The organism is Streptomyces sp. NBC_00483, from assembly GCF_036013745.1.
In the GTDB taxonomy this organism is placed as follows: Bacteria; Actinomycetota; Actinomycetes; order Streptomycetales; family Streptomycetaceae; genus Streptomyces.
The window spans coordinates 7,516,851-7,574,242 of sequence record NZ_CP107880.1; the positions used below are offsets into that span (position 1 = coordinate 7,516,851).

Here is a 57,392-nt window from a genome sequence, read left to right on the forward strand (position 1 = left end):
CCTTCTACGCCCAGGCCGTCAAGGGCGGCAGGCCCGTCACCGACGAGGGTGCCGAGGAGGCCGGGCACGGCTTCGCCAGTGCGCGGATGGCGCCGTACCGGCTGGTCTCGGGCCATGCTCCCGCCGCCGCGGACGAGGTCGTGGTCGACCGTGACCTCGGCGCCGCCGTGGGCAGCGAACTGACCGTCAACATCACCAAGGGCCGCGAGCAGTTCCGGGTCGTCGGCACGGTGGACGGCCCCGGCTACTACTTCAGCGAGAAGTTCGCGGCCGGGCAGCAGCCGGGCGTGAGCAACATCGCCCTGATCCCCGCCAAGGGCGCCGACACCGCGGCGATCGCCTCCGGTGCGAAGAAGATCATCGGCGACAACGGCAGCGTGGTCTCCGGCGACGGCCGCTCCGAACTGCAGCCCGAGTACATCGAGCACAAGCGTTTCCTGGGCGTCCAGCTGATCAGCGCCATGGCCCTCCTGGGCCTGTTCACCACGGTGTTCGTGGTCGCCTCCATGCTGGTCCTGTCCACCGGGATGCGCCGCCGGGAGATCGGCCTGCTGCGCACCATCGGCGCCTCGCCCAAGCAGATCCGCCGCATGATCCTCGGCGAGGCCGCCGTGGTCGGGCTCGCGGGTTCGATCGCCGGCTGCCTGGCGGGCGTGGCCGCCACGCCGATGCTGCTCTCCCTCCTCAAGGGCCTGGACGTGACGCCGCCCGACATGGAGATCACCGTCGCCGCATGGCCGCTGCTGACGGGCTCCCTGGTCGGGATCGGGGTCAGCGTCATCGGTGCCTGGAGCGCGGGCCGCAAGGCCGCCAAGGTCGCCCCCATCGAGGCGCTGCTCGACAGCCGCTCGGCCAACAAGGGCATGGGGCGCGGTCGTTGGATCGCCGGTCTGTCCGTCCTGGGCCTGGGTGTTGTGCTCGCCATCGGGACCGCCACGTCGACCGCCGACAACCGCATCAACATGGCGATCTTCGCCACGATGACGCTGATCGTCGCGGCGGCCCTGCTCACCCCGGCGTTCGTCGGTCCGGTCGGCCGGTTCCTGACCGCGCCGTTCCAGCGCGGCGGCAAGGCCGCTCCGGTCCTCATCCGGGCCGAGCTGGTCGCCAACCCGCGCCGCGCCGCCTCGCTGGTGGCCCCGGTGATCGCCGCCGTCGGCTTCGCGGTCCTGCTCAGCGGCATGGTGTCGACCATGCGGGTCGCCTACCCGGCCGGTGAGGCGCTGAAGGTCGCGGGCCAGACGATCGTCACGCCGGACGGCACCCCCGGCAACACCGACGAGGTCGTCGCCGACAACCCCGTGGGCAAGGCCGCCCTGCCGACCCGCGCCTTCGTCGAGACGAAGCACGGCAAGAACGCTGAGAACGCCGAGAACAGCGAGAACGCCGGGAAGTCCACCGTCCTGGACGTCCTGGGCAGCCGGGACGCGAAGTGGAACAAGCAGGGCGAGGCGGTCCTCGGCGAGAAGATGGCCGCCGACCTGGGTCTGAAGCAGGGCCAGGAGGTCCCGGTCCGGTTCGCTGACGGCGCCACGGTCACCCTGCGCGTCTCCCAGGTGCTGCCCGACGACCCGGCCCGCGGTGACTTCGTGGTCGCCCGCGACCTGGTCCGCGCCCACGACCCGGCCGCGCTCACCGACGACATCTTCGTCCCGGGCGGCGCCAAGGCCTCTGCCGCGGCCCCCGGAGTCGCTCTGCACGACGCCGCCCAGTACGCGCTGGCCGACTACAACACCGACGCCAAGCTCACCGAGTCCCTCGCCATGATGCTGATCGTGATCGCCGTCGGCTACAGCGTGATCGCCGTCGCCAACTCCATGGCCATGGCGGCGCACGGCAGGCGCCGCGACTTCGGGGTGATGAAGTCCGCCGGTGGCACCGTCCGCCAGCTGCTGTTCACCTCGGCGGGCGAGACGGCCCTGGTCATCGTCATCGGCGCGGCCCTGGGTGTGCTGGTGACGCTGCCCCCGCTGGCCGGCATGGCGGCCGGTCTCTCCGAGGCCACCTCCTCGGACGTGGGCCTGCACCTGAACGCGGGCGTCGTGGTCGCCGCGATCATCGGCACCCTGGTGGCGGCGCTGCTCGCCGGAGCCGCGGTCACGTCGAAGACGCTGAAGCGGCAGGCGGTTTGAGCCCGAGTCGCCGTCAGGGCTTCGTCAGCGTGACCTGGTCGGCCTGCTCCGAGGAATCGGCCCCGGACGAAGCGACCACGTCGGACCGGCGAGTGCCGCGGTCCATGGCGCCGCCCGCGAAGGCCAGTGCGAGGCCGGCGAGGGCGAGGGCCGCGCCCACGAGGGTGGGGGAGGTCCAGCCCCAGCCCGCCGAGATGGACAGGCCGCCGAGCCAGGCGCCGCCCGCGTTGGCGAGGTTGAAGGCGGAGTGGTTGGAGGCGGCCGCCATCGTCGGGGCCGCCTCCGCCTTGGCCATGAGGAGCATCTGTACGGGCGTCGTGATGAGGGAGCCCAGCGCTCCGACGAGGGTGATGACGATGAGCGCGGGCACCGTGCTGTGGACCGCGAAGTAGAACGCCACGAGCGCCGCGGCGAGCAGGGCGAGACCCGCGTACAGGGTCGGGCGCAGGGCGCGGTCCGTGAGCGGGCCCGCGATCAGCGTGCCCAGCGTCATGCCGACGCCGTAGAGCGCGAGGACCAGGGTGGTCGAGGAGTCGGAGATGCCCGTGACGTTCGTCAGCATGGGCACCAGGTAGCTGTAGACGGCGAAGAAGCCGCCGAATCCGACCACGGCCGTGGCCAGGCCGATCAGCACCTGCCGGTTGCCCATCGCCCGCAGCTCGTGCCGGATCCCGCTCTGCCCGCCGCGCGGCTGGTGCGGGACGAAGAGGGCGAGCGCCGCGAGGGCGGCACCGCCGATGACGGCGACCGCCCAGTAGGCGGAGCGCCACCCCAGGTGCTGGCCGAGGGCCGTGCTCGCCGGGACGCCGATGATGTTCGCGACGGTGAGCCCGAGGAACATCTTCGAGACGGCGCGCGCGGCCCGGTCGGGTGTGACGAGCCGGGACGCGACGACCGCGCCCACACCGAACAGCGCTCCGTGCGGCAGCCCCGCGAGGAAACGCGCGGCGAAGAGCAGGCCGAAGTTCGGGGCGAGCGCGGACGCGACGTTGCCGATCACGAACAGGCCGGACAGGAGCAGCAGTAGCCGCTTGTGGGGGATGCGCGCGCCGATGCCGGTCAGTACGGGGGCGCCGACGACGACACCGAGCGCGTACGCGGAGACGAGATTGCCGGCGTGCGGCACCGACACGTCGATGCCGTCGGCGATCTGGGGCAGCAGCCCCATCGTGGCGAACTCGGTGGTGCCGATGCCGAACGCGACAACAGCCAGGGCCAGGAGGGCCAGCGGCATGGTGCAGGAAGCCTTTCGAAGAACGGGGAGGCCGGTCCCTGGGACAGAGATCGGCCGACAACTCGTGCAGCAGCAGGACGGACCCGCGCATTCCGCGATCGCCCCGCGCGTCCCCGTGACCTCGGTCACCCCGCGCCCCGTGACCGGGCGTCGTCGGTCTTGATCCTTGAAGGCAGCCGTACGAAGGTGGGGCGGCGGGCACGTCGGGGACACGGCCCTGTCGTGCGTCAAGGCCCAGGGAGGACCAGCGTGCGGCGCGACCACTGGATCCGACAGATCAGCCGGCTCGATCCCGACACCGACTACCACGAGATCTACGGCATCAGCTCGTCGTACGAGTTCCCCTGGGACACCATGCAGGCCCTCGGGTTCGCCCTCTACCGGACGTACGCGGTGCCGAGCATCGGTCAACTCCTCGGCCGGACCGGCGAGTTCACCGAGCGCGCGCAGAAGCGGTACGACGACACCGTGCTCATCCTCGACGCGGTCGGCGAGCACGGTCCCGACGTGGGGGAGGGGCGCGAGGCGGTGCGCCGGATGAACCGGATGCACGGCGCCTACGACATCTCCAACGACGACTACCGCTACGTCCTTTCGACCTTCGTCGTCGTGCCCAAACGCTGGATGGACGCCTACGCGTGGCGGCCGTACTCGCCGCGCGAGGTGCGCGCCGCGACCAACTACTACCGGGACCTCGGCCGGCGGATGAACATCAAGGACATCCCGGAGACGTACGAGGAGTTCGAGCGCCTCATGGACGACTACGAGCGCCGCCACTTCGCGTACGACCCGGGCGGGCACGCGGTCTCCGAGGCGACGCTCGACCTGATGGCGTCCTGGTACCCGGGCCCGCTCGGCACCGCCGCGCGCCGGGCCTCCGTCTGTCTGATGGACCCTCCGCTGCGCGCCGCGTTCGGCTACAAGGACCCGAACCCGACCGTCGAGCGGGTGGTGCGCGGCGGGCTCAGGATGCGCGGCCGGTTCGTCCGCCTCCTTCCGGCGCGCGGCACACCGCAGCACGGCCGGGACAGCAGCACGGTGCGCGGCTATCCGAACGGGTACCGGATCGCCGACCTCGGCACGTTCCCCGGCCGTGAGCCCGCGGAGGAGGCCCGACACTCGCACGGGTGACGGATGCGGGTGACGGACGCGGGGACAGATGCTGGACGCGCGTAGAACTCATCGGGCGGGCCTCTTGCCAAGCCTCCGTGGGAAGTCCAGGATTGTGGCTTTCAATGGCGGCTCGGCACCCGGAACTCGGCACTCGAACACGAGGGGCTCCCCATGGACTTCGGACTCGTCCTGCAGACCGACCCGCCCGCCTCCGCGGTCGTGGATCTGATGAAACGCGCGGAGCGCTCCGGCTTCACGTACGGGTGGACGTTCGACTCGGCCGTGCTGTGGCAGGAGCCGTTCGTCATCTACAGCCGGATCCTCGCGGAGACCGAGCGGCTGACCGTGGGCCCGATGGTCACCAACCCGGGCACGCGCACGTGGGAGGTCACCGCCTCGACCTTCGCGACGCTCAACGACATGTACGGCAACCGCACGGTGTGCGGCATCGGGCGCGGCGACTCCGCGATGCGGGTCGCCGGACGCAAGCCGAACACCCTCGCCCGGATCAGCGACGCGATGAAGGTCATCCGCGCGCTCGGCCGCGGTGACGAGGCGGACCTCGGCGGCGGCTCGGTCGTCCGGTTCCCCTGGGTGCGCGAAGGCGCCGAACTCCCCGTCTGGATGGCCGCGTACGGGCCCAAGGCGCTCAAGATGGCCGGCGAGGAGGCCGACGGGTTCATCCTCCAACTCGCCGACCCGTTCCTCACCGAGTGGATGATCAAGGCGGTGCGGGACGCGGCGAAGGAGGCGGGCCGCGACCCCGCCTCGGTCAAGATCTGCGTCGCCGCGCCCGCGTACGTCACGGAGGTCGACACACCGGCCGCGCTCGACCACGCGCGCGAGCAGTGCCGCTGGTTCGGCGGCATGGTCGGCAACCACGTGGCCGACCTGGTGGCCAGGTACGGCGCGCACTCCGGGATGGTGCCGGACGCGCTGACGGAGTACATCAAGGCGCGCGAGGGGTACGACTACGCGCACCACGGCCGCTCCGGGAACCCGGACACGGCGTTCGTGCCCGACGAGATCGTGGACCGCTTCTGTCTGCTCGGCCCGCCCGCCGCACACCTCGAACGGCTGGAAGCGCTCCGGGAGTTGGGCGTCGACCAGTTCGCCGTGTACGCCATGCACGACGCGAAGGAGGCGGTGATCGAGGCGTACGGCAGGGACGTGATCCCCGCGCTGAACGGATAACGCTGAACGGATGACACGGCCCGCGATCGAGCGTGCGCAACCCCCGTACCAGGCAAGGCAGTTGACGGCATCCGTACCCGCACGGCCGCTGTTCCCGTCTCCCCGAGCAGAACGGACTGCCCATGACCGACACCGCCCCGAGAGCGCCCCTGCCCGCGGTGGAGCTCGCCGCCGACGCCTATCCGGCCGACAGCCCCTACGCCAATGAGGACCTGCGCCCGGTCCCGCTCGCCGACCGCCGCTGGACCACGTACAACTTCGTGGCCCTGTGGATCGGGATGGCGCACTGCATCCCGTCGTGGACGCTTGCGTCCGGGCTCGTCGCGCTGGGCATGGACTGGAAGCAGGCGGTCCTCACCATCGCCCTGGCGAACGTCATCGTTCTGGCCCCCATGCTGCTGACCGGGCACGCCGGGCCCAAGTACGGCATCCCCTTCCCGGTCCTGGCGCGGGCCGGCTTCGGTGTGCGCGGCGCCAATCTGCCCGCGATGGTGCGGGCCGCGGTGGCCTGTTGCTGGTTCGGCATCCAGACGTGGATCGGCGGCCAGGGGATCTTCGTGCTCCTCGGGAAGATCTTCGGAGGGTGGACGGGGGCGGCCGAGGTCGGCGGCTATCCGTGGACCCTCTGGCTCTGCTTCTTCGTCTTCTGGGTCCTCGAACTCGCCATCATCTACCGGGGGATGGAGACGCTGCGCCGCTTCGAGAACTGGGCGGCGCCGTTCGTGCTCGTCGGCGCGGTGGTGCTGCTGGTGTGGATCGCCAACAAGGCGGGCGGCTTCGGTCCGTTGCTGCACGAACCGTCGAAGGTCGGCTGGGGCCCGGACTTCTGGAAGGTCTTCTTCCCCGGCCTGATGGGCATGATCGGCTTCTGGTCCACGCTGTCGTTGAACATCCCGGACTTCACGCGCTTCGGTAAGGGGCAGCGGGCGCAGGTCTGGGGGCAGACCCTTGGCCTGCCGACGACGATGACCCTGTTCGCGCTGATGTCGGTCCTGGTGACGGCGGGCTCGGAGAAGGTCTACGGGGTGCCCATCTGGGACCCGGTGGCGCTGGCGGGCAAGACGGACAACGTGTTCGGGCTGCTCTTCGCGCTGATCACGGTCTTCGTGGCGACGATCTCGGTGAACGTCGCGGCCAACGTGGTGTCACCCGCGTACGACTTGGCGAACCTGGCCCCGAAGCTCATCAGCTTCCGCGCCGGCGCGATCATCACGGGCGTGCTGGGTGTCCTCGTCATGCCGTGGAAGCTCACGTCCACGCCCGAGTTGTACATCTTCACGTGGCTCGGCCTGGTCGGCGGGCTGCTCGGCACGGTCGCGGGCATCCTGATCGCCGACTACTGGATCGTGCGGCGGACGGTGCTGCACCTCGCCGATCTGTATGTACGGGACGGGCGTTACTGGTACCGCGGCGGCTGGAACTGGCGCGCCGTCCTCGCCTTCGCGGTCGGGGGCGTGCTGGCCGTCGGCGGCTCGTACTCGACGGTGAACGCCAAGGGCGAGAAGGCGGGGCCGTTCCCCGTGGACGGACTGATCCCCTTCCTCAAACCGCTGGCCGACTACGGCTGGGCCGTGGGCCTCACGGCATCGCTCGTGCTGTACACGGTGCTGATGGCGGGGCAGCGGCGGGACTGAGCGGCCCCGCACCACCCTCTGCACCTCCCCGTGCGTCCTTTTCCGATCCAGATTCTGTGACCTGGCTCATTGACGGACCCGCACTTCATCAGGTTTGGTATACCAAACCGGGAGTGCGGGTCCGCCGCGTGTGCGGATCGCCAAATGCCCGAATTGGGCGGTCAGTTCACCCGTGAGGAATCGGTGTTTTCTTCGCGTACACCTCTTGATTACCGCAAAACTGGCCCGTAGCGTCTTCCCGCCAAGAGGAAACCAAGTTCCTCATCGCGGAAAATGTGGACATCCAGGAGCGCGTCATGGCTGCCGTGCACGAACAGACCCCCACCGCCGGTGTCGACGGGCCCGCCCGCACCAGTCCAGGTCTCTACAGTCCCGATCTGGCCCCCACCAAGAAGGAGGGGCGCCGCTGGGGCGCGTACAACGTCTTCACGCTATGGGGCAACGACGTGCACAGCCTGGGCAACTACGCCTTCGCCGTGGGCCTGTTCGCGCTCGGGCTCAGCGTCTGGCAGATCCTGATCGCCTTCGCGGTCGCCTCCGCCCTGCTCTTCGGACTCCTCACGCTCTCCGGCTACATGGGCCAGAAGACCGGCGTCCCCTTCCCGGTGATGAGCCGGATCGCCTTCGGTACCCGCGGGGCGCAGATCCCCGCGGCCGTGCGCGGCGCCGTCGCCATCGCCTGGTTCGGCATCCAGACGTATCTCGCCGCCGTCGTGCTCGGCGCCGTGATCAAGAAGCTGGCGCCCGGCGCCGCCTCGCTCGACCACAACTCGATCCTGGGCCTGTCCACCCTCGGCTGGATCACCTTCCTGACCCTCTGGGTCATCCAGGTCGTGATCGTCAGCTACGGCATGGAACTCATCCGCAAGTACATGGCGTTCGCCGCGCCCACCATCCTCATCACGATGTGCGCGCTCGCCGCCTGGATCTTCGTCAAGGCGGACATGTCCATCGCGGTCTCCACCGGCTCCGCGCCCACCGGGCTCGACGCCTGGCGGCAGATCCTGGAATCCGCCGCGCTCTGGGTCGTCATCTACGGCACCTTCGTCCTGAACTTCTGCGACTTCACCCGCTCCGCGAAGAGCCGCCGCGCCATCGTCGCGGGCAACCTGGTCGGCATCCCGCTCAACATGCTCTTCTTCGCCGGCATCGTCGTCGTGCTCTCCGGCGGCCAGTTCAAGATCAACGGTGCGGTCATCTCCGGCCCCGAGGACATCGTCGCGACCATCCCGAGCACCCCGCTGATGGTCCTCGCCTCCTTGGCCTTCATCGTCCTGACCATCGCGGTGAACCTGCTCGCGAACTTCGTCGCGCCGGTCTACACGCTGGTCAACCTGTTCCCGCGCAAGCTGAACTTCCGCAAGGCCGGCATCGTCAGCGCCGTCATCGGGCTCGTCATCCTGCCCTGGAACCTCTACAACAGCCCGACCGTCGTGAACTACTTCCTCGGTGGACTCGGCGCCCTGCTCGGCCCCGCCTTCGGTGTCGTCATGGCCGACTACTGGCTGGTGCGCAAGACGCGGGTCAACGTGCCCGACCTCTACACCGATGCCGTCGACGGCGACTACCACTACCGTTCCGGGTTCCACCTGCGGGCCGTCGGCGCGTTCGCCCCGTCCGCCGCCATCGCGGTCGTCATCGCCCTCGTACCCGCGTTCAAGTCGCTCTCCGGGTTCTCCTGGTTCATCGGCGCCGGTCTCGCCGCGCTGCTCTACGTCGCCGTCGCGGACCGCAGCCGCACCGCGAACGACGTGGACGGCGAGGAGATCGCCGTTCCCGCCGCCTGACCTCGCTCCCACAACTCAGCACAACTAGAAGCACAACAAGAAGAAAGCTGTAGCCCGCCATGCGCATTCTCGTCTGCAACGTCAACACCACCGAGGACATGACCGAGAGCATCGGTGCGCAGGCCAGGGCCGTGGCCTCGCCGGGCACCGAGATCGTGCCGCTCACCCCGGCGTTCGGCCCCGACTCCTGCGAGGGCAACTACGAGAGCTACCTGGCCGCGATCGCCGTCATGGAGACGGTCCGCGCCTACCCGGAGCCCTTCGACGCCGTCGTGCAGGCGGGCTACGGCGAGCACGGCCGCGAGGGGCTCCAGGAGCTCCTCGACGTCCCGGTCGTCGACATCACGGAGGCCGCCGCGAGCACCGCCCAGTACCTCGGCCACAAGTACTCCGTGGTGACCACGCTCGACCGGGCCGTGCCGCTCATCGAGGACCGCCTCAAGCTGGCCGGGCTCACCGACCGCCTCGCCTCCGTACGCGCCAGTGGCCTCGCCGTGCTGGACCTCGAACGCGATCCGGACGCCGCCGTGAAGGCCATCGTCGAGCAGTCCGCGCGGGCCGTGGAGGACGACCGGGCCGAGGTCATCTGCCTGGGCTGCGGCGGCATGGCGGGCCTCGCGGACGAGGTCAAGGCGCGTACGGGCGTGCCCGTCGTCGACGGTGTCGCCGCAGCCGTGACCGTGGCCGAGTCACTCGTCCGGATGGGCCTGACCACGTCGAAGGTGCGCACGTACGCGCCGCCGCGCCCCAAGACGTTCAAGAACTGGCCGCCGCGCCAGGGCTGACTCAGGAGCCCTTGCCGAGCGAGGCCGCCGCGTCCCCGGCGGCCTTGCGGGCGCCTCTGATCACGGTGTCGTTCGACGGCGCGCCCTTCGACTCGAAGTCGCTGCCGTTGTAGGTGACGGTCAGCAGCATGTTCCCCGTGCGGACCGTCACGACGGACTCGCGGGTGTCCTGCTTGTTCTTCGTCGTGAGCGAGCTCGTCACACGCGCCTCGTCCCCGAGGCCCTTGAGCGGGCTGGTCCGCTTCTCGCCGTCCCCGGCCGCGAACGCCTTCTTCGCCAGGTCGTCGGAGTCCTTCACCTCGAAGGAGACGTCGAGCCAGCGGTAGTCGTACCCCTTCAGGGCGCTCCACGAGCAGCCGCGGCGGACCGACTCGTCGGTGGCCGACAGCTCCTTGCCCGCCGTCTTGGCGTCCGGCACGAGGGACTTGACCGTCGAGGTGGGCAGCGCCTCACAGGGGGCCGGGGGCTGCTGATAAGTCTTCGAGGCCACGGACTCACCGGGCTCGTCGGGCGCCGAGGACGACTGCGGCGCCGACTCGGATGCGTCCTTGCTCGCGGACTGCTCCGCCATGGGGCCCGAATAGGCCCAGCCCGCGCAGGCGAGCACGGCGACGGGCAGCAGGCGGGCGGTCAGGGTGACCGGCAGCGGGAGAGACCGCACGGCGTACGTCCCTTACGTCAGGGTGGACGGGGGGACGGTCAGTCTCACATGAGTTGCTGTGTGCGGATACCGCCACTTCCGTCACCGTGACATCACGCTGGGGCGTCGCTGCGGCAGGTCCGCGGGAACACGGGGGCGGACCGGTAGGATCCGCAAACGTTGTTGGAGGCTGCGGGCACTGGGCCCGCCGAGGTGGTTGGGGGTCGGCGTGGCTGCTGGTCGTGTGGTGCGCTTCGACGGAGCGCGTGGTTATGGGTTCATCGCGCCGGACGACGGCGGCGAGGACGTCTTCCTGCATGTGAACGACCTCCTGATCCCCGAGTCGTACATCCGCACGGGTCTCAAGGTCTCCTTCGACATCGAGGAGGGCGACCGCGGGCCCAAGGCCTCGTCGGTGCAGCTCGCCGAGGGGGCCTCGGCTCCCACGCCCGGCCGGCACGCGGCCGAGGGCGACGACGTGCTCTGCGATGTGCTGCGCGTCGACGAGTTCACGAACGAGGTCACGGAGCTGCTGCTGCGCTCGGCGCCCTCGCTGACGGGTGAGCAGATCCTGGCGATCCGCCGGGAGTTGGTGCAGAGCGGCCGCAAGCACGGGTGGGTCGACAGCTGATCGCCACTGGACAGGTGATCACCACTGGACAGCCGATCACCACGGGGTGTCCGACACCTCGGCGGTGAGCACCGCCACCCCCGCGTCGACGAGGTCGGCCGCGAGCAGGCGCTGCTCGCCGAGGTCGGCTCCGGCCTGCAGCACCCGCTCCCGCTGGGCGAGCGTGTGCAGCAGCAGGCCGATGAAGAACTCCCACCGGTTCTCCCTTACGCGATCCGGGAGTTCGGGCATGCAGTGCGTGATCCGGGAGTGCAGCTTCAGCAGACCGCGCGTCCACGGATGCGCCCCGAGGTCGTTCGGCGCGATGCCCTCGACGTACATGGCGTTGACGACGAACCGCAGGAACCAGCTGGGCCGCCCGGGATCCTCCAGGCGCTCGACCATCGGGCGCACCAACACCCCGGTGAGCGCCCGCAGTTCCTTGCCCCGGCCCTGCGCGTCGATCGCGTCCAGCAGCTCCAGCTGACGCGCCGTGGTGGCGGTCAGTCGGTCCTCGTAGATCGCTTCGATCAGCTTGTGCTTCGTGCCGAAGTGATAGGCGACCGCGGACGTGTTGCGCTGGTCCGCCGCCGCGGCGATCTCCCGGAGTGACGTGGCGTGTATGCCCTGTTCGGCGAAGAGGCGCTCCGCCACGTCGAGGAGGCGGCGCCTTGTTCCGTTCGCGGGGTCCGTCGCGGGGTCCATGGCCAAGAGTGTCGGTTGTCTTGCTTGTTTAACGCAAGCGCGTTAAGACGTCACCGTGACCGACACGTCCAGGCTCGAAGGCCGCAGCACCGCCGCGTACGTCCTGCGGCTGGTCCCGCTGATCCTGCTCACCGAGGTCGTCGCGCTCGAACTCGCCCTCGTCTACCCGGCGTTGCAGCACATGGCGGCCGAGTTCCGCACCCCGTCGATCGGCTGGACGCTCACCGTCGTGAGCCTCGTCGGGGTGGTGGCGCAGCCGCTGCTCGGCAAGGTCGCCGACGGGCACGGCAAGAAGCGGGTGATCGTGTGCGCGGCGGGTGCCTTCGCGGTCGGCTCGCTGGTGTGCGCGCTCGCGCCGAACTTCCCCGTACTGCTCGTCGGGCGGGCCGTGCAGGGCGTCGCCATGGTGATCGCTCCGGCCGCGTACGGGCTGATCCGTGATGTGTTCCCGGTGCGCCTCGTGCCGGTGGCGATGGGCGCGATCACCACCGGCATCGGGCTCAGCGTCATCGTGGGACCGGTCGTCGGCGGGGTGCTCACGCAGGCCTTCGGCTTCCGGGCGATCTTCTGGTTCTGCCTGCTGTACGCGGTGGTGCTCACGCCGCTCGTCGTCGCCACGTTCCCGGAGTCGGGGGTGCGCCTTCGGCGGCGCGTGGACGTGGCCGGGGGACTGCTCTTCGGCTGCGGCGCCGCGGGAGTGCTGCTCGCGGTGGGGCAGGGCGGCCGCTGGGGGTGGGGCTCGGCCCGGCTGATCGCGGTGGCCGTCGGCGCGTGCCTGCTGCTCGCCCTGTTCGTGGTGTGCGAGCTGCGCGCCGCGTATCCGCTGATCGACCTGCGGCTGCTCGCGGGGCCCGGGCTGCGCTGGACGCTGCTCGCCGCGTTCGGCGGGTCCGTGGCGATCGGCGGGCAGGCGCTCACGCTGCCGCAGCTCGTGCAGACGCCGAAGGACACCGGGTTCGGACTCGGCATGGCGCCGCTCGGTGTCGCCATCTTCCTTGTGCCGCAAGGGTTGTTGAGCGCCGTGAGCGGTCCGATCGGCGGGCTGCTCGCGCGCCGGCACGCGCCGCGCACGGGTCTCGTGATCGCGCTCGGCTGCCTCGCCGCGGGCGCGGCGCTCCTGTCCGTACTGCACACCGAGGTGTGGCACATCCTGCTCGCGGCCCTGTTCGCGGGCGTCGGGTTCGGCTTCTTCTTCGTGTCCGTGTCGAACCTCGTCGTCGAGGCCGTGCCCGCGACACACACCGGCGTCGGCGCCGGAATGATGGGCGTCGCCAACAACCTCGGCAACGCCACGGGTGTCACGGTGCTCGGCGCCGTACTCGCCCAGCACGTCCTCGACGGATCAGTGGCGGGCGACAAGATCCTCTACGCCGAGTCGGGGTACGTCTCCGCGTTCCTGGTGGCGGCGGGCGCCGCCGCCCTGGCCCTGCTCGTCGCCGTCTTCATGCGGCACGGGCGGACCCCGGCGACCGGCGGCGTGGGCCCCGCCTCGCGCGAGACCGGCACCGTCGAAGCCGCACCATGACCAACTCCCTTGCGTACAAGGAAGGTTGACATGCAGCAACCCGAAGGTGGAAAGCGCCCCAACATCCTCCTCGTCGTCTCCGACCAGGAGCGCCAACGCGACTGGCTCCCCGCCACGGTCGAACTCCCGTGGCGCGAGCGGCTGCTCGCCGAAGGCATGGAGTTCACGAACTACTGGACGCACTCCTCGCCCTGCTCACCCTCGCGGGCCACGATGATGACGGGCCGGTACGTCACCCAGCACCAGGTCGCCGAGAACGTCATCTTCCCCTGGCAGCCCGAGCTCGACCCGTCCGTCACCACGATCGGCGGCGCGCTGCGGCAGGCCGGGTACCGGTCCTCGTACATCGGCAAATGGCATCTGTCCCGCTCCGCGCGGCCCGACATGGAGGCGTACGGCTACGGGGACTGGGACGGCAACGACCACCACTTCATGGGCCTCGCCGGTACCGGAGTGCACTTCGACCCGGTCATCGCGAACAACGCCGCGCACTGGCTGCGCCGCAATGCCCAGGCCGACGAGCCCTGGTTCCTCACCGTCGCGCTCGTCAACCCGCACGACGTGATGTGGTACCCGGTCGACCAGCCCGAGTACCAGCGCGCGCACCCTCGGACCATGGAGTTCATCCGTCAGTTCCTCGACGGCGACTGGGGCGGCGGGCAGGCGATTCCGCCGTACGAGCAGCCCTACGACGAGGTGTTCAGCGAGCTTCCCGCGAACTTCGACGACGATCTGCACACCAAGCCGGACACCCAGCGGCAGTGGCGCCACGACCAGCAGCACAGCCTCTACGGCCGCATCGACCCGGCCGACAAGGGCGCGTGGCTGCGCCAGCTCGACTACTACGCCCAGCTGCACCGCCTCGCCGACGAGTCCCTGGGGAAGGTCCTCGGCGCCCTGGAGGAGTCCGGTGGCTGGGACGACACGATCGTCATCTTCACGTCCGACCACGGCGACATGTGCGGCGGCCACGGCCTGCGCTCCAAGGGGCCCTTCGTCTACGACGAGATCATGCGCGTGCCCTGCTACGTGAAGGCGCCGGGGACGACCCGGCCCGGCACGGTCAGCGACTCCCTCGCCTCGCACGTCGACCTCGCCTCGACGATCTGCGCGCTCGCGGGGGTGCCCGCGCCCGACTCGTTCCGCGGAGTGGACCTCACGCCCGTGTTCCGGGACCCGCGGGCATCCGTGCGCGACTACGTGCTGTTCGCGCACGAGGCCACGCACACCCGCCGCATCCAGCGGACGCGGTACGCGGTACGCGGCATGTTCGACGGCCGGTTCAAGTACGCCCGCTACTTCGGCGTCGGCGGCGGACTCCCCGCCGACCTGGGCGAGAAGCCGGAGCCTTCGACGATGCTCTACGGCCCGGACGCCGACTTCGACGACAACGACCACGAGCTGTACGACCTCCAGGAGGATCCGGGCGAGTTGGTGAATCTCGCCATGGACCGGGCACGCCGGGCGGAGCTCAGGGAGCGGTTCGGGAAGCTGCGCGAGGTGGAAGGGGAGGACTTCGCTCCGCTGAACTGACCTGCGCGGCCGTGGGCGGTCCGGCAGCTGTGGGCAATCTGTGGGTCGGCGCCCCATTTGCCGCTCGTGTTTATCCAATCTTCACCAAGGGTTGTCCGGATCCCGGACAACCCTCTTGTGTGCGGACTGTATGCGAAATACGTTCTGCCGTATTCCTTGATCGCTCACCGATCGCCCACCCCTCATCTCTTGGCGGAGGTAAGCCCTCGTGCGCCGAAAAGCGGTTGCCCTGACGGCAATTGTCCTGGCGATGTCCACTTTGTCGGCCTGCGGCTCCCTGCAGTCCTCGGCCACGGAGGTGGGCGGGGAGCGGATGACCGACAACCGTCCGGTCCGTGACGGCGGAACGCTGACCGTGGCCCTCAACGCCGACCCCGACAAGCTCGACCCGACCCTCGCCCAGACCCTCGTGGGCCGCACCGTCTTCGCGGGCATGTGCGAGAAGCTCTACGACGTCAACGAGCAGGGGAAGGTCGTGCCGCAGCTCGCGACCCACGAGCCCGAGGTCTCCAAGGACGGCCGCACCGTCACCTTCGACGTACGCAAGGACGCCAGGTTCAGCGACGGCACCAGGCTGAACGCCGACGCCGTCGTCACCTCCCTGCTGCGCCACCGCGACCTGGCCGGCTCCGCCCGCGCCACCGAGCTCGGCCCGCTGAAGTCGGCGAAGGCCACGGGCCCGTACAGCGTGAAGCTCACCCTGAAGCAGCCGTACGTGCCGCTGACCGCGGTGCTCGCCGACCGCTCCGGCATGGTGATGTCGCCGACCGCGCTCAAGAAGTACGGCAAGAACTTCACCAACCACCCGTCCTGCGTGGGTCCCTACCGGTTCGTCGAGCGTGTCGGCGGTGACCGCATCGTGGTCGCCAAGGACCCGAACTACTACGACGCCAAGGACGTCCACCTGGACAAGGTGATCTACAAGCCGATCCCCGACGGCAGCGTCCGCCTCGCCAACCTGCGCTCCGGCGACGTCCAGATCGGCGACCAGATGGTCCCGGTCGACGTGAAGAGCGCGCTCACCGACAACAAGCTGCGGCTCTTCAACTCGCCCTCGCTCGGCTACCAGGGCATCGGCATCAACGTCGGCAACGTCAAGGGCCTCGGCCAGGCGCCCGGCAAGGTCGACACGGTGATGGCGAAGGACGTTCGCGTCCGTGAGGCCTTCGAGCTGGCCATCGACCGCGACCTCATCAACAAGGTCGCGTTCCAGGGCATGTACGAGCCCGCCTGCGGCCCGATGTCCCCGGCGTCCGCGATCGCGCCCGGCGTCAAGGCCTCGCAGTGCCCGAAGCGCGATGTCCCCAAGGCGAAGCGGCTGTTGAAGGCGGCGGGCGTCAAGGGTGCCGTGCACGTGGAGCTGAAGATCCCCACGACGCCCGAGTGGAGTCGCATCGGCCAGGTGATCCAGGCCATGGTCAAGGACGCCGGGTTCGCCCTCACGCTGCGCCCCACCGAGTACGCCACCATGCTCGAGGAGACCGACAACGGGCAGTACCAGGCCTTCCAGAGCGGCTGGTCCGGACGCCTCGACCCGGACGGCAACATCGCGAGCTTCCTCCAGACCAAGGGCGCGATGAACGCCTACGGTCTTGGCAACCCCGAGATCGACGAGCTGATCAAGCGCGGCCGCACCGAGTCCGACCCCGCCGAGCGCGACAAGATCTACGCCGAGCTGATCCGCAAGGTGAACGCCGAGCACACCCTGATCTACCTCTACCGCCAGAAGAACTACGTCGTCACCGGGAAGGACGTCGCGGGTCTGCACGTCTACGGCGACGGCCTCGTCCGAGTCAAGGATGCGGGGTACGTCAAGTGACGACCGCTCAAGTGGCCGCAAAGAAGGCCACGTTGAAGAAGTCCGGGCTGCTCGCCGGGCATCCGATGGCCAAGTACGTCCTCACCCGCATCCGGCAGTCCGTCATCACGATGTTCCTCGTGTCGATCGTCGTGTTCGCCGGCATCCGCGCGCTGCCCGGCGACCCGGCGCTCGCGCTCGCCGGTGAGGAGCGCAGTCCGAAGGCGCTGGCCGCGATCCGCTCCTCGTACGGGCTCGACGACAACATCGTGGTCCAGTACGGCCGGTTCATCGGGCATGCGCTCCAGGGCGACCTGGGCAACTCCTCCCGCACCGGGCTCCCGGTCTCCGACGCCATCGCGCAGGCGCTGCCCGTCACCCTCGAACTCGCCGCGCTCTCCCTGCTGTTGGCGATCGTCCTGGGTGTCGGCGCCGGTGTCGTCGCCGCCGTGCGCCGCGGCAAGACCGCCGAGTGGATCGCCAACGCCCTTGCGCTGCTCGGTCTTTCGGTGCCGACGTTCTGGCTCGGTATCGTCCTGGTCCTCGCCTTCGCGATCGCCGTGCCGGTCTTCGCGGCCTCCGGCTTCGTCCCGTTCGGCACCGACCCGATCGACAACCTGCGCCGCATGGTGCTGCCCGCGATCGTCCTCGGCTCGGGGCTCGCCGCCGTCGTCATGCGGCAGACCCGCGCCGCGATGCTCGACTCGCTCTCCGCGGACTACGTGCGCACCGCCCGCGCCAAGGGCCTCTCGCGCCGCGAGGTGGTCGGCGGGCACGCCCTGCGCAACTCGCTCGTCACCGTCGTCACCGTGCTCGGCCTGCAGCTCGGTCACCTGATCTCCGGCGCGGTCGTCACCGAGCAGATCTTCGTGCTCCCCGGCTTCGGCAAGCTCACCATCGACGCCGTCTTCACGCGTGACTACGCGACGCTGCAAGGCGTGGTGCTGTGCACGTCGTTCGCGTACATCTTCATCAACCTGCTGGTCGACGTGGCGTACTCGGTCATCGACCCGCGCATCCGGCTCGGAGGTGCCCGGTGACCACCATCGCCCTGACGGGAATACGGGCCCGCGCCGCCAAGAGCGGCAAGCTGCGCGCCCTGCGCAAGAACAAGCTCGCCATGACCGGCGCCGTCATCGCCGCGATCTTCGTGCTCGCCGCGCTGTTCGCGCCGCTCGTCGCGCCGTACGACCCCGCGCGCGCCAACTTCGAGGACGTGCTCGCCGCGCCGAGCTGGGCGCACTGGCTGGGCACCGACGACCTCGGGCGCGACCAGCTGTCCCGCGTCGTGTTCGGGGCCCGCGCCTCGATGCAGGTCGGCGTGCTCGCCGTCGTGCTCGCCTTCGTCGTCGGCGTCCCGCTCGGCCTGCTCGCCGGGTACTACGGCAAGCTCGCCGACAGCGTCGTGTCCCGCGTCACCGACACGATGCTCGCCTTCCCCTTCCTGGTCCTGGCCGTCGGCCTCGCCGCCGTCCTCGGCCCCTCGCTCACCAACGCGACCATCGCCATCGGCATCTCGCAGATCCCGGCCGTCATCCGGATCTCCCGCGCCGAGACGCTCCGCCTCAAGCACGTGGACTACGTGGCCGCGGCCGTCGCCAACGGAGGCGGCGACGGCACCATCCTGTTCCGGCACATCCTGCCCAACGCCACCTCGGCGCTGATCGTGCAGGCCACCGTGGGCATCCCCACCGCCATCATCGGCGAGGCCCTGCTCAGCTTCCTCGGCCTCGGCGTGCAGCCGCCCGAGCCGTCCCTCGGCGTGATGCTGTCGTCCGCCCAGTCCTTCCTCGCGCCCGCGCCCTGGATGGCGGTGTTCCCCGGCCTCGCGGTCGTCGCCGCGACGCTGGCGTTCAACCTGCTCGGCGACGGCCTGCGCGACGTCCTCGACCCCCGTGGAGCGACCCGATGACCTCTGAGACCTCCGAACCAGTCCTCAGCGTCCGGGACCTGTCGGTGTCCTTCCGCTCCGACACCCGCACCGTGCACGCCGTCGACCAGGTCTCCTTCGACCTGCGCGCCGGTGAAGTGCTCGCCGTGGTGGGGGAGTCGGGCTGCGGCAAGTCCGTCACCTCCATGGCCGTCATGGGACTCCTCCCGCCCACCGCGCACATCACCGGCTCCGTCCGGATCGGGGACAAGGAGCTCGCGGGCGCGGACGACAGGGCGTACGGGAAGATCCGCGGCAACGAGATCGCGATGATCTTCCAGGAGCCGATGACGTCCCTGAACCCGGTGCTCACCATCGGGCGGCAGATCGGCGAAGTGCTCCGCCGCCACCAGGGGCTGAACAAGAAGCAGGCACGCGCGCGTGCCGTCGAACTCCTCGACCTCGTGGGCATCCCCGCGCCGGCCGAGCGCGTCGACGAGTACCCGCACCAGCTGTCCGGCGGCATGCGCCAGCGCGTCATGATCGCCATCGCGGTGGCCTGCGACCCGGCGGTACTCATCGCCGACGAGCCGACGACCGCGCTCGACGTGACCGTGCAGGCGGGCATCCTGGAGGTGCTCCAGGCGCTGCGCGAGCGGCTCGGCACCGCCATCGTCCTCATCACGCACGACCTCGGCGTGGTGGCCGACACCGCCGACCGGGTGCTCGTCATGTACGCGGGCCGGCCGGTCGAACAGGCGCCGGTGCACGAGCTGTTCGCCGACCCCAAGCACCCGTACACGCGCGGGCTGCTCTCCGCCGTGCTGCGGCCCGGCGGCGAGGGCAAGCGGCGGCTCCCCGAGATCCCCGGACTCGTGCCGAGCCTCGACTCCCAGCCCGAGGCCTGCACGTTCGCGCCGCGCTGCGCCCGCGCCGACGACACCTGTACGTCGAGCCGTCCCGGCCTCAAGGCCGTCGCCGCGGACGCCGGGGCCGACGCCCCGCACCGCGCCGCCTGCTGGCACCCGCACACCCTCCAGGAGACCGCTTCATGAGCCCCGACAAGCCCGGTCAGAGCACACCGGTCCTCGAACTCACCGACCTGGAACGTCACTTCGCGGGATCCACCGGCACCGTGCGCGCCGCCGACGGCGTCTCCTTGACCGTCGGGCGCGGCGAGGTCGTCGGCCTCGTCGGCGAGTCCGGCAGCGGCAAGTCGACCGTCGGACGCTGCGCCGTCCGCCTCGACGATCCGACCGGCGGCACCGTGCGCATCAACGGCACCGACGTGACCACCATGTCCCGGCGCGCCCTGCGGCCGCTGCGCAAGGACTTCCACCTGGTCTTCCAGGACCCCTCGTCCTCGCTCGACCCGCGGATGACCGTCGGCCAGATCGTCGCCGAGCCGCTCAAGCTGCACGGCATCGCGAAGGGCGAGGCGGCACGCGCGCGTGTGGCCGAACTCCTCGACCAGGTGGGGCTGCGCCCCGAGCACGCCGACCGGCACCCGCACGAACTCTCCGGCGGCCAGCGCCAGCGCATCTCCATCGCCCGCGCGCTGTCCGTCGAGCCGGATCTGCTGATCGCCGACGAGCCGACCTCCGCGCTCGACGTGTCCGTGCAGGCCTCGGTCCTCAACCTCCTCGCCGACCTGCAGCGCGACCGCGGCTTCGGTTGCCTGTTCATCACGCACGACCTCGCGGCCGTCGAGTACCTCGCCGACCGGATCGCCGTCATGTACCTGGGCCAGATCGTCGAACAGGCGCCCACGAAGGAGCTGTTCGCGGACCCGAAGCACCCCTACACGCAGGCGCTGCTCTCGGCCGCACCGGTCCCCGACCCGACCACGCAGCGCAGCCGCCAACGCATCGTCCTCAGCGGCGAGTTGCCCAGCCCCCTGGCCCCGCCCGCCGGCTGCCGCTTCCACACGCGCTGCCCGCTCGCCGTCGACCGCTGCCGCACCGAAATCCCGGCGCTGCGCACGCTGGAGGGCGGCCGGGAAGTCTCCTGCCACCTCGTCGGCGACGACGGCACGGCCCCGGACGCGGCCGCACCGCCGGACGAACTGTCGACAGCGTCTCGTACGATCCCCAGCACCCGCACCGCCTCCCGCTAGGAGCTTCCTTGTTCACGACCCGCCCGACCCTGCAGGGCACCTTCGGCATGGTGTCCTCCACGCACTACCTCGCCTCCCAGTCCGCGATGGCGGTCCTCGAGGACGGCGGCAACGCCTACGACGCCGCCGTCGCCGCGGGCTTCGTGCTGCACGTCGTGGAGCCGCACCTGAACGGGCCCGCCGGCGAGGTGCCGATCATCCTGGCGCCGACCGGGGGAGAGGTGCAGGTGCTGTGCGGGCAGGGCGGGGCACCGGCGGGAGCCACCGTCGCGCACTACAAGTCCCTCGGCCTGGACCTCGTCCCCGGTACGGGACCCCTCGCGGCCGCCGTCCCCGGCGCGTTCGACGCCTGGATGCTCCTCCTGAAGGACCACGGCACCAAGACCCTCGCCGACGTCCTCAAGTACGCCATCGGGTACGCCGAGGACGGGCACGCGCCCGTGGAGCGCGTCGGCGAGACCGTCGAGACCGTACGCGAGCTCTTCGAGACCGAGTGGCCCTCGTCCGCCGAGGTCTACCTGGCCGACGGCAAGTCCCCCAAGCCCGGTGAGCTGCTGCGCAACCAGAAGCTCGCCGCCACCTGGAAGCGCGTCATAGCCGAGTCCGAGGAGGCCGGCGGCGCCGGCAGTGCCAACCGGGTCGCCCAGATCGAGGCCGCCCGCAAGGTGTGGCGCGAGGGCTTCATCGCCGAGGCGCTGGTCCGCCAGTCGCAGCGGCCCACGAAGGACACCAGCGGCGAGCGGCACGTCGGCACGCTGACCGCCGAGGACCTCGCCGGCTGGTCGGCGTCCTACGAGGCCCCGGCGACGTACGAGTGGAACGGCTGGACGCTGTGCAAGGCCGGCGGCTGGAGCCAGGGCCCCGCCTTCCTCCAGCAGCTCGCCCTGCTCCCGCCCGAGCTGCCCGCCTACGGGTCCGCCGACTACGTCCACCTGCTCGTCGAGGGCTGCAAGCTCGCGATGGCGGACCGCGAGGCCTGGTACGGCGACGCGGCCGACGTCCCCGTGTACGCGCTGCTGTCCGACGAGTACAACGCCGCGCGCCGCGCCCTCATCGACCCGGAGAAGGCCTCCCACGAGCTGCGTCCGGGCAGCCCGCTGGGCGCCGAGCCGCGCCTGAGCGCGCACGCCGACGCGGTCGCCGCGGGCGAGGAGGGCTTCGACGCCATGGGCGTCGCGGGCGCGGGCGAGCCCACCGTGCAGAAGTCCACCTCGGACGAGGAGGTGTCCGCGAACGGCGCCACCCGCGGTGACACCTGCCACATCGACATCGTCGACCGCTGGGGCAACATGGTCGCCGCCACGCCCTCCGGCGGCTGGCTCCAGGCCAACCCGGTCGTCCCCGAGCTGGGCTTCCCGCTCGGCACCCGCCTCCAGATGGCCTGGCTGGACGAGGGCCTGCCGAACTCGCTCACGCCCGGGAAGCGCCCCCGCACCACGCTCACCCCGTCCCTCGCCCTGAAGGACGGCGTCCCGGTCATGGCCTTCGGCACGCCCGGCGGCGACCAGCAGGACCAGTGGCAGGTGCACTTCTTCCTGGCGGTGGCGCTGCGTGGGACGGTGCGCGGCGGGCTCGACCTCCAGGGCGCCATCGACGCCCCGAACTGGCACAACGACTCGTTCCCCGGCTCCTTCTTCCCCCGCGGCATGCGGCCGGGATCGGTCACCGTCGAGTCGCGGATCGGCGAGGACGTCGTCGCCGAGCTGCGCCGCCGCGGCCACGACGTGACCGTCGGCGACGCCTGGTCCGAGGGCCGCCTGTGCGCCGTCGCCCGCGACCCGCGCACCGGCGTCCTGTCGGCGGCGGCGAACCCGCGCGGCATGCAGGGCTACGCGGTCGGTCGCTGACCCGTCACGGACGGTGGGCGGCACCCGGATGTCTTCGAGGTGTCGCCCGCCGTTCACCTGCCGTGAGGGCGTTGTCAGTGGGCTGTGTTCTCATGGAGACATGATCGAAACGAAGACGGAAAGCATCGAAGACTTTCCGACCACAGAGGACTTTCTGAACACGCACATCAACCACAAGCTCGTGACCGGCGTCGAGGACATCGTCCGGGCCGCCGCGGCAGCCGAGATCACCCCGCGCTTCCGGCAGCTCGCCGCCGACGAGATCGAAGAGAAGAGCGCACCGCACGACCTCGTGACGGTCGCCGACAAGCGCGCCGAGGAGTACCTCACCCTCGAGCTCGCCGCTCTGCTGCCCGGCTCCGTCGTCGTCGGCGAGGAAGCGGTCGCCGCGGACCCGGGCTCCTACGAGGCGCTCCAGGGCACCGCCCCGGTCTGGATCGTCGACCCGGTCGACGGGACCCGCCAGTTCGTGCACGGCGACCCCGGCTTCTGCACCCTCGTCGCCCTCGCGCTCGACGGCGTGGTGCTCGCCTCCTGGACGTACGCGCCCGCGCTCGACGAAATGGCCGTGGCGGTCCGCGGCCGGGGCGCGCGGCTCAACGGAGAGGTGCTGCACGCCGGACCCCCGGCACCCGGCACCGACCTGCGGGTCGCGACCTCGCACCCCGACTTCACGACCGACGAGCAGAAGCGCTCCTTGCTGGGCCTGCACACGGACGGCGTCGCGCCGCGCCCGTGCGGTTCGGCGGGCCTGGAGTACCTGGGCATCGCCCGCGGCACCGTCGACGCGATCGCGTTCGGCTGGGAGCTGGCCTGGGACCACGCGGCCGGGATCCTCCTGGTCGAGGAGGCCGGCGGCGCACACCTCACGCGCGACGGAATCCCGTTCTCGATCCGCGGCGGAAACGCGCTGCCGTTCACGGCGGCGCGGGACGCGGACACCACCCGGCGCGTGGCGGGATTGCTGGCAGGCTGACCCGCACTGCGGAGTCGTCGGGTGGCCCGGCATATCCTGTCCTGGGAGTGGCCATCGGCTGACAAAGGAGTCCGAAGGTGCCGTCGATGCTCGATGCCGTCGTCGTGGGTGCGGGGCCGAACGGGCTGACCGCAGCCGTTGAACTGGCCAGGCGCGGCTTCTCCGTTGCCGTGTTCGAGGCCGAGGGCACGGTGGGCGGCGGCGCCCGCACGGAGGAGCTGACGCTCCCCGGGTTCCGCCACGACCCGTGCTCGGCCGCGCACCCCCTGGGCATCAACTCCCCGGCGTTCAGGGACCTGCCCCTGGACCGGTACGGCCTCGACTGGGTCCAGCACGAACTGCCGATGGCGCACCCGTTCCCCGACGGCAGCGCGGCCATACTGTCCCGGTCCGTCGCCGAGACCGCGGCATCGTTCGGCCCGCGCGACGCGGGCACGTACCGGCGCCTGATCGAACCCCTGCTCCCGCACTGGGACACCCTGGTCAGGGACTTCATGTCGCTGCCGCTCAGCGCGCTGCCCCGCGACCCGGTCACCCTCGCCCGGTTCGGACTCGTCGGCCTGCCGCCGTCGACGTGGCTGATGCGCCGCTTCCGCGACGAGAAGGCCCCCGCCCTGCTCTCGGGCCTCGTCGCCCACGTCATCGCGCCGCTCGGCGGCTTCGCGACCTCCGCGATCGGCCTGGTCTTCGCCCTCGCTGCCCACGCGCGCGGGTGGCCCGTCGCGCGCGGCGGCTCCCAGGCGATCTCCGACGCGCTCGCCGGGTACCTGAGGGACCTCGGCGGCGCCATCCACACCGACTACGAGGTGAAGCGGCTCGACGACCTGCCGCCCGCCCGCGCCTACATCTTCGACACGTCGCCGACGGCCGTCGCCAGGATCGCCGGGCTCGGCCGCTATTACGACCGTTTCCGGTACGGGGCGAGCGTCTTCAAGGTCGACTACGCGCTCGACGGGCCGGTGCCGTGGACCGCGAAGGAGGCCAGGACCGCGGGGACGGTGCAGGTCGGCCCGTACCGCTCGGACATCGGCAGGGCGCTGAACGCGGCGTCGCGCGAGGGCCGCGGCCCCGAGGCGCCGTTCCTGATCACGGTGCAGCCGACCGTCGCCGACCCCACGCGCGCACCCGCGGGCAAGCACACCTTCTGGGCGTACGGGCACGTGCCGAACGGCTGGGACGGTGACCTCACGGACGCCATCGAGCGCCAACTGGAGCGCTTCGCACCGGGGTTCAGGGACCTGGTCCTCGCGCGCGCGACGGCGGGCCCACCCGAACTCGCGGTCCGCAACGCCAACTACGTAGGCGGCGACATCGCCTCCGGCGCGGCCAGCGGCCTCCAGCTCCTCCTGCGCCCGAAGCTCTCCCTGTCCCCGTACACCACCCCGCACCCCGCCGTGTACATCTGCTCGTCGGCGTCCCCACCGGGGCCGGGAGTCCACGGGATGTCGGGGCACAATGCCGCGAAGGCGGTGTGGAGGAGGCTGCGCGCGTCATGACCGCTCGTCACAACCCTCAACTGGTGCTGGTCCAGGGCGACATCACCGAGCAGGAGGTGGACGCGATCGTCAACGCGGCCAACTCCTCGCTGCTCGGCGGCGGGGGAGTGGACGGTGCCATCCACCGGGCCGGCGGCCCCGAGATCCTCGCCGAATGCCGCGCCCTGCGCGCCTCGCAGTACGGCAAGGGCCTGCCGACGGGCCAGGCGGTCGCGACGACGGCGGGCCGCCTCCCGGCCCGCTACGTCATCCACACGGTGGGCCCCCGCTGGTCGACAACGGAGGACCGCTCCGACCTCCTCGCGTCCTGCTACCGCGAATCGCTCCGCGTGGCGGACGAGCTCCACGCACGCGTGGTGGCGTTCCCGGCGATCTCCACTGGCATCTACGGATGGCCCCTGGAGGACGGAGCACGGATCGCGGTGGAGACGGTCCGGGACGCCTGTCCGGCGGGCGTGGAGGAGATCAGGTTCGTGGTCTTCGACGATCGAGCGCGTGAGGCGTTCGATCGTGCCCTATCAAGCGACGGTGGCCATTCGAGCGGCTCGGGCAAATCAAGCCCCGCTCTGGGACGAGACTCGCGGGGTCCGGGGCGGAGCCCCGAGACGTAGGGACGTCCGACGTCGATGTCGCATTCTCGCCAGCCAACCCGCCCACCATGCCCGACGCTAGACGCATGCACACCGACACGGACCGCTGCGTACGCGCAGTACAGGCCAAGGACACCCGTTTCGACGGCGTCTTCTTCACCGCCGTCGTCACCACCCGCATCTACTGCCGCCCCGGCTGCCCGGTCGTGCCGCCCAAGCCCCGCAACATGCGGTTCTACCCGAGCGCCGCCGCCTGCCAGCAGGCCGGATTCCGGGCCTGCAAGCGGTGCCGCCCCGACAGCACCCCCGGCTCCCCGGAGTGGAACGCCCGCGCCGACCTCACCGCCCGCGCCATGCGCCTCATCGGCGACGGCGTGGTGGACCGCGACGGCGTCCCCGGACTCGCCCGCCGCCTCGGCTACAGCGCCCGCCAGATCGAGCGGCAGCTCCTCGCCGAGCTGGGCGCCGGCCCGCTCGCCCTGGCCCGCGCCCAGCGGGCCCAGACGGCTCGCCTGCTGATCGAGACCACCCAACTCCCGCTCTCCGAGGTCGCGTTCGCATCCGGCTTCGCCTCGATCCGGACCTTCAACGACACGGTCCGCGAGGTCTACGCCCTCTCCCCGAGCGAACTGCGCGCCCGCAGGCCGCAGCGGGAGGCGGACACCGTGGCCGGCGCGATCACGCTCCGGCTCCCCTTCCGCGCACCCCTCAACCCCGACAACCTCTTCGGCCACCTCGCCGCGACGGCCGTACCCGGCGTCGAGGAGTGGCGCGACGGCTCCTACCGCCGCACCCTCCGCCTGCCGCACGGCCACGGCATCGCGACGCTCACCCCGCCGACCGTGTCCACGGCCACGTACGTCGCCTGCCGCCTGATCCTCACCGACCAGCGCGACCTCACCGTGGCCATCAGCCGCTGCCGCCGCATGCTGGACCTGGACGCGGACCCGGTCGCCGTGGACGAGCAGCTGCGCACCGACCCGCTGCTCGCCCCGCTCGTCGACAAGGCGCCCGGCCGCAGGGTGCCGCGCACCGTCGACGAGGCCGAGTTCGCGGTCCGCGCGGTCCTCGGCCAGCAGGTCTCGACGGCCGCCGCCCGCACCCACGCCGCCCGCCTGGTCCTCGCCCACGGCGAACCCGTCGACGACCCCGAGGGCGGCCTCACCCACCTCTTCCCGTCCCCGAAGGACCTCGCCTCCCTCGACCCGGAGTCGCTCGCGCTGCCCCGCAGCCGCCGCACGACCCTCACCACCCTCGTACGCCAACTGGCCGACGGCGACCTGAAGTTGGGCCCAGAGTCCGACTGGGAAGAGGCTCGCGCCCGGCTCTCCGAGCTGCCCGGATTCGGCCCCTGGACCATCGAGGCGATCGCCATGCGCGCCCTCGGCGACCCGGACGCGTTCCTGCCCACCGACCTCGGAATGCGCCGCGCCGCCCAGGAGTTGGGCCTGCCCCACACCCCGGCGGCGCTGACCGCCCGGGCGGCGGCCTGGCGGCCCTGGCGCGCGTACGCGACCCAGTACCTGTGGGCCACGGACAGCCACCCGATCAACTTCCTTCCCACGTAAGGGATGCACGCCATGCACACGCACAAGCAGCACACGGTCATCGACAGCCCCTACGGCCCGCTCACCCTCGTCGCCACCGACGCGACCCTCTCCGGCCTCTATATGACCGACCAGCGCCACCGCCCCGCCGACGAGACCTTCGGCGTCCGCGACGAGCGTTCCTTCGGCCCGGTCATCGACCAGCTCAACGCCTATTTCCAGGGCGAGTTGACGGAGTTCGACCTGCCACTGGACCTGCACGGCACCCCGTTCCAGCGCTCCGTCTGGGCAGAGCTCCAGCGGATCCCGTACGGCGGGACCCGTACGTACGGGGAGCTGGCCGAGGCGCTCGGAAAGCCGAAGGCCTCGCGCGCCGTGGGCCTCGCCAACGGCAAGAACCCCATCGGCGTCATCGTCCCCTGCCACCGCGTCATCGGCGCGAACGGCGACCTCACCGGCTACGGCGGCGGCCTCGACCGCAAGCGCCGGCTGCTGGACTTCGAGCGCTCCTCCGCCACGGCCGACGCCCTGTTCTAGCCTCCGTACACCCCGTACGCCGGCATCCCCGCCGTCTCGAAGACGTGCACGGAGAGGCCGCCCGCCGTGGAGCGCTGGCTGATCGGGTGCAGGCCCGCCGGGGTGCCGCCGTCCGGGAACAGGCGGCGGCCCCGGCCCACCACGACCGGGGCGATCGCGAGCCGCAGCTCGTCGACGAGGCCTGCCGCGAGGAGCGACTGGGCGAGCCGTGCGCTGCCGTGGATCTGCAGCTCACGACCGGGTTGCTGCTTCAGCGCGTCGACCTCGGCGGCGATGTTGCCCGCCAGGATCGTGGTCGGGCTCCAGTCGGCCTCGGCCAGGCTCTGGGCGGCGACGTACTTCGGCAGGCCGTTCATGATCGGGGCGAAGGGGTGGTCGGTCATCGTCGGCCAGTCCCGCGCGAAGTTCTCGTACGTCCGGCGCCCGAACAGCAGCCCGTCCGCCCGGCCGAGCCAGCCTTCGGCGATCCCCATGAACTCCTCGTCCACGTACGGCACGAACCAGCCGCCGCGCGTGAACCCGTCACTGGTGTCCTCGTCGGGGGAGCCCGGACCCTGCGACACACCGTCCAGCGTCAGGAACTCCTGCACCACCAGCTTCATCGGGTACCGCCTCTCGTAGGTCGCTGCCCTCAGCCTGCCGGACGCAGAGGGCGTGCGCAGCGAGACCTACGCATCGGCGAGTTCACGGAGCAGCCGCGGCACCGCGGTCCCGATCGGCTCCCGTACGACCTCGTCGGCCACGTCGTCGTACGGGGTCGGTTCGGCGTTGACCGCCACCAGGCGGGCGCCGTGCTCGGCGGCGAGGCCCGCGAGTCCGGCCGCCGGATGGACCTGGAGAGAGGATCCGACGGCGAAGAAGACCTCGGACGCCTTGGTGACCTCGACGGCCTCGCCGAGCACCAGCGGGTCGAGGTTCTCGCCGAACATCACGGTCGTCGACTTGAGGATGCCGCCGCACACGAGGCACGGCGGGTCGTCCTCGCCCGCGTCCAGACGCGCGAGGGCCTCCGCCATGGGGCCGCGCGTGTCGCACTCCGTGCACATGAACTGCCTTGCAGAGCCGTGCAGTTCGAGCACCTTGCGGGTGGGCGTGCCGGCGAGCTGGTGCAGCCCGTCGACGTTCTGCGTGATGACCCGGACCGAGGCGCCGGACCTGTCGAGCTCCGCGATCGCCCGGTGCGCCGCGTTCGGCTCGGCGGTCAGCGTGACGGCCCGGCGCCGCACCTGCCAGGCGCGGCGCCGGATCTCCGGGTCGTTCATGTAATACCCGTACGTGACGAGCTTCTCGGCGTCGGGATCCTTCCGCCACACACCGTTCGGGCCGCGGTAGTCCGGGATCCCGGAGTCGGTGCTGATGCCGGCGCCGGTGAGGAACGAAACCAGGGTCATGACCTCAACGGTAGGTCAGTCCGTCGCCTCCGCGTGCACCGGCTTCGGGATCAGCAGCGACGTGAACAGGGCCGCCACGATGAGCACGAGACCCGCCACGACACCGGCGCTGTAGCCGCCGACCGAGGTGCCGCCCGAGGGGGCGACCGAGTCCATCGCCGCGTACAGGACCACGAAGCTGAGGCCCGCGCCGAGGTTGAAGCAGCCCGCGTTGAGGCCCGGCAGGAAGCCGGGGTTCTCGGGCGGGGAGAGCACGATGCCGAGGCCGTTCAGCATGATGTTGGCCATGCCCGCGTACGTGACGCCCAGCAGGATCGAGACCGCCAGGACGAGGCCCGACGAGTCCGTCTGGAGGGTCAGCAGAGCCAGGACCGTCGAGACCGCCGTGGCGATCAGTCCGGTGCGCAGGATGCGGCCGTAGCCGAACGTCGCCGCGAGGCGTCCCGAGATCGGGCCCATGGCCAGGCCCGCGAGCGCGTACGGGGTCAGCGTCCACCAGGTCGCGCCCTCGGCGCCGAGGCCGAGCCCCACCGAGGTGTCCTGCGCGAAGCCGGGCAGCAGACCGTTCATGATCGCGAAGACGCCGGTCATGGTCAGCATGGTGGACAGGAGCAGCGACCAGGTCGCGCGGCGCCTCAGCAGGTGCGTGGTGACCAGCGGGTGCGAGGAGCGGTTCTCCATGCGCCAGAACGCCCAGAAGGCGAGCACGGCGACGACCAGCAGGCCGACCGCCAGCGGCCAGTTCGCCGCGGCCAGCTTGCCCGCCTCGTTGAAGGCGATCAGGAGCGCGCCGACGGAGATCACCAGGAGCAGCACGCCCGGCCAGTCCATCGGCGGCCGCTCGGCCGCGCGGGACTCCGGGGCGAAGAGGCGTACGAGCAGGGCCGAGAGGGCCGCGAAGGCGGTCATGACCCAGAAGATCGACGCGTAGCCGTAGTGCTCGGCGAGCGAGCCGCCCGCGAACGAGTCGACGCCCGCGATGCCGCCGTTGACGGCGGTGACGACGCCCATGAGGGTGCCGTACCGCTTCGGGTCCGGGATCTCGACGCGCAGCATGATCAGGGCGAGCGGGATCGTCGGGCCCGAGGCGCCCTGGATGACACGGCCCACGGCGAGCATCCCGACGGAGGTCGCGAGCGCGGAGATCACACACCCGACGGCCATCAGGACCATCATCCCGGTGAGCACCTTGCGGCGGCCGATCAGATCGCCGAGGCGCGGCAGGAAGAGCGAGAACAGCGCGGCGGCCGTGAAGAACGCGGTCTGCGTGACACCGATCGCGGACGCGGTGGTGTCCAGCTCGTCCGCCATCGTCGCGAGCGCGGGGCTGAGCATCGAGGCGTTGAGCTGGAAGGCGAAGCTGGCCGCGAGCAGCGCGACCATGAGGGCGCCGATCCTGACCGGTCGTCCCGCATCGGGGCCGCCGGCCGAGGAGTGGGGGGAGGCGGCGACGTTCATGCTGCGGGCGCCCCGTTCCCTTCGGGCTCACCGATGCGCTCCAGCGCGTCCACGACGAGGTTCCAGAACCGCTCGTGGTCCAGGTCGACGGCGACCTGGGTGTGGCAGTCGTCGGGCGCGGGCGCGCGCAGGTCGGTGACGGTCATGCCGAGCGTGAGGGAGCCGCGCAGCTCGATGTCGACGGGCGCCTTGCGGACGGTCATGACGCTCGGGTCGATGACGTACGCGACGGCGCAGGGGTCGTGCACGGGCGGGTGCTCGAAGCCCTGGTTCTCGCGGTAGGCCTCGCGGAAGAACTCGAGCAGTTCGAGCACGAACTGCGCGGGCTTCGTGCCGACGGCCTTGATCTTCTGCTCGACGGCCGGGGTGGCGAGCGCCTGGTGGGTGAGGTCGAGCCCGACCATCGTGACCGGCCACTTCTCGTTGAAGACGATGTGGGCGGCCTCGGGGTCGATCACGATGTTGAACTCGGCGACCGGGCTCCAGTTGCCCTCGTGGTAGCCGCCGCCCATCAGGACGACCTCGCGGACGCGCTCGACGATGCGCGGCTCCTTGCGGGCGGCGAGCGCGATGTTCGTGAGGCCCGCGGTCGGCACGATGGTGATCTCACCGGGCTCGTGCGCCATCACCGTGTCGATGATCAGGTCCACCGCGTGCCGCTCGTCGAGCTCGAAGGCGGCGTCCGGGAGATCGGGTCCGTCGAGGCCCGTGTCGCCGTGGATCTCGGGCGCGGTCTCGATCGTACGGATCAGCGGCCGCGGGCAGCCCGCGGCGAACGGCACCCCGGTGATGCCGGCGATCGCCGCCACGGAGAGGGCGTTGCGCGTCACCTTCTCCAGGGTCTGGTTCCCGACGACGGTGGTCACGGCGACCAGGTCGATGTCGGGATTGCCGTGCGCGAGCAGCATCGCGACCGCGTCGTCGTGCCCCGGGTCGCAGTCGAGAATGATCTTCCTGGTCAACGGATTGAGCCCCTTTGCTCTGGTGCGAGCCCGCGTCCTGCCCCCGGTCGGATCGGCACGTGCTCTAAAAAACTGTCCACGGAAACATGACCCGGCGCCACACGAGTTGTCAACGCGCGTAGACGGCGGGTGGCCTGCGCGCCGGGCTCAGCCGGTGACCGGCTCGCCGTTCTCCAGCTCGACCGTGCCCGATCCGCTGTCCAGCACGTCGAGGGCGGCGCTCACCCGCCGGCCCAGCGACCCGAGCAGGTACGCGCCGAGCTCGGCGCGCTCCACGAACCGCCACGACAGCAGCTCCTCCTCCTGCAGCCGGATGGCCTTCTGCTGCGCCTCGGTCAGGACCCCGCCGTCGTAGAGGTACGCCACGAGCGGCGGCCGCCCCGTCCCCGGCACCCAGTCCACGGCAAGGAGTCGCCCCACGGGTACGTCGAGCCCGATCTCCTCCAGCGTCTCGCGGCGCGCGCCCTGCCGCGGCGACTCCCCGTCGTCCGACTCCACGGTGCCGCCGGGCAGCGCCCAGCCCTCCCGGTAATTGGGCTCGACGAGCAGCACCCGCCCCTCCGCGTCCCGGAACAGTGCGGCGGCGCCGACCAGGACGCGGGGGAGGCCTGCGATGTACGTGGCGTAGTCAAGGGTGGTCATCGGGCCACCCTAATAGCGCCATCTGTGCGGGTTCGGGGGCGGGTTTCGGTGCGGGTTTCGGTGCGGGGCCAGGCGTGGGATTCGGTGCGGTTTCAGGTCGTGGCGGGCCAGGTGTCCGGCCATGCCACGTCGTCGATCGCGAGCCACGGTGCGCGGGCCACGACGGTGGGGGTGAGGCCGGTGAACTCCCGTACGTCGCGGTGCAGATGGGGCTGGTCGACGTAGCCGCAGGCGGTGGCGACGTCGGCGGCCGGGCGCCCCGCAGCCAGCAGATGGGCGGCGTGGTCGAACCGTACGAGGCGGGCGGCGCGCTTGGGGGTGATGCCCAGTTGGGACCGGAAGCGGGCGCACAGCCTGCCCCGGCTCCAGCCGACCTCGTCCGCAAGGCCTTCGACCCGCACCCGCCCCCGGCGGGCCAGCGTCCGCCGCCAGATGTGGGCGACCTCGGGATCGACCCGTGGGGAGGTGTCGAGGCGGCGGCCGATGACCTCTGTCGCGATCGCGAACCGCTCGTGCCAGGAACCGGCGGCGCGCAGTCTGCCCTCGAACCCGTCCGCAGAGTGCCCCCAGGTATCGGCGAGGGACACCACGGTCCCGCTGAGGTCGGCCGACGCGCCGAACACCGCGGTCGCCAGGGCCGGTTGGAGACGTATCTGGAGACATGTGCCCACCCGTCCCGAGGTCCGGAGCTCGCCGGGGAGCAGCCCGATGACGGCGCTGCCGCGTCCGGTCCTGCCCTGGCTGTCGTAGACGATGTCGTCCTCGTCGCTCAGGTCGATGAGCAGGGTGACGGACGGGTGCGCGACCATGCTGATGTTCATGGGGGCGGGGGTGCCGGGGACGCGCTGACTGAACCCGGCCATGCTGATCCCCGGCAGCCGGAGCGCCGGGGGCGGGACCGAGATGTCCATCGCGTCCCAGTCGGGTGGGGCCCCGATGGCTGCCCCGATGGTTGTCCCGATTGTCTCGATCGGCGGCATGTGGCCAGTCTAGGACCGTGGTTGGCGTGCCGTCGCGACGAAGTCCAGCAACAGTTCGCCGGTCGCCTCCGGGGCTTCGAGGAGGGGGAGGTGCCCGACGCCGGGCAGCATCTCCACGCGCGCGTTCGGCACCGTCGCGTAGCTCTGCGCCGACGCCGGGTCCCAACGGGGGTCGGCGGCACCGAAGATGACCAACACCGGGATGCCGAGCGGGGCGAGCCGCTCGGGCACCGTGCGCTCGGTGATGTACGCGCCGTTCTCGCGCAGGACCGCCCGGAACGCGCCGTACGGGATGCCCTGCACGCCTGCGATCAGCTCCTCCGGAACGTCCACGGGGCGGGCGGCCGTCGACCTGATGCCCGCGCGGACCCAGGCGTCCGAGCGCATCGACCAGATGAGCCGGCCGAGCGGCGGGCCCGTCAGGAAGCGCAGGATGAACGGCTGCGGGAGGAGCGCGTCCATGCGCGGGCCCGAGCTGATCAGCGTGAGCGAGCGCACCAGGTCGGGGCGCTGTTCGGCGAGTGCGGTGGCGATGTAGCCCCCGCTGGAGTGCCCGGCCACGGCGACGTCCCGCAGCCCGAGATCGTCGAGCAGCTCGGCCAACGCGGCGGCCTGCGCCGGTACTTCGTAGGTCGGGGCGGGCGGGGAGTGGCCGCAGCCGGGCAGGTCGACCCGGATGACGTGATGGTGTTCCGCGAGGGCCGGGACCATCGGGATCCAGCAGCCGCCCGCGGCCCCCGATCCGTGGATGAGCAGGAGGGGCGGCGCCTGTGGCGGGCCGTCGTGGACCACGTGCATCCCGTGCGAGAGTTCAACGTCGTACGTAGTCATACGGCGAGGGTGCACGGGCGGCGGGCTCCCGGTCTTGTAAAAATGTCGCGCCCGGGGGGCACGGCTTACGACGGGTCCTGGGCCCCGGCCAACAACTCCACGGTACGCGCCGCCAGTTCACTGATACGTACGCCGTCGAAGCCGAACACCGCGCTGCGGACCCGGTCCTCCAGGGGCTCGGTCCACTGCGCGGGGATCGCGGCGGCGCCGCACAGCACGCCCGCGAACGAGCCGGCCGTCGCACCGTTGGAGTCCGTGTCGAGGCCGCCGCGGACCGTCAGGGCCACGGTGCGGGTGAAGTCCCCGTCGCCGTACAGCAGCCCGGCGGTGAGCACCGCGGCGTTCGGGACCGTGTGGATCCAGCCGAGGCCCGCCGTCTCCTCGGCGACCGTGGCGAGCGTCTCCTCCCATGTCAGCCGCGAGTCGTGCAGGGAGGCCGTGCGGCGTACGACGCGGGCCAGGCGGCTGCTCGCGGGGATCACGCAGAGCGCGGCGTCGAGGGCGGCGCGCGGGGTCGGCGCGGTGAAGGCGGCGGAGATCAGGGCGGCGGCCCACATCGCTCCGTAGACGCCGTTGCCGGTGTGCGAGAGGACCGCGTCGCGGCGGGCCAGGGAGGCGGCGCGGCGCGGGGCGCCCGGGTTGGTCCAGGCGAAGACGTCCGCGCGGATCAGGGCGCCGATCCACTCCTGGTGGGGGTTGTCGAACGTCGCCGTGAGCGGGGGCTTCAGCCCGTTCGCGAGATTCCGGTACGCCGCGCGCTCCGCCGTGAACGTCTGGAGGTAGGGGAGGCGAAGCAGCCACAGCTCGCCGACCTGCTCCGTCGTGAACGCGAAACCGTGGGTCTCCAGGAGGTGCAGGCCGAGCACCGCGTAGTCCACGTCGTCGTCGCGGCAGCTGCCGTGGATGCGGCCGCGCACGCACTGGCGCCACTCGGGGCGCAGCGCCAGCGCCACCTCGTCCGACGGGGGCTCCGGCAGATAGTCGGTCAGGGGCAGGGCCTCGGCCTGCCGCAGATAGCGGTCGATGCGCTCGCGCGTCCACACCTCGCCCTGCTCGACCGGCTTGCCGAGCATGTTGCCGGCGATCCGGCCGAGCCAGCCGCCGAGCACACGGTCGGCGAGGGCGCGTTCGGTGAGGTCGGTGAGCCGGGGGCTCGTTGGCGTCATGAGTCCGGTGTACCCGCTTTTGAAGATCAACGGTCGCGTTGGTTTGCGGCTCTTTGTACGCGTATTCCGGCGGCGATCGCCGGTCCGCGGACCGGACGACCATGGGCAGCGGACCCCTCCTGCGGTTAAGGTCGCAGCGGCGCGACTGCCTTGCCTCGAGCAAGGCGCAACAGCAAGGGGAGAGCAAGGTGGCGGACGCTGCAGGGGCTGCGCGGCACGTGTTGATCGCGGCGGACAAGTTCAAGGGCTCGCTCACCGCGGTGCAGGTCGCACAGCGTGTGACGGCGGGTCTGCACCGGGTCGCGCCCGAGGTCACGGTGGAGTCCGTGCCGGTCGCGGACGGTGGCGACGGGACGGTGGCGGCCGCGGTCGCGGCCGGGTTCGAGCGCCGCGAGGTCCGGGTGACCGGGCCCCTCGGCGAGCCGGTCGTCGCCGCGTACGCGCTGCGCGAGGGCACGGCCGTCGTGGAGATGGCGGAGGCGTCAGGCCTCCAGCTGCTGCCCGAGGGCGAGTTCGCGCCGCTCACGGCGACGACGTACGGGTCCGGTGAGGTGATCACCGCGGCGCTCGACGCCGGGGCACGCTCGATCGTGTTCGGTGTGGGCGGCAGCGCCACGACGGACGGCGGCGCGGGCATGCTCGTGGCGCTCGGCGCGCGGCTGCTGGACGCGGAGGGCGCGCCGGTCGGGCCGGGCGGTGGCGCGCTCGCGGGCCTGGCCTCGGCCGATCTGTCCGGGCTCGACGCGCGGCTTGCCGATGTCGAACTCGTCCTGGCGAGCGACGTCGACAATCCGCTGACCGGGCCGAAGGGCGCGCCCGCGATCTACGGCCCGCAGAAGGGCGCCACTCCGCAGGACGTCGCCGAGCTGGACGCGGCGCTGGCCCACTACGCGAAGGTGCTCTCCGAGTCGGTGGGGCCGAAGGCGCTCGAGTACGCGGAGTCGCCGGGGGCCGGTGCCGCGGGTGGCATCGGGTTCGGGGCGCTGGTCGGGCTCGGGGCGAGCTTCCGGCCCGGTATCGAGGTCATGCTCGACGTTCTCGGATTCGCGCCCGCGCTGGAGCGGGCCGAGCTCGTGATCACCGGCGAGGGCTCGCTGGACGAGCAGACGCTGCACGGGAAGGCGCCGGCGGGTGTCGCGTCGGCGGCGCGCGCGGCGGGCGTCGAGGTCGTCGCCGTGTGCGGGCGGCTTGCGCTGGCGCCGGAGGTATTGGGGCGGGCCGGGATCCGCCGGGCGTACGCACTCACGGACGTGGAGCCGGATGTGGCCCGCTGCATCGCCGAGGCGGGGCCGATCCTGGAGGACGTCGCCGCGTCCATCGCGGAGGACTTCTTGCGCTGAGGCGGGGCGGGGGCCGTGGCGGCGGCTTCGTCGGTGTTGCGCTGCGGCGGGGTGCCGTGGGCGGGCCCTGCGTTTCCGTCGCGCGGCACCGTGACGGTTGCCCAACCGTGGCCGGGGCCCCTGGTCCTGGTTGCGCGGTACCGGGGGCCGCCTTGCCCACCCTGCCGCCCTTGGCGGCAGATTGCCCAAGGCGGGGCGGCCACATCCTGCATGTTGCCCAAGGCGGGGCGGCCACATCCTGCCCGTGCCGATAGCCTGCGTCACCATGATGCGCGCATGGATCCTGCCGATGGTGTTTGTGCTCAGTGGCTCGGCCCTCGCGACCGGGCAGTTCCTCAACGGCAGTCCCGCCATGGCCACGGCACTCCTGCTGGCGTTTCTCGTGCTCGCCGCCGTGAACTCGCCCGTGATCTTCCCGAGGTCGATCGGCGCGCAGGAGGCGCAGCGTCGCAGCGCGGCCGACGGCCGGCCGGTTGTCTTCTGGCGTCCGGGCTGCAAGTTCTGCATACGGCTGCGCCTCCGGCTCGGCCGCAGCGCCCGCCGGCTGCACTGGGTCAACATCTGGCACGACCCGGCAGGAGCCGCCGCGGTGAGGGTCGCCAACGGCGGCAACGAGACCGTGCCGACCGTCGTCGTGGCGGGCCGGCCCCACACCAACCCGGACCCCGAGTGGGTGCGCGAACAGCTCTCCGCTTCCGGGTGACCGCAGAATTGCCCCCTCGTGCTCCCGCCGGAATCGCCCCGCCCCGACCCTCGGTGCCCCCGTGCAGGCCGGTTCCGGCAGGTCGTGGGTGGCAGGGCCGCCGCCGGGGCCGCACAAGGTCTCGTGCCCGTTCCGGGCCGCGCGCGACACCGCCTCCCAAGCCGCTCACCTGCCAGAATGCGGGCCCCCGGGTAGCCTGGGGCGTGTCAACTCGCCGGTGAGGGAGACTTGTTGAAGCGATACATGCGCACCACGGATGACGTCCTGGAGATGCTCGACCGGGCCTTCCCGAGTACCGGCGGAGCCGACTGGTGGGATCGGTTCTATGGCGACCGGGAGCGGGACGTTCCGTTCTTCGTCGAGAAGGCCGACGAGAATCTCGTCGCCCACCTCGACAAGGGGCCGATCCGCCCGGAGGGCCGCGCGCTGGACCTCGGGTGCGGGCCAGGCCGCAACACCCTGCACTTCGCCGCCCGCGGCTTCGACGTGGACGCCGTCGACCTGTCGGCCACCGCTGTGGCCTGGGGCAAGGAGCGGGCCGCGGCCGCAGACGCGGACGTACGGTTCCACCAGGGGGACATCTTCGACGTCCAACTCCCGTACGACACGTACGACGTGGTGTACGACTCCGGGTGTCTGCACCACCTCCCGCCGCACCGCCGCATCAGCTATCTCGCCCTGCTCGACCGCGTACTCGCGCCCGGCGGCTACTTCGGACTCGTCTGTTTCGCCGCGGGAGCGATGGGCTCCGAAGCGTCCGACGAGGAGCTGTACCGGAGCGGCGACCTTGAAGGCGGTATCGCCTTCGCCACCGATGAACTGCGCCACATCTTCGGCGAGTTGGAGGAGGTCGAGATCCGGCCCATGGCCGCGCAGGGCGAGGGATCGGCGACGTACGGAGTGCCCTTCCTTCTCACCGCGCTGTTCCGGCGTCCCGAACCCGATCCCCGCTCACCCCGGTGACAACCGGTACGCGTCCAGCGCCAACGTCATCTCCATCAGATCCCGTGGCCGCGACAGCGAACGCGACGTCAACTGCTCCAGCCTGCGCAGCCGGTTGAAGACCGTGTTGCGGTGGCAGTACAGGCGGCCCGCCGCCCGTCCCGCCGACCCCTCGCACGCCAGCCACGCGTCCAGCGTCTCCAACAGGACCGCCCGGTCGGCCGGTTCGAGCGCGAGGAGCTCGCCGAAGACGCCCGACACCAGGCGCTGCGCCAGGTCCGGCTGGCTCACCACCAGTGCCGTCGGCATCCGCTCGTCCAGGCGGACCACCCCCGTGGTGTCCGGCGGGCAGGTGCGCAACGCGAGTTCGGCGAGGCGGCGGGCGTGGCCGAGCTCGGCGAGCCCCTTGACGACGGGGCTGACCCCGCCGGGGCCCGGGCAGCGGCCGTCGAGCAGCGCCGCCAGGTCGTCCAGCGTGCGGCCCGCCCCGAGCGCCGCCACCCCCACCTCGCAGTCCGCCCGCATCCGCCATACGAACCGGAACCGCGGGTCCTGGATCCGCCGGTGGAACGCCTCGCGCCCGCCCTGCCGCTCCACCCGGAGCACGACGACCGCGTACGGGCCGTGCTCGGGCAGGTCGAGGCCCGCTGCCGCGCGCGCCGCGAGGCCCGGCGCGGGGCGGCCGTCCAGGAGCGCGTCGAGCAGCGCCTGGGTCTGCTCGTCGGTACGGCGGCGCAGCTCCAACTCCGTTGCCCGGTACGCCTCTGAGGCCGCCTCGGCCTGCGCGTCCACCGCCGCCCACACCATCGTCGCGGAACGCATCAGCGCCTTCAGCCGGGCCGGTTCGCCGCCCGCGCTCTCCATCAGGGCGTCCCAGACGAGATAGCCCGCGTTGCGGTAGGCGTGGATCAGGAGGTCGAGCGGCAGCCCCTGACCCGCCCGGCGCCGGCCCGCGTCCTCCGCGTACTCCAGGTCCTTGCGCGGCGAGTCGCGTGGCGCCGAGATCGTCTCGACGCCGATGCGCATCGCCTGCTCGGCCTCCCGCCACTGGGCGTCGTACGGCAGCACGCGCGCGTAGACGTCCGAGTGCGCGAAGAGCTGCCGCAGATGCTCGTCGACGAGTTCCGGCACCCGGTCGAGGAGCGTGCCGCAGGCCTCCTTCAGCAGCTGCCAGTCCTGGCCCGTGCGGTGTTTGCGTGTTCCCATCGCCCCTCCCCAACGAGCCGTACGAGTCGTTAAAGCGACGGCAAAGGACTCACCCGCTTGTGCGGAGGATGCCACCCGCCGCCCGTCCCCGGCAGGCCCCTGACACGCGGTCTTGTGCGCGGGCACAACCGGGGCGGTCAGGGGCTGGTCCCGCGCAGCGATTCGCGGGTCGCCCGTGGACGGGCCGTCCGCACGGTGCTGTCGTGAGCGCCACCGGTCCAGGGAGGGACGCACACAGTGACCGATGTGAGCGATGCAAGAGAACCAGGGCTCCTCGTCGACGACGTATCCGTCGGCTACGGGCCCGTACGCGCCCTGCGCGGAGTGACGTTGGAGGTACCTTCGGGGTCCGTCGTCGCCGTGCTCGGCGGCAACGGAGCGGGCAAGACGACGCTGCTGCGCGCCGTCTCGCGCACCCTCGGCTTCCACGGCGGGGCGGTGACGTCCGGCACGGTGGACTTCGGCGGCCGGCGGATCGGTGGCATGTCCGCCGACCGTGTGGTGGCCGCCGGGGTCTGCCAAGTCCCTGAGGGGCGGCGGGTGTTCGCGCGGATGACCGTCGCGGACAATCTGCGGGCCGGGGCGCTCGGATCGCACGGTTCGCGGGCCGCCAAGGCGGCGGCGCTGCGGCGCGTGCACGAACTCTTCCCCGTACTCGCCGACCGGGCGCAGCAGCGGGCGGGGCTGCTGTCCGGCGGCGAGCAGCAGATGCTGGCCGTGGGCCGCGCCCTGATGGCCGCGCCGAAGCTGCTGCTCCTGGACGAACCGTCGCTGGGGCTCGCCCCGTTGATGGCCGCCCGGATCGCCGAGACGATCCGCGAGATCAACGCCCAGGGCGACCGCCAGGTCTCCGTACTCCTCGTCGAACAGAACGCGGCGCTCGCGCTGCGGCTCGCCTCGCACGCGTACGTCCTGGAGGTCGGCGAGATCACCCTGCACGGCCGCGCCGACGAACTCGCAGGATCCGACGAGGTGCGCCGCCGCTATCTGGGCGTGGTCGACGAGACGGCCGCGTCGGACGCCGCGGCCGCGACCGGCGGGTCCGCGCACACGCCGACGCTCAGCCGTTGGGGAGGCGCGCGATGACGAACGTGGCGACCTCGCACGTGGACGTACCGCCGCCGCACGCGGACGTACCGCCGCTGTACGTAAGGGACTTGACCGTGCGCTTCGCGGGTCTCACCGCCCTCGACGCCATCGGCATGACCGTCGATCCGGGCACGGTGCACGCCGTCATCGGCCCGAACGGAGCGGGCAAGTCCACCACCTTCAACGTCCTCTCCGGCGTCTACCGGGCCACCTCCGGCACCGTCCACCTCGGCGAGCGCGAACTGACCGGCCTGCCCCCGCACCGCATCGCCGAACTCGGCGTCGCCCGCACCTTCCAGAACCTCGCCCTGCCGCCGCACACCACCGTCGCCGACAGCCTGCTGCTCGGCCGGCACAGGCTGACCCGCGCGGGCTTCGTCGCGGCCGGCCTGCGGCTGCCTTCGGCGGTCCGCGAGGAGCGCCTCCACCGCGAACGGGTCGCGGAGATCGCCGAGTTCGTCGGCATCGCCGACCAACTCACCACACCCACCGGCTCGTTGCCGTACGGCGCGCAGAAGCTCGCCGAACTCGCCCGAGCCCTGTGCATGGAGCCCAGGATCCTTCTCCTCGACGAACCCGTCGCCGGCATGACCGCCGACGAACGCCGCCGCACCGCAGCCGTCATCGCGGGCGTCCGCGACAGCCTCGGCATCTCGATCGTCCTGGTCGAACACGACATGGGTGTCGTCATGCGGCTCGCCGACGAGGTGACGGTCCTCGATTTCGGCCGCCGCATCGCGGGCGGCCCCCCGGAACGGGTGCAGAACGACCCGGCGGTGGTCCAGGCGTACCTGGGCACCCCCGAAGAGCCGGAGGCCTCCGCATGACTGATTTCACGACGTTTCTCGAACTCCTCATCAACGGCATCTCGATGGGCTCCGTCTACGCGCTGATCGCCCTCGGCTTCGTCGTCATCTTCCGGGCCACCGAGGTGGTCAACTTCGCCCACGCGTCGCTGCTGCTCGCGGGCGGCTACGTCATCGCGTCGCTCCACGACGACATCGGGTTCTGGCCCGCGGTCGGTGTCGGCATCGCGGCCGCGGCCGTCGTCGGCGCCTCCGTCGAGTTCTTCGTGATGCGGCGCTACCGGGGGCGCGACCACAGCGTCCTCGCCATCGTCACCATCGGCGTCGACATCCTCCTGACCACCGAACTCACCCGCCGCCTCGGCACGGACGTGCTCGCCATGGGAGACCCGTGGGGCGATGCCGTGCTCACCGTCGGCGGGGTCTCCATCGCGCACACCCGGATCGCGGCGCTCGCCGCGGCGGCCCTGCTCATCACCACCTTCCTGCTCACGTTCCGCTACACCTCGTGGGGCGTCGCGATGCGCGCCGCCGCCGAGAGCAGCGAGACCGCCGCGCTGATGGGCGTACGGCTCGGGCGGGTGTCGCTCGGCGCGTGGGCGGTGGCGGGCGGGCTCGCCGCCGTCGCCGCGCTGTTCCTGACCGTGTTCCCGACGCCGGGCCTCGAACGGGCCACGTCACTCGCCGCGTTGAAGGCCTTCCCCGCCGCGATCCTCGGCGGACTCGACTCCACCACCGGCGCGCTCGTCGGCGGGCTCATCGTCGGCGTCACCGAGTCCCTCGCCGCCGGCTACCAGAGCGAACTCGCCTTCATGGGCCGCGGCCTCGGCGACGTCGCGCCCTATCTCGTGATGACCGTGATCCTGCTGCTGCGGCCCTCGGGGCTCTTCGGGACGAAGGAGCTGGCCCGTGTCTGACGTACTCGCCTCGGATGCCCCACCGGCCAAGCCCCGCACCACGTACGGCAGTTCACTGCGGGGGCGCCTCTCGCGCCGCCGTACGTACGTCATCGCGGCCTGCGCCCTGCTGCTGCTCGCCCTGCCGTTCTACGTGGAGCGCTTCTGGCTTCAGGCGGGCCTGTTCGCCATGGCCGCCGCCATCGGCGCCATCGGCCTCAACCTGCTGACCGGCGCGACCGGGCAACTCTCCATGGGGCACGCCTTCTTCCTCGCCGTCGGCGCCTACGGGTACTGCGTGTTCGCGGGGGAGCGGGGCCAGACGCTGGACGGGCTCGGCCTTCCGCCGTGGCTCGCCGCCGTGCTCGCGGTGCTCGTCGCGGGCGTCGCGGGCGGCCTGTTCAGCCCCATCGCGGGCCGCCTCAAGGGCGCGTACCTCGGCATCGCGACCCTCGCGCTGATCTTCATCGGACAGCACGTCCTGTTCAACGCCGAGGACCTGACCGGCGGCGCGAATGGGCGCGACGTGCCCGCCATGAGCCTGTTCGGCCTCACCTTCGACGAGAGCGAACTCGCCGTCGCAGGCGTGCCGTTCGGTGCATCCGAGAAGCTCTGGTACCTGGGGCTGCTGCTCACGCTCGGCTGCGGGCTCTTCGCCCGCGGCGTGCTGCGTGGACGGCCGGGACGGGCACTGAACGCGATCCGCGACCACCGCATCGCGGCCGGGGTGCTCGGCGTGCCGGTCGCCCGCTACCGCGGCTTCGTCTTCGTGCTCTCGTCGATGTACGCGGGGCTCGCGGGCGTACTGCTCGCCCTGATCTTCCAGCGCACCGTGCCCGACTACTTCGGCATCACGCTCTCCCTCGAATACCTCGCCATGATCGTCATCGGCGGCCTCGGATCCGTGGCGGGCGCCGTCATCGGCGCGGCCTTCGTCTCGCTCCTGCCGCAACTGCTCACCCGGTACAGCGACGCCCTGCCCCTGGTCTCCGCCCCCGGCACCGGCGGCGTGGCACCGGGCGAGGCGTCCCGCTATCTGTACGGCGCCGCCGTCGTGGCGGTGGTCCTTTTCCTACCCGGCGGACTTGTGCGGCTGACCGCCCCGCGCGCCAGGAAACACCCTCAGGAGGACGCATGAACCCAAGGAACGGCCGCACCCGCATGGTCACGGTGACCGCCGTGGCCACCCTGCTCGCACTGACCGCCGCGTGCAGCTCCAAGGCCAAGGACGACGGGGACGGCGACAAGCAGAGCGCGGGCGGCGTCAAGACCGGCAAGGGCATCACCGGCAAGACGATCAACCTCGGCGTCCTCACCGACATGACCGGCGTCTACGCGACGCTCGGCAAGAGCGTCACCCAGGCGCAGCAGCTGTACGTGAAGCAGTTCAACGCCGCGGGCGGCGCCTGCGGCTACAAGGCCAAGCTGACCGTGCGCGACCACGGCTACGACCCGCAGAAGGCCGTCGCCGGCTACACGGAGCTGGCACCCGACGTGCTCGGCTTCCCGCAGTTCCTCGGCTCGCCGTTCGTGGCCGCCGTCAAGAAGCGCATCGACGGCCAGGACAAGGCCCTCGTCCTGCCGCAGGCCTGGTCGGCGCATCTGCTCGGCAGCCCGTACGTGCGCGTCATCGGGTCGACGTACGACATCGAGACGATCAACGCGATCGACTTCCTGATGAAGGAGAAGGGCCTCAAGAAGGGCGACAAGCTCGGCCACGTCTACTTCGAGGGCGACTACGGCGAGAACGCGCTGCAAGGCTCCGAGTACATGGCGAAGAAGGAGGGGCTGACCCTCGTCAAGCAGAAGATCAAGCCGACCGACAACGATATGACCGCCCAGGTCACCGCCCTGAAGAAGGCCGGCGTCAAGGGCGTCGTGATCAGCGCGGGCCCGCGCCAGGCGGCCTCCCTCGTCGGCGTCGCGGCGGCGGCGAAGCTGAACGCGCCGATCATCGGCAACAACTCGGCGTACTCGCCGCAGCTGCTCGGCACGCAGGCCGCCCCGGCGCTGCTGAAGAACTACTGGGTCGCCTCGCCCTCGCTGCCCATCGGCGCGGACACCCCGGAGGCGAAGAAGCTCGTCGCCGACTACAAGAAGGCGTATCCGAAGGACTCGCTCGACAACGGCGTCGTCGCGGGCTGGACCGCCGCGGCCGTGTTCGGCGAGGCCCTGAAGAAGGCCTGCGAGGACAAGGACCTCACACGTGAGGGCGTCGACAAGGCACTGCTGTCCCTCAGTGACTTCGACAACGGCTTCGGCGTCGCCCAGGACTTCAGCGACCCCAAGGCCCCGTCCTCCCACGAATCGGTGATCCTGCAGCCCGACAAGTCGGCGGTCGGCGGCATGAAGGTCGTGCGTGAGCCGTCCGAGTCCGCAGAGGCCAAGGGCTATACGCCGACGGTGAGTTGACGTCCGCGTGTGTCGGCCGCGCCGGGGCATCCGAACGCGCCCGGCCTGGCCGACACACCCCTCCTCGCCCCGAAAACACGTGGACCGCCCGCACCCCGTCACGGGACACTCCGATGTTCGGCCCCACCATCGGCCGAGAACCCACACCCCTCCAACACCCAAGGGACGGGATCGGATTGACCTCATTACGCGAAGTGCCACCGAGTCGCGGCTCGGTACTGCTCGCACTCCGCTTCTACGGACGGGAACTGGCCAGGGCACGCCGGTTCGCGGTCCCCGCGATGCTGCTGCCCGCACTCGGCAATATCGGCCTCTTCTACCTCGCGCCGCTCGTCGTCGCCAAGCTCGTCGGCCACCTCGCCGACGGTGGTGAGCGCACCGTCGACGCGATGCTGCCGTACGTCCTCTGCTTCGCCGGTGTGCTGCTCGCCGCCGAAGTGATGTGGCGCATCGGATACCACTGCATCAACCGGCTCGAGGCGGGCGCCATCTCGCGCCTGTACGTGATCGGCATGGACGAGCTGTACGCGAAGGACGTCACGTTCTTCCACGACAACTTCGCCGGCTCGCTCACCAAGCGCGTCCTGAGCTTCGCCTCGCGGTTCGAGGAGTTCGCGGACGTACTGATCTTCAACGTGATGGCCAGCTTCGTACCGATCGTGTTCGGATCGGTCGTGCTGTGGCGGTACGAGCCGTGGCTCGTCGTCGTGCTCCTGGCGATGATCGTGGTCACCGGCCTGTGCGTGCGGCCGCTGATCCGTCGCCGCCAGAAGCTGGTCAACGCGCGCGAGGCGGCGTTCACCCACATGTCGGGGCACGTCGCCGACAGCCTGATGAACATGGAGACGGTCCGCGCCTTCGCCGCCGAGGAGCGCGAGGCCGCCGAGCACCGGGAGCGGGTCGCGGACGCGCGCGGCCACATCCTGCGGGCCTGGGACTACGGCAATCTGCGCGTGGACACCCTCGTCGCCCCGCTCTCCGTGCTGACCAACGCCCTCGGACTGCTGCTTGCCGTCGCCCTCGCGGGCAGCGGCCAGGGCGTCGAGGCGATCGTCGTCGCGTTCACGTACTTCACCAACGCGACCCGGATCATGTTCGAGTTCAACCAGATCTACCGGCGTCTGGAACGCGCCATGACAGAGGCGGCCCAGTTCACTGAGCTGCTGCGGGACAAGCCGAAGGTGCTCGACCCGGCCGAGCCCGAGGAGCCGCAGGAGACCTCGGCCGCCGCCGTCCGCTTCGAGCGGGTCGCGTACGCGCACGCCGGCGCGGAGCCGCTGTTCACCGGGCTCGACCTGACCGTGCCCGGTGGCACGCGGCTCGGCCTGGTCGGCCGCTCGGGCGGCGGCAAGACGACGCTGACCAGGCTGCTGCTGCGGATGATGGACATCGACGGCGGCCGGATCCTGATCGACGGCCAGGACATCTCCAAGCTGCGCCAGGCCGACCTGCGGTCCCGGATCGCGTACGTCCCCCAGGAGCCGGCCATGTTCCACCGCAGCCTGCGCGAGAACATCGCCTTCGCCCGGCCGGGGGCGAGCGCGGCGGAGGTCCGTCGGGCGGCGGAGGCGGCACACGTCACCGAGTTCGCCGACGCGCTGCCCGAAGGCTTCGACACGATGGTCGGGGAGCGCGGCATCAAGCTCTCCGGCGGCCAGCGCCAGCGGGTGGCCCTGGCCCGGGCGATCCTGCGCGACGCCCCCATCCTGCTCCTGGACGAGGCGACCAGCGCCCTCGACTCGGAGAGCGAGCTCCTCGTCCAGGAGGCCCTCTGGCGCCTCATGGAGGGCCGCACGGCCCTGGTGGTGGCCCACCGCCTGAGCACGGTGGCCGGCATGGACCACCTGGTCGTCCTGGACCACGGCCGCATCGTGGAACAGGGCACCCACACCGCCCTCCTCTCAGCCCACGGCACCTACGCCAAGCTCTGGCAGCACCAGTCGGGAGGTTTCCTGGAGGAGGTGGCCTGACCATTTCAAGCCCCGCCGGCGATTGAGGCGCGGGGTCCGGGGCAGAGCCCCGAGGCCGCAACCACGGTGCCGGTGACACAAAAAGGCGGTGGGCCCCAGCCAAAGGCTCGGGCCCACCGCCCACACGTACCGCCGGGCTACGGCAACTGCGCCGCACGCGCCTCACGCCGATTCCCACGGAAATTATTCACACGCCGAGCCGTCGCGAAGAGCGGGATCACGGCGCCGAGCACGACCTGCAACGTGCAGCCCGTCGCCAGCAGCAGCTGCCCACCGGGCGCGTCGAACGCCCAGGCCGCGAGGAGCCCCATGCTCGCCACGATCCACCCCAGCATCGCCACCGCGAGCCGCCCCCGCGGCTTCGGGTACTCGACACGGCTGACCATGAGCCACGCCGTACCGATGATCGCGAGGAGCGTCGCCACGAAGGGCAGCTCGAGCAGCACGATCGAGACGACGGTCAGCGCACCGAACGGCGACGGCATCCCCTGGAACGTGCCGTCCTTCACGGTCACGCACGAGAACCGCGCAAGCCGCAGCACCACCGCCAGCAACACCACGATGGCGCCCACCGCCGCGACTCTCTGGTGCGCATCATCGGCGACCATGCCGTAAACCAGCACAAAGTAAGCAGGCGCCAGACCGAAGCTGATCAGGTCCGACAGGTTGTCCAGCTCCGCGCCCATCGGCGAGGACCGCAGCTTGCGCGCCACCAGACCGTCGAACAGGTCGAAGATCGCGGCGGCGAGCATCAGGATCACGGCGGTCGCGGCGGAGTGCCGCGCCATGCCGGAGTCCGAGCTGCCCTGGATGTGCGGGATCAGGATCCCGGTCGTCGTGAAGTAGACGGCCATGAAGCCGCACGTGGCGTTGCCCAGCGTCAGGGTGTCCGCTATCGACAGGCGAAGCGACAGCGGCATCTCTTCCGCGTCGTCCGCCATGTCGTCGTCCGCCCAGGCCGGAGTCTCGTGGTCAGTCACGGTCAATTCGGGTCACCCCAGCCACCGTCTTCTGGCCGACCTCGACGTCGGCCTCGACGCCCTCGGGAAGGTAGATGTCGACACGCGAACCGAAGCGGATCAGGCCGATCCGCTCGCCCTGCTCGACCTTCGTGCCCTGGGGGATGTAGGGCACGATGCGGCGGGCGACGGCGCCGGCGATCTGGATCATCTCGATGTCACCGATCTCGGTGTCGAAGTGCCAGACGACGCGCTCGTTGTTCTCGCTCTCCTTGTTGAACGCCGGGACGAAGCCGCCGGGGATGTGCTCGACGGAGGTCACGGTGCCCGCGAGGGGAGCGCGGTTCACGTGCACGTTCAGAGGGCTCATGAAGATCGCGACGCGGGTGCGCCCGTCCTTCCACGGCATGATGCTCTGCACCACACCGTCGGCCGGGGAGATGACCCGGCCCTCGGTGATCTCGCGCTCGGGGTCGCGGAAGAACCACAGCATGCCGGCCGCCAGAGCGGTGGTCGGTACGGCGAGTGCGGCTGCCTTCTTGGAGCGACGCGAGCGCGCCAGGCTGAGGGCAGCCGTGGCGACGGTCGGGAGAAGCCACGGCGAGGCTCCGCGCGCAAGACGTCCCTTGAGGACGCCGTCGCGTGGTGCAGAGATTTGGCTGTGGGGCATGGATGACCTTCGTAGCGGATGAGGCCGCGCAGTTTACGGGGGGACGGCGGCTTTTCCGGGGATGCTATCGGTTGCGAGCCACAACTGGGCAAGCCAGGAAGCCACATCGGACGGTAGGCATCCCCCGGAGCGCGCCTACGGGGTGTGATCTTCTTCGCGAAGAAACACCCCGTAAACGGACATTTTGCCCAGGATCAGCCTTGGGATCGATACTCCTCGAGGAGTCGACGACCAATGATCATTTTCTGGATCTCGGCGGTACCTTCGCCGATCAGCAACATCGGTGCCTCGCGGTAGAGACGCTCGATCTCGTACTCCTTGGAGAAGCCGTAGCCGCCGTGGATCCGGAACGCGTCCTCCACGACTTCCTTGCAGTATTCGGAGGCCAGGTACTTGGCCATCCCTGCTTCGAGGTCGTTACGTTCCCCGGAGTCCTTTTTGCGTGCTGCATTGACCATCATCGCATGGGCGGCCTCGACCTTGGTGGCCATCTCGGCCAACTTGAACTGGATCGCCTGGTGCTGCGCGATGGGCTTTCCGAAAGTGTGCCTTTGCTGCGCGTAATCGACACCCAGTTCAAATGCACGCTGTGCGACGCCACAGCCACGCGCGGCGACATTCACGCGCCCGACTTCCACGCCGTCCATCATTTGATAGAAGCCCCGGCCGGTCTCCCCGCCCAATACGCGATTGGCCGGAATGCGCAGGTCATCCATGATGAGTTCGGTCGTGTCGACGCCCTTGTACCCCATCTTGTCGATCTTTCCGGGGATGGTCAGGCCCGGACGGACCTCACCGAAACCGGGTTCCTTCTCCACGAGGAACGTCGTCATCGACTTGTGCGGCGCGGAGCCCTCCGGGTGACCTTCATCACTTCGCGTGAGAACCGCCACAAGCGTTGACGAACCACCGTTCGTCAGCCACATCTTCTGGCCGTTCAGAAGGTAACTGTCGCCGTCCTTAACCGCCTTTGACGTGATGGCCGACACGTCGGAGCCAAGTCCCGGTTCGGACATGGAGAATGCGCCGCGCACCTCGCCGAGTGCCATGCGGGGCAGGAAGTGGTCCTTCTGCTCCTGCGTCCCGTGCTGCTTGAGCATGTAGGCGACGATGAAGTGGGTGTTGATGATGCCGGAGACCGACATCCAGCCGCGCGCTATCTCCTCCACGCACAGCGCATATGTGAGCAGTGACTCGCCCAGACCCCCGTACTCCTCGGGGATCATGAGCCCGAACAGGCCCAACTCCTTGAGCCCGTCGACGATCTGCTGCGGGTACTCGTCGCGGTGCTCGAGTTCGGTCGCGACCGGGAGGATCTCTTTGTCGACGAAGTCCCTGACGGTGGACAGAATTTCCTGCTGTACGTCGGTGAGACCGGCGGTCTGGGCGAGTCGTGCCATGGCTACTTCTCCTGCTCCTTGAGCTCGGGGCGGCCCGGCTGTTCGCCGCCGCGTTCCTTGATGTACGTCTCGGTGGGCACCATCACCTTGCGGCGGAAGATGCAGACGAGCGTGCCGTCCTGCTTGTAGCCCTTGGTCTCCACGTAGACGATGCCGCGGTCCGATTTCGACTTGGACGGAGTCTTGTCCAGGACCGTGGTCTCGCCGTAGATGGTGTCGCCGTGGAAGGTCGGCGCCACGTGCTTGAGCGACTCGATCTCCAGGTTGGCGATCGCCTTGCCCGACACATCGGGCACGGACATCCCGAGGAGGAGCGAGTAGATGTAGTTCCCGACGACGACGTTCTTGCCGAAGTCCGTCGTCTTCTCCGCATAGTTCGAGTCCATGTGGAGCGGGTGATGGTTCATCGTCAGGAGACAGAAGAGATGGTCGTCGTACTCGGTGACCGTTTTTCCGGGCCAGTGCTTGTAGACGTCCCCGACGGTGAACTCTTCGTAAGTGCGGCCGAACTGCATTCTCGCTACGCCTCCGGGATCTCGAACTTCGACGTGCGCTGCATGCCGGCCGCACGTCCCTTCCCGGAGATGACGAGCGCCATCTTCCGGCTGGCCTCGTCGATCATCTCGTCGCCGAGCATCGCGGAGCCCTTCTTGCCGCCGGCCTCGGACGTGCAGTAGTCGTACGCGTCCAGGATCAGCTCGGCGTGGTCGTAGTCCTCCTGGGAGGGCGAGAAGACCTCGTTGGCGGCCTCGACCTGGCCGGGGTGCAGGACCCACTTGCCGTCGAAGCCGAGCGCGGCGGCGCGGCCCGCGACCTCGCGGAAGCCGTCGACGTTCTTGATCTGCAGGTAGGGGCCGTCGATCGCCTGGAGGTCGTTCGCGCGGGCCGCCATCAGGATCTTCATCAGGATGTAGTGGTACGCGTCGGCGCCGTAGCCGGGCGGCTGCTCGCCGACGACCAGGGACTTCATGTTGATGGAGGCCATGAAGTCGGCCGGGCCGAAGATGATGGTCTCGGTGCGCGGCGAGGCCTCGGCGATCGCGTTGACGTTGTTGAGGCCCTGCGCGTTCTCGATCTGCGCCTCGATGCCGATCTTGCCGACCTCGAAGCCCATCGTCTTCTCGATCTGGGTGAGGAGGAGATCGAGGGCGACGACCTGCTCGGCGTTCTGCACCTTCGGCAGCATGATGCAGTCGAGGTTCTGCCCCGCGCCCTCGACGACGGTCACGACGTCGCGGTATGTCCACTCGGTCGTCCAGTCGTTGACCCGCACGACGCGCGTCTTGCCCGTCCAGTCGCCCTCGTTGAGGAACTTGACGATGGTGTGCCGCGCCTCCGGCTTGGCGAGCGGGGCGCAGGCGTCCTCCAGGTCGAGGAAGACCTGGTCGGCGTCGAGGCCCTGGGCCTTCTCCAGGAAGCGCGGGTTCGAGCCCGGTACAGCGAGGCAAGAACGGCGCGGGCGAAGGCGGTTGACCTGGGTCATGCGGGGACCTCCAGTGGGTCGAGGTGGTTCGCTGTGCGGATCTCGTCGACGATACGGCCGATGATCTCCGTGATGCCGAAGTCCTTGGGGGTGAAGACGGCGGCCACACCCGCCCGCTTCAGGTCTGCGGCATCGGCATTCGGGATGATGCCCCCGACGATCACGGGGATGTCGGTGGCGCCCGCCTCACGCAGGCGGGCGAGCACGTCGGGCACCAGCTCGGCGTGCGAACCGGACAGGATCGACAGGCCGACGCAGTGCACGTCCTCGGCGAGCGCGGCGGACACGATCTGTTCGGGCGTGAGCCGGATGCCCTGGTAGACCACCTCGAACCCGGCGTCGCGGGCCCGTACGGCGATCTGCTCGGCGCCGTTGGAGTGTCCGTCGAGGCCCGGCTTGCCGACCAGGAGGCGGAGCTTGCCGCCCATTTCGTCACCGGTGCGGCGGACCTTCTCGCGGACCTCGGCCATCGGCGTGCCCTCCTCGGCGGTGACCGCGACCGGCGCCGACGAGACGCCCGTGGGGGCGCGGAACTCGCCGAACACCTCGCGCAGGGCCGCGGCCCACTCGCCGGTCGTGACCCCGGCGCGGGCGCATTCGAGGGTGGCCTCCATGAGGTTCTCCGTACCGGCCGCGGCCTCCTTGAGGCGGTCGAGCGCCTGCCCGGTGGTCGGGTAGTGGAACGGATCGCCCATGCCCTGCCGGTCGGAGGACTCCTCACGCGTCGTACGCCAGTCACCGATGGCCCGGACGACCCGCGCCTCGACGTCGTGGTCCACCGTCATGATCGCGGTGTCCAGGTCGGCGGTGAGCGGGTTCGGCTCGGTCGACTCGTACACGTTCACGCCGACGATCTTCTCCTCGCCGGCCTCGATCCGCGCGCGGCGCTCCGCGTGCGAGGAGACGAGCTGCGACTTGAGGTAGCCGGACTCGACGGCGGCCATGGCGCCGCCCATCTCCTGGATCCGGTCGATCTCGGCGAAGGACTCGGCGACCAGCTCGTCGACCTTCTTCTCGATGACGTGCGAGCCCGCGAAGATGTCCTCGTACTCCAACAGGTCGCTCTCGTGGGCGAGTACCTGCTGGATGCGCAGGGACCACTGCTGGTCCCAGGGTCGGGGGAGGCCCAACGCCTCGTTCCAGGCGGGGAGTTGGACGGCGCGGGCGCGGGCGTCCTTGGAGAGCGTCACGGCCAGCATCTCGAGCACGATCCGCTGGACGTTGTTCTCCGGCTGGGCCTCGGTCAGGCCGAGGGAGTTGACCTGCACCCCGTACCGGAAGCGGCGCTGCTTCGCGTTCTCGATGCCGTACCGCTCGCGCGTGATCTGGTCCCAGATCCGCCCGAACGCCCGCATCTTGCACATCTCCTCGATGAAGCGGACTCCCGCGTTCACGAAGAAGGAGATGCGGGCCACGACGTCCCCGAACTTCTCCTCGGGGACCTGCCCTGAGTCGCGTACGGCATCGAGAACCGCGATGGCGGTGGACATCGCGTAGGCGATCTCCTGGACCGGAGTGGCCCCCGCCTCCTGGAGGTGGTAGCTGCAGATGTTGATCGGGTTCCACTTCGGCATGTTGGCGACCGTGTACGTGATCATGTCGGTCGTGAGCCGGAGCGAGGGGCCCGGAGGGAACACGTGCGTGCCCCGCGACAGGTACTCCTTGACGATGTCGTTCTGCGTCGTTCCCTGGAGCGCCGCGATGTCCGCGCCCTGCTCCTCCGCGACGACCTGATAGAGCGCCAGGGTCCACATGGCGGTGGCGTTGATGGTCATCGAGGTGTTCATCTGCTCCAGCGGGATGTCCTGGAACAGCCGCCGCATGTCACCGAGATGGGACACCGGGACGCCGACCCGGCCGACCTCGCCGCGGGCGAGGATGTGGTCGGGGTCGTAGCCGGTCTGGGTCGGCAGGTCGAAGGCGACCGACAGGCCCGTCTGCCCCTTGGCGAGGTTGTTCCGGTACAGCTCGTTGGACGCCTCGGCCGTGGAGTGACCGGCGTACGTGCGCATCAGCCACGGCCGGTCCTTCTGACGCTCAGTCATCTGCAGGCTCTCCTACGGAAGTTCAGACGTTCCGGCTGTGCTTGTTGTTTCGCTCCGCTGGCGCGTCGCGAAAGAGGTTGATGGCGTCGATGTGCTGCGCCCGCTTCTCGTGGTCGCGCACGCCGAGGCCCTCCTCGGGGGCGAGCGCGAGGACGCCGACCTTGCCCTGGTGGAGGTTGCGGTGCACGTCGTACGCGGCCTGGCCGGTGTCCTCCAGCGAGTAGACCTTCGACAGCGTCGGGTGGATCTTCCCCTTGGCGATCAGGCGGTTGGCCTCCCACGCCTCGCGGTAGTTGGCGAAGTGCGAGCCGATGATCCGCTTCAGGGACATCCACAGGTAGCGGTTGTCGTACTCGTGGTTGTAGCCGGAGGTCGAGGCGCAGGTGACGATGGTGCCGCCCTTGCGCGTGACGTAGACGGAGGCGCCGAAGGTCTCGCGGCCGGGGTGCTCGAAGACGATGTCGACGTCCTCGCCGCCGGTGAGTTCGCGGATCCGCTTGCCGAACCGCTTCCACTCGCGCGGGTCCTGGTTGTGCTCGTCCTTCCAGAACTTGTAGCCCTCGGCGTTCCGGTCGATGATCGCGTCGGCGCCCATGGCCCGGCAGATGTCGGCCTTCTGCTCGCTGCTGACGACACAGATGGGGTTGGCGCCGCCGGCGAGCGCGAACTGCGTGGCGTAACTGCCGAGTCCACCCGAGGCGCCCCAGATGAGGACGTTGTCGCCCTGCTTCATGCCGGCGCCGTTGCGGGACACCAGCTGGCGGTACGCGGTGGAGTTCACGAGGCCGGGAGCGGCGGCCTCCTCCCAGCTGAGGTGGTCCGGCTTCGGCATCAGCTGGTTGGACTTCACGAGCGCGATCTCGGCGAGGCCGCCGAAGTTGGTCTCGAAGCCCCAGATGCGCTGCTCGGGGTCGAGCATCGTGTCGTTGTGCCCGTCGCTCGACTCCAGCTCGACGCTGAGGCAGTGCGCGACGACCTCGTCGCCCGGGTGCCAGGCGTTCACGCCGGGGCCGGTGCGCAGCACGACGCCGGCGAGGTCGGAGCCGATGATGTGGTACGGCAGGTCGTGACGCTTCGTCAGTTCGCTCAACTTGCCGTAGCGCTCCAGGAATCCGAAGGTCGCCATCGGCTCGAAGATCGAGGTCCAGACGGAGTTGTAGTTCACGGAGGAGGCCATGACGGCGACGAGCGCCTCGCCGGGGCCGAGCTCGGGAACCGGCACGTCGTCCAGGTGGATCGACTTGCGCGGGTCCTTCTCGCGGGTCTCGAGCCCGGCGAACATCTCCGTCTCGTCCTTGTGCACGGTGATCGCGCGGTACGAGTCGGGGATCGGCATGGCGGCGAAGTCGGCAGACGTGGCGGTCTGCGACTGAATCGCGTCCAGGATGTCCTTCACGGTGGTGCCTCCGGCGGTGAGCGTCTGAGGGGAACGCTGAGTCGGGTGTGGCTGATGGCTGCGGTGGTGCGGTGAGGGTGTGTGCCGTCGGTTCGGCGGGGTGGTGCTGTGGCAGCGCTTGGTGTGGCGCGGAAGGTTGCCTGTGACGCAGGCGTCCGGGCGCGCGAATCACGGTCGTACGTGCCTCGCGGGGACAGCCCTCGCACGGAAGTTTTCCATGCGCCGGCCGCCCGGACACCTTCAACGTATGGCACGCCGTGACAACGCACAAGGCACTGCGTGCCATTAATTTCGCTCAGGTGAATTTTTTGTTGTTCAAGTGAGCGATGATCGATCAGGCGAGGTCAGGGGCGGGTTTCCGGGCGTGGAAAGGATCGATGATCGATCGCCGCGGCCGGTGGCGGTGTGGAAGGGGAACGCAAAAGGCGCCTCACCTGGCACTGCGTGCCAGGTGAGGCGCCTTGGAAGCGGCGGCCCCGCTACCGGTTCCTGAGGGCCTCTTCGATCGTGCGCATGACCTCCGGCAGCGGCGCGTCCGTGCGTGCCACCGTCACCAGGACCTCGCCGTTCTGCGAGACCTGCGCGGGGGCCGAGGGCGCGGCCGGGGTGCGGCCCGCGCCGATGCCGGTGCCGAACGTGCGGCGCACGATGGCGAAGGCGTGGTCGAGCTGGGTCTCGACGTCGCCCTGGCCGCCGGCCCGCAGCCAGCGGCGCAGCACGTGGTTGTGGGCCGTGACGACGGCGGATGCGGCCACCTCGGCGAGCAACGGGTCGTCGTTGCCGTCGTGGTGGGCCTGCTCGTCGAAGTGGCCCAGGAGATAGCGGGTGAACAGGCGCTCGTAGCGGGCCACCGAGGCGATCTCGGCCTCGCGCAGCGTCGGCACCTCGCGGGTCAGCTGGTAGCGGGCCACCGCCACCGTCGGCGACGCCGCGTACATCTTCATGACTTCCTTGATGCCCCGGCAGACCGTGTCCAGCGGGTGCTCCAGGGGCGGCGCCGCGTTCAGGACGGCCTCCGCGCGCACCAGGGTGTCGTCGTGGTCCGGGAAGATCGCCTCTTCCTTGGAGCGGAAGTGGCGGAAGAACGTGCGCCGGGCGACCCCGGCCGTCGCGGCGATCTCGTCGACCGTCGTCGCCTCGTACCCCTTCGTGGCGAAGAGCTCCATCGCCGCGGCCGCCAGCTCACGGCGCATCTTGAGCCGCTGGGCGGCGGCCCGATTGCCCGCGGCGCTCTCCGGGGCGTCGGGCGTGGCGGAGGTACGAGTGGACTGGTCGGCCTTGGGCATGACCCGAACGTACTGCATGTACGTGCCCGGTGGTGCCCCGGTCAGCGGGCCGCCCGACTCCCCGAGCAGCCCACCCCAACCGCTTTCGGCCTCCCCGAACGAATCAGCGCTTGGCATATTCGCGGAAACCACGGCCCGTCTTGCGGCCGAGGCAGCCCGCGGCCACCAGGTGCTCCAGGAGCGGTGCGGGGGCGAGGCCCGGGTCGCGGAACTCGCGGTGCAGGACGCGCTCGATGGCGAGCGAGACGTCCAGGCCGACCACGTCGAGGAGTTCGAACGGGCCCATCGGGTAGCCGCCGCCGAGCTTCATCGCGGCGTCGATGTCGTCGAGCGAGGCGTAGTGCTCCTCGACCATCTTGATCGCGTTGTTCAGGTACGGGAAGAGCAGCGCGTTCACGATGAACCCGGCCCGGTCACCGCAGTCCACGGGGTGCTTGCGGACCTTGCGGGTCAGCTCGCGGACGGTGGCGTGCACCTCGTCGGACGTGAGCACCGTGCGCACGACCTCGACCAGCTTCATGGCCGGCGCCGGATTGAAGAAGTGCATGCCGATGACGTCCTGCGGGCGCGAGGTGGCGCGGGCGCAGGCGACGACGGGCAGCGAGGACGTCGTGGTCGCGAGGATCGCGCCGGGCTTGCAGACCTTGTCGAACGTCGCGAACAGTTGCCGCTTGACGTCCAGGTCCTCGGCGACGGCCTCCAGGGCCAGATCGACATCGGCGAACGCGTCGTAGGAACCGGCGGGGGAGATGCGCCCGAGCGTGTCCTCGGCGTTCTCCGCGGTCATCCGGCCCTTGTCGACGGAGCGCCGGAGCGACTTGGCGATACGGCCCTTGGCCGCCTCCGCCTTCTCCTCGCTGCGGGCCGCGAGCACCACGTCGTACCCGGCCTTCGCGAACACCTCGGCGATCCCGGAGGCCATCGTCCCCGAGCCCGCGACGCCGACGGAGCGGACGGTGCGGGAGGGCCCCGTGAGGGAGTCGCTCAGCGGCGTCAGCGCGTCGCGCACCACGACGGAGCTGCCCGGTGCCTCGTACGTGTAGAAACCACGGCCCGCCTTGCGCCCGGTCAGACCCGCCTCGCTGAGCTGCTTGAGGATCGGGGCGGGGGCGTGCAGCCGGTCGTGCGACTCCGAGTACATGGCGTCGAGCACCGTACGCGCGGTGTCGACGCCGATCAGGTCGAGCAGCGCGAGCGGGCCCATCGGCAGCCCGCAGCCCAGCTTCATCGCGGAGTCGATGTCCTCGCGCGAGGCGTACTTGGCCTCGTACATGGCGGCGGCCTGGTTGAGGTAGCCGAAAAGCAGCCCGTCGGCGACGAAGCCGGGCCGGTCGCCCACCGCCACCGGGTCCTTGCCCAGCTCGATGGCGAGATCGGTGACGGTGGCGACGGCGGCCGGCGCGGTGAGCACGCTGGAGACCACCTCGACGAGCTTCATCGCCGGCGCCGGATTGAAGAAGTGCAGGCCGATGACGCGCTCGGGCCGCGCCGAATCGGCGGCGAGCCGAGTCACCGAGAGCGCGTTGGTGCCGGTCGCGAGGATGGTGTCGGGCCGCACGACGCCGTCGAGTTCGCGGAAGACCTGCTGCTTGATCTCGTACGACTCCGGGACGACCTCGATCACCAGGTCGGCCTCGGCCGCGGCCTGCAGATCGGTGAACGTACGGAAGCGGGCGAGCAGGTCCGCCCG

49 protein-coding genes and 1 pseudogene (2 of these 50 cut by a window edge) are annotated in these 57,392 nt (G+C 70.6%); 29 read left to right on the top strand and 21 right to left on the bottom strand.

The annotated features are described in order from the left end of the window. A protein-coding gene (locus OHA73_RS33665; RefSeq protein ID WP_327656920.1) for an ABC transporter permease crosses the window boundary here: on the top strand, positions 1-2,132 show its 3' portion. Its footprint begins 289 nt before the window's first position; the window shows 2,132 of its 2,421 coding nt (coding positions 290-2,421); its start codon lies beyond the left edge, outside the window; it ends in the stop codon at positions 2,130-2,132. 13 nt (positions 2,133-2,145) lie between these two features. Here OHA73_RS33665 and OHA73_RS33670 read toward each other — a convergent pair whose 3' ends face one another. Then, the gene (locus OHA73_RS33670) at positions 2,146-3,366 is read right to left on the bottom strand and encodes an MFS transporter (RefSeq protein ID WP_266715375.1); all 1,221 of its coding nucleotides are present in this window, start codon (positions 3,364-3,366) and stop codon (positions 2,146-2,148) included. A 249-nt stretch (positions 3,367-3,615) separates the two neighbouring features. Between OHA73_RS33670 and OHA73_RS33675 the strand changes: the two genes are divergently transcribed. The 5 genes from OHA73_RS33675 to OHA73_RS33695 all read left to right on the top strand — a co-directional run bounded on the left by OHA73_RS33675 (position 3,616) and on the right by OHA73_RS33695 (position 9,879). After that, positions 3,616-4,497, top strand: coding sequence for an oxygenase MpaB family protein (locus OHA73_RS33675; RefSeq protein ID WP_327656921.1), 882 nt, complete (start codon positions 3,616-3,618; stop codon positions 4,495-4,497). 153 nt (positions 4,498-4,650) lie between these two features. Beyond that, positions 4,651-5,673: a TIGR03842 family LLM class F420-dependent oxidoreductase gene (locus OHA73_RS33680; RefSeq protein ID WP_327656922.1), complete on the top strand. Its 1,023-nt coding sequence runs from the start codon at positions 4,651-4,653 to the stop codon at positions 5,671-5,673. Between the two features lie 122 nt (positions 5,674-5,795). Further along, entirely contained in the window at positions 5,796-7,307 is a 1,512-nt protein-coding gene (locus OHA73_RS33685; RefSeq protein ID WP_266715378.1) for an NCS1 family nucleobase:cation symporter-1, read from the top strand. 296 nt (positions 7,308-7,603) lie between these two features. After that, positions 7,604-9,094, top strand: coding sequence for an NCS1 family nucleobase:cation symporter-1 (locus tag OHA73_RS33690; protein WP_267068666.1), 1,491 nt, complete (start codon positions 7,604-7,606; stop codon positions 9,092-9,094). A 59-nt stretch (positions 9,095-9,153) separates the two neighbouring features. Continuing rightward, complete coding sequence (locus tag OHA73_RS33695; RefSeq protein ID WP_266715380.1) at positions 9,154-9,879, top strand: aspartate/glutamate racemase family protein; 726 nt, start codon at positions 9,154-9,156, stop codon at positions 9,877-9,879. A 1-nt stretch (position 9,880) separates the two neighbouring features. Here the strand turns inward: OHA73_RS33695 and OHA73_RS33700 are convergent, their stop codons facing one another. Continuing rightward, positions 9,881-10,540, bottom strand: a complete 660-nt coding sequence (locus OHA73_RS33700) for a hypothetical protein (protein ID WP_327656923.1) — start codon at positions 10,538-10,540, stop codon at positions 9,881-9,883. 208 nt (positions 10,541-10,748) lie between these two features. On the opposite strand from OHA73_RS33700, the gene OHA73_RS33705 reads away from it, so the two are divergent. Beyond that, complete coding sequence (locus tag OHA73_RS33705) at positions 10,749-11,150, top strand: cold-shock protein (protein ID WP_266715382.1); 402 nt, start codon at positions 10,749-10,751, stop codon at positions 11,148-11,150. 36 nt (positions 11,151-11,186) lie between these two features. On the opposite strand, the gene OHA73_RS33710 is transcribed toward OHA73_RS33705, so the two are convergent. Further along, the gene (locus OHA73_RS33710; protein WP_327656924.1) at positions 11,187-11,834 is read right to left on the bottom strand and encodes a TetR/AcrR family transcriptional regulator; all 648 of its coding nucleotides are present in this window, start codon (positions 11,832-11,834) and stop codon (positions 11,187-11,189) included. Between the two features lie 55 nt (positions 11,835-11,889). Here OHA73_RS33710 and OHA73_RS33715 point away from each other — a divergent pair, with 55 nt between their 5' ends. From OHA73_RS33715 to OHA73_RS33775, 13 genes and pseudogenes are all read left to right on the top strand, one after another. Beyond that, positions 11,890-13,359, top strand: coding sequence for an MFS transporter (locus OHA73_RS33715; RefSeq protein WP_327656925.1), 1,470 nt, complete (start codon positions 11,890-11,892; stop codon positions 13,357-13,359). A 30-nt stretch (positions 13,360-13,389) separates the two neighbouring features. Further along, positions 13,390-14,892: a sulfatase-like hydrolase/transferase gene (locus OHA73_RS33720; RefSeq protein ID WP_327656926.1), complete on the top strand. Its 1,503-nt coding sequence runs from the start codon at positions 13,390-13,392 to the stop codon at positions 14,890-14,892. A gap of 250 nt (positions 14,893-15,142) precedes the next feature. Further along, positions 15,143-16,711 carry an ABC transporter substrate-binding protein gene (locus tag OHA73_RS33725; RefSeq protein WP_327656927.1) on the top strand — a complete coding sequence of 523 codons (1,569 nt, stop codon included), beginning with the start codon at positions 15,143-15,145 and terminating at the stop codon, positions 16,709-16,711. A gap of 65 nt (positions 16,712-16,776) precedes the next feature. Next, positions 16,777-17,730, top strand: a complete 954-nt coding sequence (locus OHA73_RS33730; protein WP_323179684.1) for an ABC transporter permease — start codon at positions 16,777-16,779, stop codon at positions 17,728-17,730. Between the two features lie 5 nt (positions 17,731-17,735). Next, a complete protein-coding gene (locus OHA73_RS33735; RefSeq protein ID WP_443063229.1) occupies positions 17,736-18,602 on the top strand; it encodes an ABC transporter permease in 867 nt (288 codons plus the stop codon). After that, positions 18,599-19,615 (top strand): ABC transporter ATP-binding protein, encoded by a 1,017-nt coding sequence (locus OHA73_RS33740; protein ID WP_266715389.1) that lies wholly within the window; start codon positions 18,599-18,601, stop codon positions 19,613-19,615. The genes OHA73_RS33735 and OHA73_RS33740 overlap by 4 nt, the downstream gene beginning before the upstream one ends. Beyond that, positions 19,612-20,676 (top strand): ABC transporter ATP-binding protein, encoded by a 1,065-nt coding sequence (locus tag OHA73_RS33745; RefSeq protein ID WP_266715390.1) that lies wholly within the window; start codon positions 19,612-19,614, stop codon positions 20,674-20,676. The genes OHA73_RS33740 and OHA73_RS33745 overlap by 4 nt, the downstream gene beginning before the upstream one ends. A gap of 8 nt (positions 20,677-20,684) precedes the next feature. Next, on the top strand, positions 20,685-22,523 hold the full coding sequence (locus OHA73_RS33750; RefSeq protein WP_327656929.1) for a gamma-glutamyltransferase family protein: 1,839 nt from the start codon (positions 20,685-20,687) through the stop codon (positions 22,521-22,523). Between the two features lie 100 nt (positions 22,524-22,623). After that, entirely contained in the window at positions 22,624-23,499 is an 876-nt protein-coding gene (locus OHA73_RS33755; protein ID WP_327656930.1) for an inositol monophosphatase family protein, read from the top strand. Between the two features lie 86 nt (positions 23,500-23,585). After that, positions 23,586-24,995 carry a phytoene desaturase family protein gene (locus tag OHA73_RS33760; protein WP_327658579.1) on the top strand — a complete coding sequence of 470 codons (1,410 nt, stop codon included), beginning with the start codon at positions 23,586-23,588 and terminating at the stop codon, positions 24,993-24,995. Next, positions 24,992-25,507, top strand: a pseudogene (locus tag OHA73_RS33765) (O-acetyl-ADP-ribose deacetylase); the annotation flags it as partial. The gene OHA73_RS33760 and the pseudogene OHA73_RS33765, both read left to right, overlap by 4 nt. Positions 25,508-25,671: 164 nt before the next feature. After that, positions 25,672-27,153: an AlkA N-terminal domain-containing protein gene (locus OHA73_RS33770; protein ID WP_327656931.1), complete on the top strand. Its 1,482-nt coding sequence runs from the start codon at positions 25,672-25,674 to the stop codon at positions 27,151-27,153. Between the two features lie 12 nt (positions 27,154-27,165). Beyond that, positions 27,166-27,669, top strand: a complete 504-nt coding sequence (locus OHA73_RS33775; RefSeq protein ID WP_327656932.1) for a methylated-DNA--[protein]-cysteine S-methyltransferase — start codon at positions 27,166-27,168, stop codon at positions 27,667-27,669. Here the strand turns inward: OHA73_RS33775 and OHA73_RS33780 are convergent. The 8 genes from OHA73_RS33780 to OHA73_RS33815 all read right to left on the bottom strand — a co-directional run bounded on the left by OHA73_RS33780 (position 27,666) and on the right by OHA73_RS33815 (position 35,099). Beyond that, positions 27,666-28,271 carry a dihydrofolate reductase family protein gene (locus OHA73_RS33780; protein WP_266715395.1) on the bottom strand — a complete coding sequence of 202 codons (606 nt, stop codon included), beginning with the start codon at positions 28,269-28,271 and terminating at the stop codon, positions 27,666-27,668. The genes OHA73_RS33775 and OHA73_RS33780 overlap by 4 nt on opposite strands. Positions 28,272-28,337: 66 nt before the next feature. After that, positions 28,338-29,060 carry an SIR2 family NAD-dependent protein deacylase gene (locus OHA73_RS33785; RefSeq protein ID WP_327656933.1) on the bottom strand — a complete coding sequence of 241 codons (723 nt, stop codon included), beginning with the start codon at positions 29,058-29,060 and terminating at the stop codon, positions 28,338-28,340. A 15-nt stretch (positions 29,061-29,075) separates the two neighbouring features. Beyond that, positions 29,076-30,518: a uridine transporter UriT gene (uriT, locus tag OHA73_RS33790; protein WP_327656934.1), complete on the bottom strand. Its 1,443-nt coding sequence runs from the start codon at positions 30,516-30,518 to the stop codon at positions 29,076-29,078. Then, entirely contained in the window at positions 30,515-31,480 is a 966-nt protein-coding gene (gene uriH / locus OHA73_RS33795; protein WP_327656935.1) for a uridine-preferring nucleoside hydrolase UriH, read from the bottom strand. The genes uriT and uriH overlap by 4 nt, the downstream gene beginning before the upstream one ends. Positions 31,481-31,627: 147 nt before the next feature. Further along, entirely contained in the window at positions 31,628-32,122 is a 495-nt protein-coding gene (locus tag OHA73_RS33800; protein ID WP_266715399.1) for an NUDIX domain-containing protein, read from the bottom strand. Positions 32,123-32,214: 92 nt separating this feature from the next. After that, positions 32,215-33,102, bottom strand: coding sequence for a helix-turn-helix domain-containing protein (locus tag OHA73_RS33805; protein WP_443063152.1), 888 nt, complete (start codon positions 33,100-33,102; stop codon positions 32,215-32,217). A 9-nt stretch (positions 33,103-33,111) separates the two neighbouring features. Beyond that, complete coding sequence (locus OHA73_RS33810) at positions 33,112-33,933, bottom strand: alpha/beta fold hydrolase (RefSeq protein ID WP_266715400.1); 822 nt, start codon at positions 33,931-33,933, stop codon at positions 33,112-33,114. Between the two features lie 65 nt (positions 33,934-33,998). Then, the gene (locus OHA73_RS33815) at positions 33,999-35,099 is read right to left on the bottom strand and encodes an ADP-ribosylglycohydrolase family protein (protein WP_267068650.1); all 1,101 of its coding nucleotides are present in this window, start codon (positions 35,097-35,099) and stop codon (positions 33,999-34,001) included. A gap of 188 nt (positions 35,100-35,287) precedes the next feature. On the opposite strand from OHA73_RS33815, the gene OHA73_RS33820 reads away from it, so the two are divergent. The 3 genes from OHA73_RS33820 to OHA73_RS33830 all read left to right on the top strand — a co-directional run bounded on the left by OHA73_RS33820 (position 35,288) and on the right by OHA73_RS33830 (position 38,105). Then, on the top strand, positions 35,288-36,439 hold the full coding sequence (locus tag OHA73_RS33820) for a glycerate kinase (RefSeq protein WP_267068649.1): 1,152 nt from the start codon (positions 35,288-35,290) through the stop codon (positions 36,437-36,439). Positions 36,440-36,704: 265 nt separating this feature from the next. Further along, entirely contained in the window at positions 36,705-37,142 is a 438-nt protein-coding gene (locus OHA73_RS33825) for a glutaredoxin domain-containing protein (RefSeq protein ID WP_266715403.1), read from the top strand. Between the two features lie 231 nt (positions 37,143-37,373). Further along, entirely contained in the window at positions 37,374-38,105 is a 732-nt protein-coding gene (locus tag OHA73_RS33830; protein ID WP_327656936.1) for a class I SAM-dependent methyltransferase, read from the top strand. On the opposite strand, the gene OHA73_RS33835 is transcribed toward OHA73_RS33830, so the two are convergent. After that, positions 38,094-39,290 carry a helix-turn-helix domain-containing protein gene (locus OHA73_RS33835; protein WP_266715405.1) on the bottom strand — a complete coding sequence of 399 codons (1,197 nt, stop codon included), beginning with the start codon at positions 39,288-39,290 and terminating at the stop codon, positions 38,094-38,096. The genes OHA73_RS33830 and OHA73_RS33835 overlap by 12 nt on opposite strands. Positions 39,291-39,536: 246 nt before the next feature. On the opposite strand from OHA73_RS33835, the gene OHA73_RS33840 reads away from it, so the two are divergent. The 6 genes from OHA73_RS33840 to OHA73_RS33865 all read left to right on the top strand — a co-directional run bounded on the left by OHA73_RS33840 (position 39,537) and on the right by OHA73_RS33865 (position 46,463). Further along, on the top strand, positions 39,537-40,376 hold the full coding sequence (locus OHA73_RS33840; protein WP_327656937.1) for an ABC transporter ATP-binding protein: 840 nt from the start codon (positions 39,537-39,539) through the stop codon (positions 40,374-40,376). Beyond that, on the top strand, positions 40,373-41,206 hold the full coding sequence (locus tag OHA73_RS33845; protein ID WP_327656938.1) for an ABC transporter ATP-binding protein: 834 nt from the start codon (positions 40,373-40,375) through the stop codon (positions 41,204-41,206). Before OHA73_RS33840 ends, OHA73_RS33845 begins: the two co-directional genes overlap by 4 nt. After that, positions 41,203-42,102, top strand: a complete 900-nt coding sequence (locus tag OHA73_RS33850) for a branched-chain amino acid ABC transporter permease (protein WP_266715408.1) — start codon at positions 41,203-41,205, stop codon at positions 42,100-42,102. The genes OHA73_RS33845 and OHA73_RS33850 overlap by 4 nt, the downstream gene beginning before the upstream one ends. After that, complete coding sequence (locus OHA73_RS33855) at positions 42,095-43,219, top strand: branched-chain amino acid ABC transporter permease (RefSeq protein ID WP_443063153.1); 1,125 nt, start codon at positions 42,095-42,097, stop codon at positions 43,217-43,219. Before OHA73_RS33850 ends, OHA73_RS33855 begins: the two co-directional genes overlap by 8 nt. After that, a complete protein-coding gene (locus tag OHA73_RS33860; RefSeq protein ID WP_267068645.1) occupies positions 43,216-44,493 on the top strand; it encodes an ABC transporter substrate-binding protein in 1,278 nt (425 codons plus the stop codon). Before OHA73_RS33855 ends, OHA73_RS33860 begins: the two co-directional genes overlap by 4 nt. 113 nt (positions 44,494-44,606) lie before the next feature. Further along, a complete protein-coding gene (locus tag OHA73_RS33865; protein WP_327656939.1) occupies positions 44,607-46,463 on the top strand; it encodes an ABC transporter ATP-binding protein in 1,857 nt (618 codons plus the stop codon). 137 nt (positions 46,464-46,600) lie between these two features. On the opposite strand, the gene pssA is transcribed toward OHA73_RS33865, so the two are convergent. The 9 genes from pssA to OHA73_RS33910 all read right to left on the bottom strand — a co-directional run. Beyond that, on the bottom strand, positions 46,601-47,404 hold the full coding sequence (gene pssA, locus OHA73_RS33870; protein ID WP_266715411.1) for a CDP-diacylglycerol--serine O-phosphatidyltransferase: 804 nt from the start codon (positions 47,402-47,404) through the stop codon (positions 46,601-46,603). A 31-nt stretch (positions 47,405-47,435) separates the two neighbouring features. Continuing rightward, a complete protein-coding gene (locus tag OHA73_RS33875; protein ID WP_266715412.1) occupies positions 47,436-48,092 on the bottom strand; it encodes a phosphatidylserine decarboxylase in 657 nt (218 codons plus the stop codon). Positions 48,093-48,286: 194 nt separating this feature from the next. Continuing rightward, on the bottom strand, positions 48,287-49,492 hold the full coding sequence (locus OHA73_RS33880; RefSeq protein WP_267068643.1) for an acyl-CoA dehydrogenase family protein: 1,206 nt from the start codon (positions 49,490-49,492) through the stop codon (positions 48,287-48,289). A gap of 2 nt (positions 49,493-49,494) precedes the next feature. Then, entirely contained in the window at positions 49,495-50,007 is a 513-nt protein-coding gene (locus OHA73_RS33885; RefSeq protein WP_267068642.1) for a MaoC family dehydratase, read from the bottom strand. Between the two features lie 5 nt (positions 50,008-50,012). Further along, positions 50,013-50,975: an HpcH/HpaI aldolase/citrate lyase family protein gene (locus OHA73_RS33890; RefSeq protein WP_266715415.1), complete on the bottom strand. Its 963-nt coding sequence runs from the start codon at positions 50,973-50,975 to the stop codon at positions 50,013-50,015. Further along, entirely contained in the window at positions 50,972-53,020 is a 2,049-nt protein-coding gene (locus tag OHA73_RS33895) for a protein meaA (RefSeq protein WP_327656940.1), read from the bottom strand. Before OHA73_RS33895 ends, OHA73_RS33890 begins: the two co-directional genes overlap by 4 nt. A 22-nt stretch (positions 53,021-53,042) precedes the next feature. Continuing rightward, entirely contained in the window at positions 53,043-54,416 is a 1,374-nt protein-coding gene (ccrA, locus tag OHA73_RS33900) for a crotonyl-CoA carboxylase/reductase (protein ID WP_327656941.1), read from the bottom strand. A gap of 479 nt (positions 54,417-54,895) precedes the next feature. Next, entirely contained in the window at positions 54,896-55,720 is an 825-nt protein-coding gene (locus OHA73_RS33905) for a TetR family transcriptional regulator (RefSeq protein WP_443063230.1), read from the bottom strand. An 85-nt stretch (positions 55,721-55,805) separates the two neighbouring features. Then, positions 55,806-57,392, bottom strand: the 3' portion of a protein-coding gene (locus tag OHA73_RS33910; protein ID WP_327656942.1) for a 3-hydroxyacyl-CoA dehydrogenase family protein. It continues 204 nt past the right edge of the window; the window shows 1,587 of its 1,791 coding nt (coding positions 205-1,791); its start codon lies off the right edge, out of view; its stop codon occupies positions 55,806-55,808.

Bases quoted from the DNA above. Each gene is read 5' to 3' on its own strand.
- OHA73_RS33670 (WP_266715375.1), bottom strand. From the start codon at position 3,366: ATGCCGCTGGCCCTCCTGGCCCTGGCTGTTGTCGCGTTCGGCATCGGC.
- OHA73_RS33680 (WP_327656922.1), top strand. From the start codon at position 4,651: ATGGACTTCGGACTCGTCCTGCAGACCGACCCGCCCGCCTCCGCGGTC.
- OHA73_RS33685 (WP_266715378.1), top strand. From the start codon at position 5,796: ATGACCGACACCGCCCCGAGAGCGCCCCTGCCCGCGGTGGAGCTCGCC.
- OHA73_RS33690 (WP_267068666.1), top strand. From the start codon at position 7,604: ATGGCTGCCGTGCACGAACAGACCCCCACCGCCGGTGTCGACGGGCCC.
- OHA73_RS33695 (WP_266715380.1), top strand. From the start codon at position 9,154: ATGCGCATTCTCGTCTGCAACGTCAACACCACCGAGGACATGACCGAG.
- OHA73_RS33710 (WP_327656924.1), bottom strand. From the start codon at position 11,834: ATGGACCCCGCGACGGACCCCGCGAACGGAACAAGGCGCCGCCTCCTC.
- OHA73_RS33720 (WP_327656926.1), top strand. From the start codon at position 13,390: ATGCAGCAACCCGAAGGTGGAAAGCGCCCCAACATCCTCCTCGTCGTC.
- OHA73_RS33725 (WP_327656927.1), top strand. From the start codon at position 15,143: ATGTCCACTTTGTCGGCCTGCGGCTCCCTGCAGTCCTCGGCCACGGAG.
- OHA73_RS33730 (WP_323179684.1), top strand. From the start codon at position 16,777: ATGGCCAAGTACGTCCTCACCCGCATCCGGCAGTCCGTCATCACGATG.
- OHA73_RS33740 (WP_266715389.1), top strand. From the start codon at position 18,599: ATGACCTCTGAGACCTCCGAACCAGTCCTCAGCGTCCGGGACCTGTCG.
- OHA73_RS33745 (WP_266715390.1), top strand. From the start codon at position 19,612: ATGAGCCCCGACAAGCCCGGTCAGAGCACACCGGTCCTCGAACTCACC.
- OHA73_RS33755 (WP_327656930.1), top strand. From the start codon at position 22,624: ATGATCGAAACGAAGACGGAAAGCATCGAAGACTTTCCGACCACAGAG.
- OHA73_RS33760 (WP_327658579.1), top strand. From the start codon at position 23,586: ATGCTCGATGCCGTCGTCGTGGGTGCGGGGCCGAACGGGCTGACCGCA.
- OHA73_RS33770 (WP_327656931.1), top strand. From the start codon at position 25,672: ATGCACACCGACACGGACCGCTGCGTACGCGCAGTACAGGCCAAGGAC.
- OHA73_RS33775 (WP_327656932.1), top strand. From the start codon at position 27,166: ATGCACACGCACAAGCAGCACACGGTCATCGACAGCCCCTACGGCCCG.
- OHA73_RS33780 (WP_266715395.1), bottom strand. From the start codon at position 28,271: ATGAAGCTGGTGGTGCAGGAGTTCCTGACGCTGGACGGTGTGTCGCAG.
- OHA73_RS33785 (WP_327656933.1), bottom strand. From the start codon at position 29,060: ATGACCCTGGTTTCGTTCCTCACCGGCGCCGGCATCAGCACCGACTCC.
- uriT (WP_327656934.1), bottom strand. From the start codon at position 30,518: ATGAACGTCGCCGCCTCCCCCCACTCCTCGGCCGGCGGCCCCGATGCG.
- OHA73_RS33800 (WP_266715399.1), bottom strand. From the start codon at position 32,122: ATGACCACCCTTGACTACGCCACGTACATCGCAGGCCTCCCCCGCGTC.
- OHA73_RS33805 (WP_443063152.1), bottom strand. From the start codon at position 33,102: ATGCCGCCGATCGAGACAATCGGGACAACCATCGGGGCAGCCATCGGG.
- OHA73_RS33810 (WP_266715400.1), bottom strand. From the start codon at position 33,933: ATGACTACGTACGACGTTGAACTCTCGCACGGGATGCACGTGGTCCAC.
- OHA73_RS33815 (WP_267068650.1), bottom strand. From the start codon at position 35,099: ATGACGCCAACGAGCCCCCGGCTCACCGACCTCACCGAACGCGCCCTC.
- OHA73_RS33825 (WP_266715403.1), top strand. From the start codon at position 36,705: ATGATGCGCGCATGGATCCTGCCGATGGTGTTTGTGCTCAGTGGCTCG.
- OHA73_RS33835 (WP_266715405.1), bottom strand. From the start codon at position 39,290: ATGGGAACACGCAAACACCGCACGGGCCAGGACTGGCAGCTGCTGAAG.
- OHA73_RS33845 (WP_327656938.1), top strand. From the start codon at position 40,373: ATGACGAACGTGGCGACCTCGCACGTGGACGTACCGCCGCCGCACGCG.
- OHA73_RS33850 (WP_266715408.1), top strand. From the start codon at position 41,203: ATGACTGATTTCACGACGTTTCTCGAACTCCTCATCAACGGCATCTCG.
- OHA73_RS33860 (WP_267068645.1), top strand. From the start codon at position 43,216: ATGAACCCAAGGAACGGCCGCACCCGCATGGTCACGGTGACCGCCGTG.
- OHA73_RS33865 (WP_327656939.1), top strand. From the start codon at position 44,607: ATGTTCGGCCCCACCATCGGCCGAGAACCCACACCCCTCCAACACCCA.
- pssA (WP_266715411.1), bottom strand. From the start codon at position 47,404: ATGGCGGACGACGCGGAAGAGATGCCGCTGTCGCTTCGCCTGTCGATA.
- OHA73_RS33875 (WP_266715412.1), bottom strand. From the start codon at position 48,092: ATGCCCCACAGCCAAATCTCTGCACCACGCGACGGCGTCCTCAAGGGA.
- OHA73_RS33880 (WP_267068643.1), bottom strand. From the start codon at position 49,492: ATGGCACGACTCGCCCAGACCGCCGGTCTCACCGACGTACAGCAGGAA.
- OHA73_RS33885 (WP_267068642.1), bottom strand. From the start codon at position 50,007: ATGCAGTTCGGCCGCACTTACGAAGAGTTCACCGTCGGGGACGTCTAC.
- OHA73_RS33890 (WP_266715415.1), bottom strand. From the start codon at position 50,975: ATGACCCAGGTCAACCGCCTTCGCCCGCGCCGTTCTTGCCTCGCTGTA.
- OHA73_RS33895 (WP_327656940.1), bottom strand. From the start codon at position 53,020: ATGACTGAGCGTCAGAAGGACCGGCCGTGGCTGATGCGCACGTACGCC.
- OHA73_RS33905 (WP_443063230.1), bottom strand. From the start codon at position 55,720: ATGCAGTACGTTCGGGTCATGCCCAAGGCCGACCAGTCCACTCGTACC.